The organism is Pseudomonas sp. 1121_17 (genome assembly GCF_052850745.1).
This window is the reverse complement of the sequence record NZ_VXCX01000001.1, coordinates 903,022-953,820: the sequence shown is the minus strand read 5'-3', so window position 1 is coordinate 953,820 and position 50,799 is coordinate 903,022. Positions and strand designations below refer to the sequence as shown.

Annotated in this window: 55 protein-coding genes and 1 pseudogene (1 of these 56 only partly in view); 26 read left to right on the top strand and 30 right to left on the bottom strand. The window is 61.7% G+C overall.

The window, feature by feature from the left end; all coding sequences use genetic code 11:
* Positions 1 to 215: 215 nt before the first annotated feature.
* Positions 216 to 1,172, top strand: coding sequence for a ribonuclease Z (locus tag FW789_RS04825; RefSeq protein WP_103437656.1), 957 nt, complete (start codon positions 216 to 218; stop codon positions 1,170 to 1,172).
* 30 nt (positions 1,173 to 1,202) lie between these two features.
* Here FW789_RS04825 and FW789_RS04820 read toward each other — a convergent pair whose 3' ends face one another.
* From FW789_RS04820 to FW789_RS04810, 3 genes are read right to left on the bottom strand one after another with little or no spacing between them, the layout of a single operon-like run.
* Positions 1,203 to 2,270, bottom strand: a complete 1,068-nt coding sequence (locus tag FW789_RS04820; RefSeq protein WP_103437657.1) for a lipocalin-like domain-containing protein — start codon at positions 2,268 to 2,270, stop codon at positions 1,203 to 1,205.
* The gene (locus FW789_RS04815; RefSeq protein WP_446431043.1) at positions 2,260 to 4,722 is read right to left on the bottom strand and encodes an ABC transporter permease; all 2,463 of its coding nucleotides are present in this window, start codon (positions 4,720 to 4,722) and stop codon (positions 2,260 to 2,262) included. Before FW789_RS04815 ends, FW789_RS04820 begins: the two co-directional genes overlap by 11 nt.
* Positions 4,722 to 5,387: an ABC transporter ATP-binding protein gene (locus FW789_RS04810; RefSeq protein ID WP_446431042.1), complete on the bottom strand. Its 666-nt coding sequence runs from the start codon at positions 5,385 to 5,387 to the stop codon at positions 4,722 to 4,724. Before FW789_RS04810 ends, FW789_RS04815 begins: the two co-directional genes overlap by 1 nt.
* A gap of 154 nt (positions 5,388 to 5,541) precedes the next feature.
* Here FW789_RS04810 and FW789_RS04805 point away from each other — a divergent pair, with 154 nt between their 5' ends.
* Entirely contained in the window at positions 5,542 to 5,835 is a 294-nt protein-coding gene (locus tag FW789_RS04805) for a hypothetical protein (RefSeq protein ID WP_101320085.1), read from the top strand.
* 179 nt (positions 5,836 to 6,014) lie between these two features.
* On the opposite strand, the gene FW789_RS04800 is transcribed toward FW789_RS04805, so the two are convergent.
* From FW789_RS04800 to FW789_RS04785, 4 genes are all read right to left on the bottom strand, one after another.
* The gene (locus tag FW789_RS04800; protein WP_207073420.1) at positions 6,015 to 6,911 is read right to left on the bottom strand and encodes a PA4780 family RIO1-like protein kinase; all 897 of its coding nucleotides are present in this window, start codon (positions 6,909 to 6,911) and stop codon (positions 6,015 to 6,017) included.
* Positions 6,912 to 6,996: 85 nt separating this feature from the next.
* Positions 6,997 to 8,499, bottom strand: a complete 1,503-nt coding sequence (gene proP / locus FW789_RS04795; RefSeq protein WP_446431041.1) for a glycine betaine/L-proline transporter ProP — start codon at positions 8,497 to 8,499, stop codon at positions 6,997 to 6,999.
* A 185-nt stretch (positions 8,500 to 8,684) separates the two neighbouring features.
* Entirely contained in the window at positions 8,685 to 9,977 is a 1,293-nt protein-coding gene (locus FW789_RS04790; protein ID WP_181106487.1) for a PQQ-dependent sugar dehydrogenase, read from the bottom strand.
* Positions 9,974 to 10,411, bottom strand: a complete 438-nt coding sequence (locus FW789_RS04785) for a DUF2231 domain-containing protein (protein WP_101320092.1) — start codon at positions 10,409 to 10,411, stop codon at positions 9,974 to 9,976. The genes FW789_RS04790 and FW789_RS04785 overlap by 4 nt, the downstream gene beginning before the upstream one ends.
* Positions 10,412 to 10,558: 147 nt before the next feature.
* On the opposite strand from FW789_RS04785, the gene FW789_RS04780 reads away from it, so the two are divergent.
* A complete protein-coding gene (locus FW789_RS04780) occupies positions 10,559 to 10,738 on the top strand; it encodes a DUF1289 domain-containing protein (RefSeq protein WP_103437663.1) in 180 nt (59 codons plus the stop codon).
* A 32-nt stretch (positions 10,739 to 10,770) separates the two neighbouring features.
* Here the strand turns inward: FW789_RS04780 and FW789_RS04775 are convergent, their stop codons facing one another.
* On the bottom strand, positions 10,771 to 12,966 hold the full coding sequence (locus FW789_RS04775; RefSeq protein ID WP_207073421.1) for an OsmC domain/YcaO domain-containing protein: 2,196 nt from the start codon (positions 12,964 to 12,966) through the stop codon (positions 10,771 to 10,773).
* A gap of 170 nt (positions 12,967 to 13,136) precedes the next feature.
* On the opposite strand from FW789_RS04775, the gene FW789_RS04770 reads away from it, so the two are divergent.
* The 4 genes from FW789_RS04770 to FW789_RS04755 all read left to right on the top strand — a co-directional run bounded on the left by FW789_RS04770 (position 13,137) and on the right by FW789_RS04755 (position 16,034).
* The gene (locus FW789_RS04770; protein WP_411562968.1) at positions 13,137 to 13,667 is read left to right on the top strand and encodes a sigma-70 family RNA polymerase sigma factor; all 531 of its coding nucleotides are present in this window, start codon (positions 13,137 to 13,139) and stop codon (positions 13,665 to 13,667) included.
* Positions 13,667 to 14,626, top strand: coding sequence for a FecR domain-containing protein (locus FW789_RS04765; protein ID WP_411562967.1), 960 nt, complete (start codon positions 13,667 to 13,669; stop codon positions 14,624 to 14,626). Before FW789_RS04770 ends, FW789_RS04765 begins: the two co-directional genes overlap by 1 nt.
* Before the next feature lie 113 nt (positions 14,627 to 14,739).
* Positions 14,740 to 15,189, top strand: coding sequence for a type II 3-dehydroquinate dehydratase (gene aroQ, locus FW789_RS04760; protein WP_207073423.1), 450 nt, complete (start codon positions 14,740 to 14,742; stop codon positions 15,187 to 15,189).
* Positions 15,186 to 16,034 (top strand): shikimate dehydrogenase, encoded by an 849-nt coding sequence (locus FW789_RS04755; RefSeq protein WP_207073424.1) that lies wholly within the window; start codon positions 15,186 to 15,188, stop codon positions 16,032 to 16,034. Before aroQ ends, FW789_RS04755 begins: the two co-directional genes overlap by 4 nt.
* Positions 16,035 to 16,075: 41 nt before the next feature.
* Here the strand turns inward: FW789_RS04755 and FW789_RS04750 are convergent, their stop codons facing one another.
* Positions 16,076 to 16,351, bottom strand: a complete 276-nt coding sequence (locus FW789_RS04750) for a DUF2790 domain-containing protein (protein ID WP_207073425.1) — start codon at positions 16,349 to 16,351, stop codon at positions 16,076 to 16,078.
* A 210-nt stretch (positions 16,352 to 16,561) separates the two neighbouring features.
* Between FW789_RS04750 and FW789_RS04745 the strand changes: the two genes are divergently transcribed.
* The 4 genes from FW789_RS04745 (at position 16,562) to FW789_RS04730 (ending at position 20,453) form a co-directional block, all read left to right on the top strand.
* Positions 16,562 to 17,302 (top strand): response regulator, encoded by a 741-nt coding sequence (locus tag FW789_RS04745; protein WP_101320108.1) that lies wholly within the window; start codon positions 16,562 to 16,564, stop codon positions 17,300 to 17,302.
* Positions 17,299 to 18,585, top strand: a complete 1,287-nt coding sequence (locus FW789_RS04740) for a sensor histidine kinase (RefSeq protein ID WP_411562965.1) — start codon at positions 17,299 to 17,301, stop codon at positions 18,583 to 18,585. The genes FW789_RS04745 and FW789_RS04740 overlap by 4 nt, the downstream gene beginning before the upstream one ends.
* 117 nt (positions 18,586 to 18,702) lie before the next feature.
* Positions 18,703 to 19,206: an HvfX family Cu-binding RiPP maturation protein gene (locus FW789_RS04735; protein WP_411562964.1), complete on the top strand. Its 504-nt coding sequence runs from the start codon at positions 18,703 to 18,705 to the stop codon at positions 19,204 to 19,206.
* 59 nt (positions 19,207 to 19,265) lie between these two features.
* Entirely contained in the window at positions 19,266 to 20,453 is a 1,188-nt protein-coding gene (locus tag FW789_RS04730; protein WP_103437672.1) for a cupin-like domain-containing protein, read from the top strand.
* Here FW789_RS04730 and pssA read toward each other — a convergent pair.
* The 4 genes from pssA to cobF all read right to left on the bottom strand — a co-directional run bounded on the left by pssA (position 20,437) and on the right by cobF (position 26,300).
* Entirely contained in the window at positions 20,437 to 21,750 is a 1,314-nt protein-coding gene (gene pssA / locus FW789_RS04725; RefSeq protein WP_446431040.1) for a CDP-diacylglycerol--serine O-phosphatidyltransferase, read from the bottom strand. The genes FW789_RS04730 and pssA overlap by 17 nt on opposite strands.
* A 193-nt stretch (positions 21,751 to 21,943) precedes the next feature.
* Positions 21,944 to 24,193, bottom strand: coding sequence for a catalase/peroxidase HPI (gene katG / locus FW789_RS04720; protein WP_446431039.1), 2,250 nt, complete (start codon positions 24,191 to 24,193; stop codon positions 21,944 to 21,946).
* Positions 24,194 to 24,479: 286 nt separating this feature from the next.
* Positions 24,480 to 25,358, bottom strand: a complete 879-nt coding sequence (locus tag FW789_RS04715) for a DMT family transporter (protein ID WP_181106511.1) — start codon at positions 25,356 to 25,358, stop codon at positions 24,480 to 24,482.
* A 192-nt stretch (positions 25,359 to 25,550) separates the two neighbouring features.
* The gene (cobF, locus tag FW789_RS04710; protein ID WP_103437731.1) at positions 25,551 to 26,300 is read right to left on the bottom strand and encodes a precorrin-6A synthase (deacetylating); all 750 of its coding nucleotides are present in this window, start codon (positions 26,298 to 26,300) and stop codon (positions 25,551 to 25,553) included.
* Between the two features lie 281 nt (positions 26,301 to 26,581).
* Between cobF and FW789_RS04705 the strand changes: the two genes are divergently transcribed.
* Both FW789_RS04705 and gloA read left to right on the top strand, forming a co-directional pair.
* Positions 26,582 to 26,956 carry a histone-like nucleoid-structuring protein, MvaT/MvaU family gene (locus tag FW789_RS04705; RefSeq protein WP_103438799.1) on the top strand — a complete coding sequence of 125 codons (375 nt, stop codon included), beginning with the start codon at positions 26,582 to 26,584 and terminating at the stop codon, positions 26,954 to 26,956.
* A gap of 224 nt (positions 26,957 to 27,180) precedes the next feature.
* Positions 27,181 to 27,702, top strand: a complete 522-nt coding sequence (gloA, locus tag FW789_RS04700; RefSeq protein ID WP_103437732.1) for a lactoylglutathione lyase — start codon at positions 27,181 to 27,183, stop codon at positions 27,700 to 27,702.
* Positions 27,703 to 27,712: 10 nt separating this feature from the next.
* Here the strand turns inward: gloA and FW789_RS04695 are convergent, their stop codons facing one another.
* Entirely contained in the window at positions 27,713 to 28,534 is an 822-nt protein-coding gene (locus tag FW789_RS04695; RefSeq protein WP_181106515.1) for a shikimate 5-dehydrogenase, read from the bottom strand.
* A 237-nt stretch (positions 28,535 to 28,771) separates the two neighbouring features.
* On the opposite strand from FW789_RS04695, the gene FW789_RS04690 reads away from it, so the two are divergent.
* On the top strand, positions 28,772 to 28,954 hold the full coding sequence (locus tag FW789_RS04690; protein ID WP_340609924.1) for a hypothetical protein: 183 nt from the start codon (positions 28,772 to 28,774) through the stop codon (positions 28,952 to 28,954).
* A gap of 80 nt (positions 28,955 to 29,034) precedes the next feature.
* Here FW789_RS04690 and FW789_RS04685 read toward each other — a convergent pair whose 3' ends face one another.
* Together FW789_RS04685 and FW789_RS04680 are read right to left on the bottom strand one after the other, a co-directional pair.
* The gene (locus FW789_RS04685; protein WP_446431038.1) at positions 29,035 to 29,298 is read right to left on the bottom strand and encodes a hypothetical protein; all 264 of its coding nucleotides are present in this window, start codon (positions 29,296 to 29,298) and stop codon (positions 29,035 to 29,037) included.
* A gap of 43 nt (positions 29,299 to 29,341) precedes the next feature.
* Positions 29,342 to 29,539 (bottom strand): hypothetical protein, encoded by a 198-nt coding sequence (locus FW789_RS04680; protein WP_181106519.1) that lies wholly within the window; start codon positions 29,537 to 29,539, stop codon positions 29,342 to 29,344.
* Positions 29,540 to 29,814: 275 nt separating this feature from the next.
* Here FW789_RS04680 and pbpG point away from each other — a divergent pair, with 275 nt between their 5' ends.
* Positions 29,815 to 30,735, top strand: a complete 921-nt coding sequence (pbpG, locus tag FW789_RS04675; protein WP_103437737.1) for a D-alanyl-D-alanine endopeptidase — start codon at positions 29,815 to 29,817, stop codon at positions 30,733 to 30,735.
* A 45-nt stretch (positions 30,736 to 30,780) separates the two neighbouring features.
* On the opposite strand, the gene FW789_RS04670 is transcribed toward pbpG, so the two are convergent.
* Complete coding sequence (locus FW789_RS04670) at positions 30,781 to 31,209, bottom strand: hypothetical protein (protein WP_186699275.1); 429 nt, start codon at positions 31,207 to 31,209, stop codon at positions 30,781 to 30,783.
* Positions 31,210 to 31,401: 192 nt separating this feature from the next.
* Here FW789_RS04670 and FW789_RS04665 point away from each other — a divergent pair, with 192 nt between their 5' ends.
* From FW789_RS04665 to FW789_RS04625, 9 genes are all read left to right on the top strand, one after another.
* Entirely contained in the window at positions 31,402 to 32,730 is a 1,329-nt protein-coding gene (locus FW789_RS04665; protein ID WP_340610082.1) for a lysine N(6)-hydroxylase/L-ornithine N(5)-oxygenase family protein, read from the top strand.
* A gap of 129 nt (positions 32,731 to 32,859) precedes the next feature.
* Positions 32,860 to 34,059: a PepSY-associated TM helix domain-containing protein gene (locus FW789_RS04660; RefSeq protein ID WP_103437740.1), complete on the top strand. Its 1,200-nt coding sequence runs from the start codon at positions 32,860 to 32,862 to the stop codon at positions 34,057 to 34,059.
* On the top strand, positions 34,056 to 34,595 hold the full coding sequence (locus tag FW789_RS04655; RefSeq protein WP_101320276.1) for a thiamine pyrophosphate-binding protein: 540 nt from the start codon (positions 34,056 to 34,058) through the stop codon (positions 34,593 to 34,595). The genes FW789_RS04660 and FW789_RS04655 overlap by 4 nt, the downstream gene beginning before the upstream one ends.
* Positions 34,592 to 34,912, top strand: coding sequence for a hypothetical protein (locus FW789_RS04650; RefSeq protein WP_101320278.1), 321 nt, complete (start codon positions 34,592 to 34,594; stop codon positions 34,910 to 34,912). Before FW789_RS04655 ends, FW789_RS04650 begins: the two co-directional genes overlap by 4 nt.
* The gene (locus FW789_RS04645; RefSeq protein WP_411562961.1) at positions 34,909 to 35,478 is read left to right on the top strand and encodes a DUF6162 family protein; all 570 of its coding nucleotides are present in this window, start codon (positions 34,909 to 34,911) and stop codon (positions 35,476 to 35,478) included. The genes FW789_RS04650 and FW789_RS04645 overlap by 4 nt, the downstream gene beginning before the upstream one ends.
* A 16-nt stretch (positions 35,479 to 35,494) precedes the next feature.
* Entirely contained in the window at positions 35,495 to 36,412 is a 918-nt protein-coding gene (locus tag FW789_RS04640) for a metal ABC transporter substrate-binding protein (protein WP_181106647.1), read from the top strand.
* Positions 36,409 to 37,158: a metal ABC transporter ATP-binding protein gene (locus FW789_RS04635; protein ID WP_340610088.1), complete on the top strand. Its 750-nt coding sequence runs from the start codon at positions 36,409 to 36,411 to the stop codon at positions 37,156 to 37,158. Before FW789_RS04640 ends, FW789_RS04635 begins: the two co-directional genes overlap by 4 nt.
* A complete protein-coding gene (locus tag FW789_RS04630) occupies positions 37,155 to 38,054 on the top strand; it encodes a metal ABC transporter permease (protein ID WP_101320288.1) in 900 nt (299 codons plus the stop codon). The genes FW789_RS04635 and FW789_RS04630 overlap by 4 nt, the downstream gene beginning before the upstream one ends.
* Complete coding sequence (locus FW789_RS04625; RefSeq protein WP_446431037.1) at positions 38,051 to 38,938, top strand: metal ABC transporter solute-binding protein, Zn/Mn family; 888 nt, start codon at positions 38,051 to 38,053, stop codon at positions 38,936 to 38,938. The genes FW789_RS04630 and FW789_RS04625 overlap by 4 nt, the downstream gene beginning before the upstream one ends.
* Positions 38,939 to 38,982: 44 nt before the next feature.
* Here FW789_RS04625 and FW789_RS04620 read toward each other — a convergent pair whose 3' ends face one another.
* The 4 genes from FW789_RS04620 to FW789_RS04605 are packed head-to-tail and all read right to left on the bottom strand — an operon-like array spanning position 38,983 to position 41,621.
* The gene (locus FW789_RS04620) at positions 38,983 to 40,038 is read right to left on the bottom strand and encodes a DUF1615 domain-containing protein (protein WP_446431036.1); all 1,056 of its coding nucleotides are present in this window, start codon (positions 40,036 to 40,038) and stop codon (positions 38,983 to 38,985) included.
* 23 nt (positions 40,039 to 40,061) lie between these two features.
* Positions 40,062 to 40,613 (bottom strand): isochorismatase family protein, encoded by a 552-nt coding sequence (locus FW789_RS04615; protein ID WP_181087346.1) that lies wholly within the window; start codon positions 40,611 to 40,613, stop codon positions 40,062 to 40,064.
* 56 nt (positions 40,614 to 40,669) lie between these two features.
* The gene (locus tag FW789_RS04610) at positions 40,670 to 41,389 is read right to left on the bottom strand and encodes a thioesterase II family protein (RefSeq protein WP_446431035.1); all 720 of its coding nucleotides are present in this window, start codon (positions 41,387 to 41,389) and stop codon (positions 40,670 to 40,672) included.
* A gap of 10 nt (positions 41,390 to 41,399) precedes the next feature.
* Complete coding sequence (locus FW789_RS04605) at positions 41,400 to 41,621, bottom strand: MbtH family protein (RefSeq protein WP_181106659.1); 222 nt, start codon at positions 41,619 to 41,621, stop codon at positions 41,400 to 41,402.
* Positions 41,622 to 41,812: 191 nt separating this feature from the next.
* On the opposite strand from FW789_RS04605, the gene FW789_RS04600 reads away from it, so the two are divergent.
* Positions 41,813 to 42,430, top strand: coding sequence for a LysE family transporter (locus tag FW789_RS04600; protein ID WP_103437747.1), 618 nt, complete (start codon positions 41,813 to 41,815; stop codon positions 42,428 to 42,430).
* A gap of 1 nt (position 42,431) precedes the next feature.
* On the opposite strand, the gene FW789_RS04595 is transcribed toward FW789_RS04600, so the two are convergent.
* The 6 genes from FW789_RS04595 to FW789_RS04570 all read right to left on the bottom strand — a co-directional run bounded on the left by FW789_RS04595 (position 42,432) and on the right by FW789_RS04570 (position 49,422).
* On the bottom strand, positions 42,432 to 42,833 hold the full coding sequence (locus tag FW789_RS04595; protein ID WP_207073140.1) for a hypothetical protein: 402 nt from the start codon (positions 42,831 to 42,833) through the stop codon (positions 42,432 to 42,434).
* 98 nt (positions 42,834 to 42,931) lie between these two features.
* Positions 42,932 to 43,309 carry a response regulator gene (locus tag FW789_RS04590; RefSeq protein WP_101320302.1) on the bottom strand — a complete coding sequence of 126 codons (378 nt, stop codon included), beginning with the start codon at positions 43,307 to 43,309 and terminating at the stop codon, positions 42,932 to 42,934.
* A gap of 44 nt (positions 43,310 to 43,353) precedes the next feature.
* Positions 43,354 to 44,580: a hybrid sensor histidine kinase/response regulator gene (locus tag FW789_RS04585; RefSeq protein ID WP_103437749.1), complete on the bottom strand. Its 1,227-nt coding sequence runs from the start codon at positions 44,578 to 44,580 to the stop codon at positions 43,354 to 43,356.
* Positions 44,574 to 45,149, bottom strand: coding sequence for a chemotaxis protein CheB (locus FW789_RS04580; protein ID WP_446431034.1), 576 nt, complete (start codon positions 45,147 to 45,149; stop codon positions 44,574 to 44,576). The genes FW789_RS04585 and FW789_RS04580 overlap by 7 nt, the downstream gene beginning before the upstream one ends.
* A complete protein-coding gene (locus FW789_RS04575) occupies positions 45,146 to 45,967 on the bottom strand; it encodes a CheR family methyltransferase (RefSeq protein ID WP_101320309.1) in 822 nt (273 codons plus the stop codon). The genes FW789_RS04580 and FW789_RS04575 overlap by 4 nt, the downstream gene beginning before the upstream one ends.
* Positions 45,964 to 49,422 carry a response regulator gene (locus FW789_RS04570; RefSeq protein WP_446431033.1) on the bottom strand — a complete coding sequence of 1,153 codons (3,459 nt, stop codon included), beginning with the start codon at positions 49,420 to 49,422 and terminating at the stop codon, positions 45,964 to 45,966. Before FW789_RS04570 ends, FW789_RS04575 begins: the two co-directional genes overlap by 4 nt.
* A 253-nt stretch (positions 49,423 to 49,675) precedes the next feature.
* Here FW789_RS04570 and FW789_RS04565 point away from each other — a divergent pair, with 253 nt between their 5' ends.
* Positions 49,676 to 50,044 carry a response regulator gene (locus FW789_RS04565; protein WP_103437753.1) on the top strand — a complete coding sequence of 123 codons (369 nt, stop codon included), beginning with the start codon at positions 49,676 to 49,678 and terminating at the stop codon, positions 50,042 to 50,044.
* 21 nt (positions 50,045 to 50,065) lie between these two features.
* On the opposite strand, the pseudogene FW789_RS04560 reads toward FW789_RS04565, so the two are convergent.
* The 3 genes and pseudogenes from FW789_RS04560 to FW789_RS04550 form a co-directional block, all read right to left on the bottom strand.
* A pseudogene (locus FW789_RS04560) lies at positions 50,066 to 50,260 on the bottom strand (hypothetical protein); the annotation flags it as partial.
* A 2-nt stretch (positions 50,261 to 50,262) separates the two neighbouring features.
* Positions 50,263 to 50,691: a RidA family protein gene (locus FW789_RS04555; RefSeq protein WP_186699255.1), complete on the bottom strand. Its 429-nt coding sequence runs from the start codon at positions 50,689 to 50,691 to the stop codon at positions 50,263 to 50,265.
* Between the two features lie 67 nt (positions 50,692 to 50,758).
* A protein-coding gene (locus FW789_RS04550; protein ID WP_101320321.1) for a PLDc N-terminal domain-containing protein crosses the window boundary here: on the bottom strand, positions 50,759 to 50,799 show its end. 172 nt of this gene lie beyond the right edge of the window; only the last 41 of its 213 coding nucleotides appear in the window; its start codon lies beyond the right edge, outside the window — the gene reads right to left on this strand; it ends in the stop codon at positions 50,759 to 50,761.

Here is a 50,799-nt window from a genome sequence, read left to right as displayed (position 1 = left end):
ACGCCCTGTGCTTGTTGAGCCAGGGAAACTAGCAGCTTCTGACCGGTATTTTTCCCCGCCAAAAGCGAACAGGATGCGTCCTACTACAGTGAGCGAAAAGTCTTACGGCCGGACACTTTTCCTGACAGCCACAACTCTCAAACCTGCCTTGAGAGTCTTCATCAGTCAGCCAACGCAAGGCTAAAATAGCCCTCCGAACCCAAGAGGATCCTGCAATGGACCTGCAGTTTCTGGGCACCTCGTCAGGGGTACCTACCAAGGCCCGCAACGTCAGCGCGACAGCGGTCATCGAGGCGTCCGGCAAAAGCTGGTATCTGGTCGACTGCGGCGAAGGCACCCAGCATCAGTTGCTGCACACACCGCTGTCGATGCGTGATCTGCGCGGGATATTCATCACTCATGTCCACGGTGACCACTGCTACGGGCTGCCGGGATTGCTCGCCAGCGCGGGAATGTCCGGGCGCAGCGAACCGCTCGAACTGATCATGCCGCTGGCACTGCATGAGTGGCTGCGCCTGAGCCTGGCGGTGAGCCAGACCTATCTGCCCTTCGAGCTGCATCTGCTGGCGGTAGAAACGCTGCAGGACTGGCGCAGCGCGCAGGTTGCGGTGACTACCGTAGAGCTGTCGCACCGGGTGCCGAGCTATGGCTTTGTATTCACCGAGATCAACCCGGAGCCGCGCCTGGACACCGAGCGCCTGCAAGCCGACGGCATCCCGCGCGGGCCGCTGTGGGGTGATCTGGCCCATGGCCGGCAGGTCGAACATGAAGGTCGTGTGCTCGACACGCTGACTTACCTGAAGGCATCACGAGCGGCCCGGCGAATCGTCGTCTGCGGCGACAACGACTCACCTGCGCTGCTGGCCGAGGTTGCCAAAGGTGCCGATGTGCTAGTGCATGAAGCCACCTTCACCGAACCCGTGCTGCAACGCTCGCAATCGAACTTCGGCCACAGCACTGCGGCGGCTGTCGCGCAATTTGCCGAGGCTGCAGGTGTACCGAACCTGGTGTTGACTCACTTCAGCGCCCGTTATCAGGACAACCCGCAGCGCAGCCCGTCCATCGATGATGTGCGCCAGGAGGCGCTGGCTCATTACAGCGGGCAACTGACGCTGGCTCGGGACCTGCAGCGTTATCACCTGGGCAAGGATGGCTTGCTCGCAGCGGTGTGAGTTGGCCGACAGTGCGCTTCTTCACAAAGATCAGTAACCGGTCATTTCCAGGTAACCCCTGCCCTGCCCGCTGCCGCCCTCGACCCGCACCGGCCCTTCCCAATACGGGAACCGGGTGTTCATCCAGGCCTGCTTGTACAGCGCTTCGACCTGGACATCGACGCCCTGCTCCGGCAGCCGCACGCGCCAGCGGGTCGGTACTGTTTTACCGTTTGCCTGCTTGCTCGAGGCCAGCACTTGCAGCTCGATCTGCGCCCCCTGGAGTGCCTGGGTCTTGCCGTCGGCGCTGACCCAGGTGCCGGCTTTATAGGCATCGCCGTGAGCTTCGCGCACCTGAAACAGCATTACCTTGGCGCCGCTGTCCAGGTGCAGGGAAAACCAGTCCCAGCCTGACTGCCCGGCCGCCAGCGGTTGGCTGCTCCATTCGCGATCGAGCCAGGCCTGACCGGTAACGGCCACCCGCTGGCCGTCACGCTCGACTTCGCCACTGACCTGATAGAACGGTTGGCTGTAGTAATAGGAAGCCTGGCCTTTGCCGGATTTTTCGCTGTAGCCCTTGGCCCCGTGCAGCACCAATGGCCGCTCACTGACCAAGTGCAGATCAAAGCGGAAATCCCTGCCTGTGGCTTTCATCTGCAGCTGGCCGATCCCATTGCCGCCCTGCAGCGACCAATCATCGATCCAGGCGCGAAATGGCTGCGCCTCAACCCCAGCCTGGCCGATGCCACCGCGGGCGAGCACCTCACTGGACTGATGACCGCCCGGCCCGGTCAGCGCCGCGTGGCCCATCCACAGATTGGGGCTGTTCCAGTCGGCGCTTTCTGCGCCAGGGCGCAGTGCCGAACGAAACAAGGTCCACTGCGCTCCCCACTGCCGCCCCTGGGCATCCTGCAAGTTGGCGGTGACGTACCACCACTCGATGCGGAAGCCGTCGTGGGCGCCATGATCACGCGGGAACTGCAGCTCATGGCCCGGCGTGACCTGCTGGAAGGCGCTGGCCTGCTGACCCAGACCGGCAAAACTGTTGGGCTCGGGTGCAGGCCCATCGCAGCCTGCAAGCAGCAGGCACAGCGCGGTCAGCCAGGGTTTAACGTTCATTGGCAAACTGCCTCAAGAGATCGCTGGGTTGCCTGCGCGCCAGTTGCCAGAGCGGCCAGGCGCTGGCCAGAAAGCTGGTCAGCACGCCGAGCACTGCCAGTTGCAACAGCTGACCGGGGAACACATACAGCGGCAGGCGCCAACCAAACGCCTGCACGTTGACCACGGCCACCAGGCACCAGGCCAGTAGCAAGCCAAGCGGAATCGCCAGCAGCACGGTGAAACTGCTCAGCATCAGGGTCTGGCCGAGTGTCAGCCAGATCAACCGACGGCGTTCGACCCCCAGCGCCCACAACGGCGCCAACTGGCCCAGGCGGCTCTGGCCGAGGCTCAGCAGGCTGATGAACAACGCCACACCGGCGATACCCAGGGTCAGGCTGTTGAGTGCGGCGGTAGCGGCAAAGGTGCGCTCGAACACTGCAGCAGACCATCGCTTGAGCGTGGTCTGCTCGACCATGCGGCTGTCATCGAGGTTGAACTGTTGGCCCAGCGCCCGCTTTAGCGCCGGCAAATGCTCGCTAGCCACGGTCAGGCCCAGATTGCTCAACGTCGCCTGTGGCCAGTGCTGGCGTAACCAGTCGGCGCTGATCAGCAGGTGCCCTTTGGGATTGCCATAATCGGCATAGATGCCTACTACCGGCATCGTTTGTGGTGATGGCTCGGGCAGCTGCAAGGCGTCGCCAAGCCCCAGCTGCAGGCGCCTGGCCAACTGTTCGCTGAGCATGATCCCGCGCCCCTGCGCAAGCTGCTCCCAGGCACCGGCGGATTTTTCCAGCAGCGGCCAGTGGTTGCTGTAGTACGGGTGATCGACGATGCCCTGGACCTGCGTCGGCCATTGCTGCAGCCGCCACTCGACGCGCCAGTTGGGCAGCACCGCGGTGGCTTCGGGCTGGCATGCCAGCCAGTCGCTGATCTGCACTGCCTGGGCAGTGTCGCGTGGGGTCAGGTACAGGTCTGCCGACAGGCGCTGATCGAGCCAGCCGGTGAAGGTGCGGCGAAAGCCCTCGGTCATGCTGCCCACACCGACGCTGGCGGCCAACGCCAGCAGCAAGGCCATCAGCGCCAGGCTCAGCGCCGGCAATTGCTGGCGGCTGTCGGCCACGAACCATTGCGGCAATGGCCGCCGGCACAAGCGCGCCAAACCGGCCAGGGCAAGCTCGAGCAAGGCCGGCAGCAATAGCGCCGCTGCCAGCAGCAATGCCGCGAGCAGGACAAAGGCGCTAGTCAGGTTATTGCCCCACTCCCAGCACCCCAGCGCTACCAAACCAAGCAACAAGGCGACCAACGCCTGACGACGCAGCCACGGCCCTTGGGCCAGGCGCCAGGCCTGTGGCTGGGCAAGCACCAGCAGCGGCAGGCGCGCAGCGCGCAGCACGCTGCTGACACCGGCCAACAACGCACCGAGCAGACTCACGCCGACGCCGGCCAGCCACCACTGCGGCGACAGGCTCAGTTGCCCGGCGATCTGCGCCCCATACAAGCCGCGCACACTGGCCGCGAAGTCAGGCAGCAACAGGCTGGCCAGCAGATAACCACTGACCACCCCGGCGAGGCCGCCGAGCAACGCGAACACACCCAGCTCCAGCGCCAGCCCGGTCAACAGCACCCGCAAGCTGACACCGCAGGCACGCAGGGTTCTGATCAAGCCGCGCCGTTGCTCCAGCGCCAGGCCAATGGCCGCATGGGCAATGAACAGGCCGACCACGAATGCCAGCAAGCCCAGCGCAGTCAGGTTGAGGTGAAAGCTGTCGGTCAGGCGCTGCAGGTCACCGTCGTCGCCACCGGTTTGCAGCATTAGCTGGGCAGCGATGTCGGCAGGCAGCGCGGGGGGTTCTTTTTCGAGCAGCAGACGCGACAGTTGTCCTGGCGCGCCGAGCAGGGCCTGCGCGTGGCCGATATCAACCACGATCACCCCAGGCGCCAGTTCCGCTTGCAGGACCAACGGCGGCATCAGCTGACCATCGCGGGTGCGCGCGCGCTCACCCGGCTGCAGGTTCAACTGGCGTAGCGTGTCTGGACCGATCCAGGCTTGCCCAGGGCTGTCGATGAAAGCCGAAAGCTCGAACGCTTGCGCCTGTACCCCGGCCACCGCCATCTTCGCTGGCAGGCTCAGCGGTTCAATACCGATCAAGCGCACTGCCTGAGTCGTGCTTCCTGAAAGTTGCAGGCGACCTTCCAGAACCGGCGTCACCTGCACGCCTCGTGTACGCAGTTGCACATACAGCGTTTGCGCCAGATGCTCGCCCTGACGCGGCACCAGTTGGGTCTGGCTGGCACCTGAAAGCACACCGCTGGCACGGGCATAGTCGCTGCGGGCCTGGCTGTTGAGCGCCTGCACGCCGGTCCACAATGCTGTTGCCAGCCACAGTCCGGTAAAGATACTGAAGCACTGCAAGCGGTGCCGGCGCCAATGGCTGAGCAGCGCCTGCAAGGTGATCAGCAGGCTGGCCATCAATCCGGCTCCGGCTGAACACGTCCAGCCTTGAGGAAGCACCGTTGTTCGAGCCGCGCCGCCAACTGCCGGCTGTGGGTCACCATCAACAGGCTGCTACCCGCCTGGGCAACCAGCTCGAGCATCAGTTGCAGGACTTCTTCACTGCTTGCCTCATCGAGGCTGCCGGTGGGCTCGTCGGCCAGCACCAGCGCCGGCCGTCCCGCCAACGCACGACCAATCGCCACACGTTGCTGCTGGCCACCCGACAGCTGCTCGGGGTAGCGCTGCAACAACTCGGTCAGCCCAAGCCGCTCCGCCATCTGCGCGGTCCAGGCAGGATCGTGGCGCCCGGCCAGGCGGGCTTGAAACGCCAGGTTGGCGGCAACGTCGAGGCTGCTGATCAAGTTGTATTGCTGAAACACCAGGCCAATGCTGTCGCGGCGCCAGAGTGCCAGCGCCGTTTCGTCTCGCGTATCGAGGGGTACGTCCTCGATCAGGATCCTGCCACTGTCGGCCCGATCGAGGCCGGCGAGCAGGTGCAGCAATGTGCTCTTGCCGCTACCGGATTCGCCCATCAGCGCCAGGCTGCTGCCCCGCGCCAGTTGCAGGTCGACGCCCTGCAGCACAGGCAGAACGCCCTGGGCGGTAGTGAATGACTTGCACAGCTGCTCGACGACCAACATCGGTGGGGCTTCCTCTCGTGGTACAACGGGCGTTAATCACTAAAAGTCTTAGGCACAGCGTTGCAGCCATAGGTTGCATCGTTCTGCCCTTCAAGGGTAGGCGCGATCGGGGCTAAACTGAGGCACGAACATCATCAGGCTTACAGGAATCTCCATGGCCCGCACTGCGATACCTGGCTACCACCCATCGTGGTTGCTGCTGATCCTGCTCATCGGCAGCCTTGCATCGCTGACGGGATGCTCGAACAAATCCAGCGCTACGCGCTATGCCCAAGCAGGCGCAAACTGCTTCGCCAAGGCAGTGCCGACCGCTGGCGAGGGTGGCCTGGCATGGGGCAACACGTTGAGCGCGGCGCGCAAGAAATCCATGGACAGCTGCATGCGCTATGCGAGCCGTTCAGGCGGTACGCCGAAGACCTGTCAGGTGGTGATGGCCAAGTGCAAGTGATGGGTGGCGACTACGAGCGGGCCCGCTAGGTCGGGCTATAAGGTCGGTTAACTCGGTTGGTCGTAAGACCGCCCGCCCGCAGCCACCATTGCGATTGTGCAGGCATTGCACCTGAACAATCGCGCAATCATGGTCGGCCAGTGGGCAGGCAGCAATCAGGCGAATCTGATAGCCACGGGTTACTGCAGCCACGGCGGCGGTGGCGGCTCCTCGCTCTTGACCGGCCCACGCTCGGCTTCTTCACGACCGGCACGGCGACGTTCGTCATCCATCCGCGCCGCTTCGATCTCGCGCAGCACGCCGCCGACATCGGCGTCGTGGTCGTCATCCTCGAACTCGCCGGTCAGCGGGCTATCGGGCAACAATTCCCCGGCCTCGAACAGCGACCACATCTCACGGGCGTAGCGGGTATCCTTGAGCTCGGGAGCAAAGCGCCCGAAGTAACCGCTCATGTTCGCCACGTCACGATCGAGCATGCTGAAGGCATGATTGTTGGCGGCAGCATCGACGGCCTGGGGCAAGTCGATGATCACCGGGCCATCCGGGCCGAGCAGGACGTTGAATTCGGACAAGTCACCGTGCACCAGCCCCGCACAGAGCATCAAGACGATCTGGCGGATCACGAACGCATGGTATTCACGCGCCTGATCCGGATCCAGGTGCACGTCGTTGAGGCGTGGCGCGGCGTTGCCGTCGGCATCGACCACCAGCTCCATCAACAGCACGCCGTCCTGGAAGTCGTAGGGCTTGGGCACTCGCACCCCGGCATGCGCCAGGCGGAACAAGGCGGCCACCTCGGCGTTCTGCCAGGCATCTTCGGCTTCCTTGCGACCGTACTTGGAACCCTTGGCCATGGCCCGCGCCTGGCGGCTGTTGCGCACCGTGCGCCCTTCCTGGTACTCGGCCGCCTGGCGGAAGCTGCGTTTGTTGGCCTCCTTGTAGACCTTGGCACAACGCACCTGGGTACCGCAGCGCACCACATACACCGCTGCTTCCTTGCCACTCATCAAGGGCCGCAACACCTCGTCGACCAGACCGTCTTCGATCAGCGGCTCAATACGTTTTGGAGTCTTCATCAGGTTTAATTCAGGGTCCTGTTCTGCCAGACACATGGTTTGCCGGCCATCCTCTCACAGCCTGATCCGACTTGCTCGTTTCGAGCTAATCAATACGAGGATGTTGTTGTACCAAATGCGTGCGTTTGGCCTCAAGTTCAGCAATCTGCTCGTCGATGTCCTCGATTTTTTGCTCAATGTTGTCGTGGTGTTCCTGCAGCAGCTCACGCGCTTCCTCGATGTCCGAGGCGGCGGGCGCAGCGCCGCGCAATGGCTGATTGGCAGTTTCTTTCATGGTGATACCGGTGATAAGGCCGATCAGGGCAATGACCATCAGGTAGTAAGCCGGCATGTACAGGTTGTTGGTGCTTTCTACCAGCCAGGCGGCGATGGTCGGGGTCAGGCCGGCGATCAGCACAGAAATATTGAAGGCACTGGCCAGCGCGCTGTAGCGAATGTGCGTCGGGAACATCGCCGGCAGCGTCGAAGCCATCACCCCGATGAAGAAGTTGAGCAGCACCGCCAGCATCAGCAAACCGGCGAAGATCAGCCCGAGCACACCGCTGGTGATCAGCATGAAGGCCGGGATGGCCAGTGCGAACAAGCCGATGCTGCCGCACAGGATAAACGGGCGGCGGCCGTATTTATCGCTGAGGAAGCCGATCAAAGGCTGCACGAAGAGCATTCCCACCATGATCGCGATGATGATCAGCACCCCGCGGCTCTCGCTGTAATGCAGGTTGTGCGACAGGTAGCTGGGCATGTACGTCAGCAGCATGTAATAGGTGACGTTGGTGGCGATGACTACGCCTACGCAGGTCAGCAGGCTGCGCCAGTGCTTGGTAGCCACCTCCTTGAACGACACCTTGGGACCGCCAGCCAGGCCTTCGCGATCGCCCTGCTCGAGCTTGTCGACATGCTGCTGGAAGGCGGGGGTCTCTTCCAGCGCATGGCGCAGGTACAGGCCGATCATGCCCAGCGGCAGCGCCAGCAGAAACGGCACCCGCCAGCCCCACTCCTGGAACTTCTCTTCACCGATCATGGCGGAGATGAACACCACCAGGCCGGCGCCGGCAACAAAGCCTGCGATCGAGCCGAAGTCGAGCCAACTGCCGAGGAAGCCGCGCTTGCGGTCCGGGGCGTACTCGGCGACGAAGATCGAGGCACCGGTGTATTCACCCCCCACCGAGAAGCCCTGGGCCATCTTGCACAGCAGTAGCAGGATGGGCGCCCAGATGCCAATCGCGGCATAGGACGGAATCAAGCCAATGGCGAAGGTGCTCAGGGACATGATCACAATGGTGGCGGCGAGGACCTTCTGCCTGCCGTATTTGTCACCGAGGGCGCCGAAGAACAGCCCGCCCAGGGGCCGGATCAGAAACGGCACCGAGAACGTACCCAACGCTGCGATCATTTGTACGCTGGGGTCAGCGCCGGGGAAAAAGACCTTGCCGAGCACATAGGCGACAAAGCCGTAGACGCCGAAGTCGAACCACTCCATGGCGTTGCCAAGCGCTGCGGCGGTGATCGCCTTGCGCATCTTGGCGTCGTCAACAATGGTGATGTCTTTCAAGCCGATCGGCTTGACGCTTTTTTTGCGTGATTTCATATCTGCCACTCTGTTACTGACGTGTCCATTACCGGTTGCCATTGTTTTAATGGCCAGGCTCTAAGGCATCAGATACAAAGGGTTACGAAAAAATTCACTGAGCGCCGACATTTTTCGCGCTAACAAACAGGCCATCTGCGCTGAGGCTCCACGCAGATGGCCTGGTATTGGTGATCAGCGCAGCATTACTGACTGCGCGTTACCCGCCAAATGGTGTTGGCGAGGTCGTCGGCGATGATCAGCGCCCCACGCGGATCCACCGTCACACCCACCGGGCGACCGCGGGTCTTGCCATCTTCACCACGGAAGCCGGTGGCAAAGTCGACCGGCTCGCCGGCCGGCTTGCCATTGCTGAACGGCACGAAGATCACCTTGTAGCCCACCGGATTCGGTCGGTTCCAGCTACCGTGCTCGCCGACGAACGCGCCCTCGGCAAACTGCGCGCCCATGGCCGCCACCGAAAAATCAACGCCCAGAGCAGCGACGTGGGAGCCGAGGCTGTAATCCGGCTTGATCGCCGCAGCGACTTTCTCGGGGTTCTGCGGCTGCGCACGTGGATCGACGTTCTGCCCCCAGTAGCTATAGGGCCAGCCGTAGAAGCCCCCCGCTTTGACTGAGGTCAGGTAGTCAGGCACCAGGTCAGGCCCAAGCTCATCGCGCTCGTTGACCACAGCCCACAGTTCACCGCTAGTGGGTTCGATGCTCAGCGCAGTCGGGTTACGCAGGCCAGTCGCATAGGGCTTGTGCGCGCCGGTCTGGGCGTCGATCTGCCAGACCATGGCCCGATCGATTTCGACCTCCATGCCGCGCTCGGTGATATTGCTGTTGGAGCCGATGCCGACGTACAGGTAGCGCCCGTCGGGGCTGATCGTCAGCGCCTTGGTCCAGTGGTGGTTGATCTCGGCCGGGAGGTCGCTGACCTTACTGGGCGGCCCACTGGCCTTGGTCTGGCCATCCGCGTAGTCAAAGCGCACCAGCGCATCCTGATTGGCCACGTACACGCTGCCCTCGAAGTAGGCCAGGCCATAGGGTGCGTTGAGGCCTTCGGCGAACACCGTTTTCACTTCGTACTTGCCGTCACCATCAGCGTCACGCAGCAAGGTCAGGCGGTTACCGCCCTTGACCTGGGTATTGCCCTTGGCCTTGATAGAGCTGGCGATGACGTCCTTGGGCTTGAGTTTGGCCGCACTGCCGCCGCGCCCTTCCGCTACCAGAATATCGCCGTTGGGCAGCACCAGCGTCTGCCGCGGGATCTTCAGGTCAGTGGCAATCGCAGTGACGTTGAAGCCCTGCGGTACGGTTGGCTTGAGATCGCCCCAGGCGGTCGGCTCGGCGATTTTCATGCTCGGCAACAGGCCGCGCTGCTGATCAGGCAGTTTCGGGTTGGCGCCGTAGGTTTGCGTGGCGTCGCCCTCGCCACCGCAGGCGCTGAGCAGCAGCGCCATGCTCAAGGCTGTCAATGCATGTACGCGGTTCATCGCACACCTCCGGAGCGCAGATTGGTCAGGCCGAGGCCGGTTGCGATGCACGCCAACGCACTGACGATGACCGACAACACCAGCCCCGACGGCATCACGGCCCAGGCATCCTTGGCATGCTCAAAGGCGTTCATCAGGCCCAGCAGCCAGGTAGCCAGCAGCAGCACGAAGTACACCACTGGGCGCCCGCCCTTGTGCTCGGCGCGGATCAGATTGACCAGGGCAAACAGCAATGCCAATCCGCAGAACAGCAAGCCACCGGCAATCAGCCAGGCAGCAAAGTTGGCCCATTGAATCTGGTAGCTTTGGTAATAGGCGATGTCACTGAGCAAGGCGCCGAGAAACAGCGGCACGGTACCGGCCAGCAGGGTCGCGTGCAGCGCTCCTGGCCGGCAGCGATAGAGGGTTGAGTCGTTCACGGTGGCTCCTTTCATCGATCCAGAGGTCCCTCCCTGCACAGACTGCGCCTGGAGGCCTAATGAAGATCGCTCGGCCAAAGCGATAGTTCAGCGCGATTGCAGACAGGGCTGTAATCTGGCCGCTACCCGTTTGCTGAGCGGTGCCGGTTGAGGACTAGAGTTTTGGGCAAAGACGCTGACAACCCGTGCATATCCAAATGCCAGATCCGCGACGAAGTTTGTCTGGGCTGCGGGCGCAGCAAAGACGATATTCGCAAGTGGAAGAAGATGAAGAAGAGCGAGCGCATCGAGGCTGTGCAAAAGGCCAAGGCGCGTTTGAAGGCAAAGAAAGGCAAAAAATAAGGGGGCTGTGGCAGCCCCCTTGGTGTATCTGCCTAGCCGGCGAACTTGGCTCGCGCGGCATGCAACTTCTTGTAGCTGTCGACCAGCCGCAGATGCCGATCAAGCCCCTCCAGTTTCATGCTGGTCGGCGTCAAGCCATGGAAGCGCACACTGCCCTCGACCGAGCCCACGACCGCATCCATCCGCGCATTGCCGAACATGCGGCGGAAGTTGACCTCGTAGTCGGCCAGTTCCAGTTCATCATCGAGCACTACTTCCAGCACCACGTTGAGCGCCTGATAGAACAGGCCGCGGTCAACGGTGTTGTCGTTGAACTGCAGGAACGCTTCTACCAGTTCCTTGGCTTCGTCGAAGCGCTTCAAGGCGAGCTTGATCAGCAGCTTCAATTCCAGAATGGTCAACTGGCCCCACACCGTGTTGTCGTCGAACTCGACACCGATCAAGGTGGTGATGTCGGTGTATTCATCCACTTCGCAGTTATCCAGACGCTTGACCAGTGCCTTCAGGCTGCGATCGTCCAGGCGGTGCAGGTTGAGGATGTCTTCGCGGAACAGCAGCGCCTTGTTGGTGTTATCCCAGATCAGGTCTTCAACCGGATAGATCTCGGAATAGTCCGGCACCAGGATACGGCAGGCCTTGGCGCCAAGGTGCTCGTACACGGCCATGTACACTTCCTTGCCCAGCGATTCGAGGATGCCGAACAGGGTTGCAGCCTCTTCCTCGTTGGAGCTTTCCCCTTCACCAGAGAAGTCCCACTCAACGAATTCGAAGTCGGCCTTGGCACTGAAGAAGCGCCATGAGACGACACCGCTGGAGTCGATGAAGTGCTCGACGAAGTTGTTCGGCTCGGTCACTGCGTGGCTCTCGAACGTCGGCTGCGGCAGGTCATTGAGACCTTCGAAGCTGCGTCCTTGAAGCAACTCGGTGAGGCTGCGCTCAAGCGCGACTTCCAGGCTTGGGTGCGCGCCGAACGAGGCGAACACGCCGCCGGTGCGCGGGTTCATCAAGGTCACACACATGACCGGGAATTCGCCGCCCAGCGAGGCATCCTTGACCAGCACCGGGAAGCCCTGTTCTTCAAGCCCCTTGATCCCGGCGAGGATGGCCGGGTATTTGGCCAGCACATCCTCAGGAACATCCGGCAGGGCCAGTTCACCCTCAAGAATTTCCCGTTTTACCGCACGCTCGAAAATCTCTGACAGGCACTGCACCTGCGCCTCGGCCAGAGTGTTGCCGGCGCTCATGCCGTTGCTCAGGTACAGGTTTTCGATCAGGTTGGAGGGGAAGTACACCACTTCACCGTCGGACTGGCGTACGAACGGCAGCGAACAAATGCCGCGCTTTACATTGCCCGAGTTGGTGTCGTACAGGTGCGAGCCGCGCAGTTCGCCGTCGGGGTTGTAGATCTCGAGGCAGTACTCATCAAGGATCTCGGCAGGCAAGGCGTCCTTGCTGCCGGGTTTGAACCAGCGCTCGTCCGGGTAATGCACGAACTCGGCGCTGGCGATGTCTTCGCCCCAGAACTGATCGTTATAGAAGAAGTTGCAGTTGAGGCGTTCGATGAACTCGCCCAGCGCCGAAGCCAGGGCTCCTTCCTTGGTGGCGCCCTTGCCGTTGGTAAAGCACATGGGCGAATGCGCATCGCGCACATGCAATGACCAGACGTTGGGCACGATATTGCGCCACGAGGCGATTTCGATCTTCATACCAAGGCCCGCGAGGATGCCCGACATGTTGGCAATGGTCTGCTCCAATGGCAGGTCCTTGCCAGCGATGTACGTGCTTGCCTGCGGATCGCTGTCGAGCATCAACAAGGCTTGCGCATCAGCATCCAGGTTAGCCACCTGTTCGATGACGAACTCTGGGCCGGCCTGTACCACCTTCTTCACCGTGCAACGGTCGATCGAACGCAGGATGCCCTGACGGTCCTTGTCGGAGATATCAGCCGGCAGTTCGACCTGGATCTTGAAGATCTGGTTGTAGCGGTTTTCCGGATCGACGATGTTGTTTTGCGAAAGGCGAATGTTGTCGGTGGGGATGTTGCGCGTTTCGCAGTACAACTTTACGAAGTAAGCCGCACACAACGCCGACGAAGCCAGGAAGTAGTCGAACGGGCCCGGCGCCGAGCCATCGCCCTTGTAACGAATGGGCTGATCGGCGACCACCGTGAAATCGTCGAACTTGGCTTCAAGTCGGAGGTTGTCGAGAAAGTTAACCTTGATTTCCATGCGGGATTACCATGATAAAGCGAAACGAAATGGCCGCCATTATCCGGATTTTTGCCGCGCAAGTCTTTGCCGATGAGCGCGGCGTGCACGTTGCAGCCTCTGGCGTGCTTGCTTAGCGTCAAGGCCGCTCATAAAATGATAATGACTCCCAATTGCGCTTCGAGCCTTTTATGACCTCCAGCCAACGCCCGCTGACCCGTCAGGTGCAGCGCCTTTACCAGGAACATCAGCGTTGGCTGTTGAGCTGGCTGCGCCCCCGCGTCGACTGCCGTGAGCTTGCCGCAGACCTGGTGCAGGACGTGTTCATTCGGGTGCTCAGTGCCAAGGATGCGCAAAACCAGCTTGAGGCAGTGCGCGAACCCAAGAGTTACCTGGCCACCATCGCCCGCCGCCTGATGATCGATCACTTTCGCCGGGCTCGGCTCGAACGCGCCTGGCTGCAGGCCCTGGCCGAGCAACCCGAGGCGGTCAGCATCAGCGAAGAAACCCGCGCAATTTTGCTCGAAAGCCTGTGCGAACTGGATGCGATGCTTGCCGGCCTGGGCCCAAATGTGCGCCAGGCGTTTTTGCTGTCGCAACTCGACGGCATGGGCTACAAGCTGATTGCAGAGCAATTGCAGGTTTCGGTGGTGACCGTTACCCGCTATATAGCCAAGGCCACCCAGCATTGCGTGCTGTTCAGCCTCGGCGCCGAACGCTGATGACCGTCCTCCACGCTCGACAACGCGCAGCCCTGGAACAAGCCGCAGGATGGTTTGGGCTTTTGCAGTGCGAGGAAGCCTCGGTTGCAGACCAGGCTGGCTGGCAAGCATGGCTCGACCGCGATGAATACAATCGCTGGGCCTGGGCTCAGATCGAACAACTGCAACAACGTCTGCATGGCATGCCCACGAACGTTACCGGGCGAGCGCTGCGCCTTGCCGATCAGCCCGCGCTGGATAGCAGACGCGCCGTGCTCAAGGGTTTCGCCTTAATGGTGGGTACCGGCGCGCTTGGCTACGCAGGTTATCGCCAAGGCCAACGCGCAGGCTGGATGGCTGACTACCACACACGCACCGGCGAGCGGCTCAATACGATGCTCGCCGACGGATCGCGCCTGCAACTGAACACCGCCAGTGCCGTCGACGTGCTCTACAGCGCAACTCAACGCCGAATACAACTGTACAGAGGCGAGCTGCTGCTGACCAGCGCCGCCGACCCTGCTCGTCGGCCGCTGCAGGTGCAGACCGCACAGGGCAGCATCCAGGCGCTGGGCACGCGCTTCGCCGTCAGGGCCGACGCCGAGAGCACGCTGGTCAGTGTTTTTCAACATCAAGTGCGTGTCACCCCAAACGGCGCTGCGCCAGTGGTGCTCGATGCAGGCACCCAGTGCCGCTTCAACGCCAGCCAGCTTGGCGCGGTGCAACCGATCAATGCCGGTCAGGACGCTTGGAGCGAGGGCATGCTGGTGGCCAATGATCAGCGTCTGGATGCGTTTCTGGCTGAACTAAGCCGCTATCGCCCCGGCTGGTTACGCTGCGACCCCGCGGTCGCTGGGCTGCGCATCAGCGGCGCCTTCGCCATCGACGACAGCGACCAGACCTTGCGCGCACTGAGCACGACCCTGCCCGTGCGCGTAGTACAGACCACACGCTATTGGGTCACTGTGGTAGCGCTATAAAGCATCCTCGTTCGGTAATCGCCCATTTTCAACTAGCAAACGTGTTAGCCGATTGACGAATTAACCAGATAGTACAAATATCGGGGCAATCAAAAACAACAAAGTGATCTGCCATGACGCCCCGAATTCTCGTGCTCAACGGCCCCAATCTCAATCTGCTCGGCACCCGCGAACCTGAGCAGTATGGCCGCGAGACACTCGCCGACCTCGCCAACAGCTGCGCCGACAGCGCCCGCGCTCTGGGCCTGGATATCGAATTCCGCCAGACCAACCACGAAGGCGAACTGATCGACTGGATCCACGCCGCCCGCGGTCGTTGCGCCGGCATCGTGATCAACCCTGGTGCGTGGACCCACACCTCGGTAGCCATCCGTGATGCGCTGGTCGCCAGCGAGGTGCCAGTGATCGAAGTACACCTGTCCAATGTGCACAAGCGTGAGCCGTTCCGGCATATCTCGTTTGTCTCGTCGATTGCCGTTGGGGTGATCTGCGGCCTGGGTAGCCATGGCTATCGCATGGCGCTGGCGCACTTTGGGCAGATGTTCGCGGAGCAACCAGCATGAGCCAATCGAGCATTCTGGCCGGCCTGATTGGCCGCGGCATTCAGGCATCCCGCACCCCTGCCCTGCATGAGCATGAGGGCGATGCGCAATCGTTGCGTTACCTGTATCGGCTGATCGATGCCGACCAGCTGGGATTGGAAGACAGCGCCCTGCCCGATCTGCTTGAGGCCGCGCAGCGCACCGGCTTTACCGGCCTCAACATCACCTTCCCGTTCAAGCAGGCGATCCTGCCGCTGCTCGATCAACTGTCCGATGAAGCGCGTGGCATTGGCGCGGTGAACACAGTTGTGTTCAAGGACGGCAAGCGCATTGGTCATAACACTGATTGCCTGGGCTTCGCCGAGGGTTTCCGACGCGGGCTGGGCGACGTCAGCAAGCGCTTGGTGGTGCAGATGGGCGCCGGTGGCGCCGGTGCTGCAGTGGCCCATGCCTTGCTCGCTGAAGGAGTCGCACAGCTGGTGCTGTTCGAAGTCGATGTTGCGCGCGGGCAAGCCCTGGTCGACAACCTGAACCAGCGCTTCGGCGCAGGCCGAGCGGCCCTGGGCGGTGATCTCGCTGCCACCTTGGCCGATGCTGATGGCTTGGTCAACACCACACCGGTGGGCATGGCCAAGCTGCCAGGCACACCCTTGCCAGTGGAACTGCTGCACGCGCGGCTATGGGTTGCCGAGATCATTTACTTCCCGCTTGAGACAGCACTGCTGCGCCACGCCCGTGCGCTCGGCTGCCGTACACTCGACGGCGGCAACATGGCGGTGTTTCAAGCGGTCAAGGCATTCGAGCTGATCAGCGGCAGAGTTGCAGACGCCAGCAGGATGCAGGCGCATTTCGCCAGCATGGATTGAAATGCCGGGCGACGGGCTGCCGAGGTTGCAGCCCGCTTGCCTCAGCTTTCATGGCAGCCACTGGTAGCATAGCTGCGGTATTCAACGCTCCGGCGCTGGCCGTGCGAATCGAGATACTCGATGCGCGAGTTGACGACCCCGCACGCATTGCTGCGGTCATCTTCTGCCGACAGTACTTTCTTCACGTCCAGCCGATCGCCATAGCGATAGTGCATGGCGCTGCTGCTTTCCATCGTTACGCTGCTGGCTTGCGCAGCGATGGTGGCGCTGCTGGCAACGGCGAACAAGGCTGCACTGGCAATGGTCTTGAAGTTCATGGCAACTCTCCGGGCTAGGTGGGGAAGACCACGCTTCCCGTTGAGTGCCATTTCACCCCCGACAGGTATCTGCCCTGTGTCGCCGAAGCGGCGTTATTGCGAGCCCGTGTATCTGCAGCATTGCGAGATACACTGCAATACAAAGCCGCGCAGGCAAGCGCCTTGGCGCTCGGTACACTGCGTCCATTCTCGCTGAGACGGACTTGCCTGATGGATCACATCGACCACATCTTAATCGTCGACGACGATCGCGAAATCCGCGAGCTGGTCGGCAATTACCTGAAGAAGAACGGCCTGCGCACCAGCATTGTCGCAGACGGCCGGCAGATGCGCAGCTTTCTGGAGTCGAACACGGTCGATCTGATCGTCCTCGACATCATGATGCCCGGCGACGACGGCCTGCTGCTGTGCCGTGAGTTGCGCGCCGGTCGCCAGCGTACTACGCCGGTTCTGATGCTTACCGCGCGCAATGACGAGACCGATCGCATCGTCGGTCTGGAGATGGGCGCCGATGATTACCTGACCAAACCGTTTTCCGCCCGTGAGCTACTGGCGCGGATCAACGCAGTGCTGCGACGCACCCGCATGCTGCCGCCGAATCTGACCATCAGTGAAAGCAGCCGATTATTGGCGTTCGGCCAGTGGCGGCTGGATACCAGCGCACGCCACCTGCTTGACCAGCAAGGCACGCTGGTGGCCCTGAGCGGCGCCGAGTATCGGCTGCTGCGGGTGTTCCTCGACCACCCGCAGCGGGTGCTCAGCCGTGAGCAGTTGCTCAACCTTACCCAGGGCCGTGAGGCGGATATCTTCGATCGCTCGATCGACCTGCTGGTCAGCCGCCTACGTCAGCGTCTGGGCGACGATGCTCGTGAGCCGACCTGCATCAAAACCGTACGCAGCGAAGGTTACGTGTTCTCGCTGGCGGTTCAACTGCTCGAGCCAACACTATGAAATGGCCGCATACGCTGGCTTCGCGGCTGGCCTTGATCTTCTTCAGCGGGCTGGTGCTGGCGTACGGGCTGTCGTTCAGCCTGCAGGCCTATGAGCGCTTTGTCAGCAGCCGCTCGGTGATGCTCACCAATCTCGAACAGGATGTAGCCACCTCGGTGGCAATTCTCGACCGCCTGCCCGCAGCAGAGCGTGCCGCCTGGCTGCCGCGGCTGGAGCGCAGCACCTACCGCTACCGGCTCGACAACGGCCAGAGCGGCCAGGCCATGCCCAGCGAGAACCCGCCGATGGCGGCCGAGTCGGTGGTCAAGGCAATTGGCAAGGACTATCACCTGACGTTCCTGGAGATCCCCGATCAGGACGCGCACTTCCAGGTCCATCTGCGCCTGGCCGACGGCGCCCCGCTGACCATCGATGTAACGCCAGCCCTGGCACCGGTAGCCAGCTGGCTGCCGGTTGTGCTGCTGATACAACTGGTGCTGCTGCTGATCTGTACCTGGCTCGCCGTGCACTTGGCGATCGGCCCATTGACGAGGCTATCGCAGGCGGTAGACAACCTCGACCCCAACGCCCCCGGGCCGCAACTGGATGAAAGCGGCCCACGTGAGGTCAGGTATGCGGCAGTGGCCTTCAACGCCCTGCAAGCACGTATCGCTGCCTACCTGAAAGAGCGTATGCAAATCCTCGCGGCGATTTCCCATGATTTGCAGACGCCCATTACCCGCATGAAACTGCGCGTGGAGGTGATGGATGATGGGCAGGAAAAGGACAAATTATCGAGCGACCTGAGCGCCATGGAGCATCTGGTTCGCGAGGGCGTGGCCTATGCCCGCAGCATGGACGGCGGCACCGAAGCGCCGTGCCGCGTTGATGTTGACGCCTTCATCGACAGCATCGTCTTCGATTACCAGGACAGCGGAGCCCAGGTCGAGCGCCTGGGACATACCGGCGGTACCGTGCAGACCCGGCCGCATGCCTTGCGCCGGGTGCTGGTCAACCTGCTCGATAATGCGCTGAAGTTTGCCGGGGCTGCGCAGCTGGATGTATCCCGGCATAACGACCTGACGATCATCCGCGTGCTCGATGACGGCCCGGGCATACCTCAGGAAGAGCTCGACGAGGTACTCAAGCCGTTTTACCGGGTTGAAGGCTCACGCAATCGTCAGACCGGTGGCACCGGCCTTGGACTGGCGATTGCCCAACAACTGACGCTTGCGATGGGCGCCAGGCTAACGTTGAGCAATCGCTCGGGCGGTGGACTCTGCGCCCAAATCGAGGTGCCTTGAAGGCGTAGCCGGGGCTTGCAGTACACAGCGATACACAACGCTGTTTGGTCGACACATTGCCGATACCTCAGCGTCGCAGACTCTGCTCACACCCTCTTCATGCAGCGGAGTTTGACCATGAACGCTATAAACCGCGCCTTCAGCAGTTTCGACAATTTCGCAGGCTGGACTGCCGACATACCGCTGCGCTTGTTCCTGGCCTGGGAGTTTTTTGAATCAGGCTGGGAAAAATTCAACGGCGGCAACTGGTTTGGCGACCTGCAAGCGAGTTTCCCGTTCCCTTTCAACCTTGTGCCTGCACAATTCAACTGGCAGCTGTCGATGTGGGTCGAGCTGGTCGCCCCGCTGCTGCTGCTGCTGGGTCTGGGCACCCGGCTGGCCTCGGTGACACTGATTATCCTGACCGTGGTAGCCATTGCCGCAGTTCACTGGCCTGCCGACTGGTCGAGCCTGGCCGAGCTGGCCAAAGGTTATGCGATTACCGACCAAGGCTATGGCAACTTCAAACTACCGCTGATTTACCTGGTGGTCTTGCTTGCCCTGCTGCTGAGGGGCGCCGGCCGATTGAGCCTGGATCATTGGCTCTGGCAGCGACGCCCGACTACCACTAATACCGCATGATAAATTTCCGCCCACGGCCCTCGTCATTTGTACAAATGAGCCAACCAAGCGAGTAAGCCGTGGACCTGCAGAGCATTCTGGGCAATTTGTTCGCCAACGCCGCCAGCGTTGGCCTCAAGGGCGTGTTTCAGTTCGTCTTCGATGGCCATACTGCGTACTGGTACGAGGCCGGCGGCCATGCCGAAAGCGGCAGCGGCCAGCACGGCTCAGCAGACGTCAGCATTGCCGTTGCCAGCGCAGATTTCATGGCGATCATGGCCGGGCAGGCCAATGTCGAAGAACTATTCGCCAGCGGCCGCCTGATCATCGACGGCAACCTGGGCCTGGCTACTCTGCTGCCGCAGGCGATCGACATGGCGCTGCGCGGTAACCAGGCGCCTGCGGTCGAAGCCAATCGCCGCTATCCGCCAAGCGCCCGACCCAGCGATGCGCTGTCTGCAGCGCAGCCGCCGTTAATTCGCATCGAACGGCGGCCACGCGACGGCTTGTCCGTGGACGAATTCCGCCAACACTACATGCTGCACGGCATTCCGCTGGTGATCAGCGACGCGCTGCACGACTGGCCGTTGTTCAGCAATGGTCATGAGGCCTCGCTCGAGCTGTTCGCCAACCTGCAAGGCATTACCCGCCACGGCGACTATGTCGAGAAAACCTTCTCCACCGAGCGCGACTTCCGCTCGACGTCCATGGCTGATTTTGTCTCCAGCCTGGACAACCCCATAGCGGCAAGCACTGACGGCAAGCCGCCCGCATACATGGGTAATAACATCCTGCCGGCACAACTGCTCGAACACATCCGCTACCCCGGCTATTTCGAAGCCGAGCAATTCATCCCACCGCGCATCTGGATCGGCCCCAAAGGCACGCTGACGCCCCTGCATCGCGACGACAGCGACAACCTGTTCGCTCAGGTCTGGGGAGAAAAGTCGTTCATACTCGCCGCGCCCCATCACCGCGAGGCCCTGGGCTGCTGGGCGACATCGCCAGACGGGGGCCTGGAAGGCTGTGACGTTGACCCCAAAGCGCCCGATTACGCACAATTCCCGCGTTGCCGCGAGGTGCGGTTCCTGCAAGTTGTGCTGCAGGCTGGCGACTTGCTGTTTTTGCCCGAAGGCTGGTTTCATCAAGTCGAGTCGCTGTCGACATCGTTGTCGGTGAATTTCTGGGTGAATTCAGGCCGCGGCTGGCCACGCTCGCCATTGCCTGAGCTGGTCGAAGCAGCGCCCTGCCCTACAGTACCCGCTTGATCAACGGCTCCAGCCGACTGAAACGCAAGCGTTTGAGGAATTTGCGCACCTGCTGCGGATGCTCGCCCGGCTCGCCCAGCTCACTGGCCGAGCGCAGCGCCGGCGCATGGTGCCTGAGCGCTTGCAACTCTTTCTCGCGCGGCGCCAACCACTGGCCCAGCGGGTCATCGATGAGCAACCCGTTTTCAAGGTCGAGGTTGAAGCCGCGCGGGTTGAGATTGTTGCCGGTGAGCAGGCTGTAGCGCTGATCGATCCAAACGCCCTTGGCGTGGAAGGTGTGGCCGGGGTCATTCCAGATGCGCAGGGTCAACTGACCCGCGTCGATCGCCGCCTGGCGGCGTTTGGCAAAGGCGCGCAGGGTGTCTTCGTACAGGTACGGCAATACACCACTGGCGCTGAATGGCTCACCAGGCGCGACGTAAAAATCGTTGGCAGTACGGTCGCCGACAATGATTTCCAGCGCCACACCACGCGCCAGTGCCCGATCGATCTCGGCCATGACCAGGCGCGGCGGATTGAAATAGGGCGTACTGATGACGATCTGCTCGTCCGCTGCCGCGAGTAACGCGCAGATCGCACGGTTGAGCGGGTTGCCACGGCCAATGCCGAGCAGCGGGATGACCCGCAGGCCGTGAGTGGCCGGTTCAGCCGGCAATGGATAGGTCATGCGCCGCAAGCGTACGCGCAAGCGACGGATAGCAGCGCGCATAGTGCGCGTGGCCGGCGGCGCGGGCTGGTCCAGGCGCGGCGTGGCAACGCTGGCCAGCACCTCGTGGACCAGGCTGACCATGGCATCGGCAAGGCTTGGGCACTCGAACAGGTGATAACGGTCGAGGCGATACCGATCGAAGCGATGCAGGTAAACATTGTTGAGGCTGGCACCGGTGTAGATCACGCAATCATCGATGACGCTGCCTTTGAGGTGCAGCACGCCAAACAGCTCACGGGTTTGTACCGGTACGCCGTGGATGACGACGTCCAGACCGCGCTGTTCGCGCTGGGCCTGATACCAGGCGGCGTTGCCGGGCTGGCGGCCAGCGCCAAGCAAGCCACGACGCGCGCGGAACCAGTCAACCACGATGACAATCTGCAGTTCAGGCCGCGCCGCCTTGGCCTGGTAAAGCGCGTCCAGCACCTCTTGACCGGCTTCGTCTTCCTGCAGGTACAGCGCCACGATGACGATGCGCCGCTGCGCGCTGGCAATGCGTTCGAGCAACACCGTTCGATAAGCTGCAGCATCAGGCAGAGCGCTGATGGCTTGCGGTTCGATGGCAAAACCAAGCTGGGGAACAGGCATGGACGTGCGGGTCAAGCGGATCACCTCCGGTCTCGAGTGAAATGCAAGGTTCACCCGTGCATTGCGTGGCGCCCATCATAGCAATAACGCCAGCACGCCCGACCATCGCGATCATTACAAAAAAATGAAGGGATGAGATGTCGCCGCCACCAGAGCAGCCCAGATTGCCTGGGGCTGCCCGGGGCGCCAATGGCTACTTCAGATCGAACCGGTCCAGCTCCATCACCTTCACCCAGGCCGCGATGAAGTCCTTGGCAAACTTCTCACTGGCATCACTGCTGGCGTAGACCTCGCTCAATGCGCGTAACTGCGCATGGGAGCCGAACACCAGATCTACCCGGGTACCCGTCCACTTGGGCTGGCCAGTTTTGCGGTCACGGCCTTCGAACGCATTGTTGTCCGCGCCGGTCGCCTTCCATTCAACGCTCATATCCAGCAAGTTGCGGAAGAAGTCATTGCTCAACTGCCCAGGTTTGTCGGTGAACACGCCATGCTTGCTCGCATCGTTGTTCGCGCCCAGCACACGCAGACCACCGATCAGCACGGTCAACTCTGGCGCGGTCAAGGTCAGCAGTTGCGCCTTGTCCAGCAACAGCCGCTCTGCCTTGACGTTGTAACTGCCCTTGGCGAAGTTTCGGAAACCGTCAGCCAACGGTTCCAGCGCACCGAACGATTCGACATCGGTCTGCTCCTGCGAAGCGTCGACACGACCCGGACGGAACGGCACAGTCAGGGCATGGCCGGCATCACGCGCCGCTTTTTCGACGGCAGCACTGCCAGCCAGCACAATCAAGTCGGCCATCGACATCTGCTGGCCGTCAGTGGCGAAACCGCTGCGAATGCCTTCCAGCACACCCAGCACTTTATCCAGCTGCTGCGGCTGATTGGCGGCCCAGAACTTCTGCGGCGCCAGGCGTATGCGCGCGCCGTTGGCACCGCCACGTTTGTCCGAGCCACGGAAGGTCGAGGCCGAAGCCCAGGCGGTATTGACCAGCTCGCCTACGCTCAGGCCCGAGGCGAGCACTTTGCTCTTGAGCGAGGCGATGTCTTGCTCACTCAGTGCCGAGGGGGTGGTTTTGGGCAGAGGGTCTTGCCAGAGCAGCTCTTCCTGCGGCAGCTCCGGCCCCAGATAGCGCGCCAGCGGGCCCATGTCGCGATGGATCAGCTTGTACCAGGCGCGCGCAAAGGCATCCGCCAACTGCTCGGGGTGATCCTTGAAGCGACGCGCTATCGGCTCATAGATGGGGTCAAAGCGCAACGCCAGGTCGGAGGTCAGCATTGACGGCGCATGGCGCTTGCTTGGGTCGTGCGCGTCGGGGATCTGCCCTGCCCCATCACCGTTCTTTGGCTGCCACTGATGGGCGCCAGCAGGGCTTTTGCTCAGTTCCCAGTCGAAGCGGAACAGATTTTCCAGATACTCGTTGCTCCAGCGCGTCGGCGTCGAGGTCCAGGTCACTTCGAGGCCACTGGTGATGGTATCGGGGCCTTTGCCGGTGCCAAACTTGTTGTGCCAACCCAGACCTTGCTGTTCCAGGCCGGCAGCCTCGGGCTCGGCGCCAACATTGTCGGCCGGGCCGGCACCGTGGGTCTTGCCAAAGGCGTGCCCGCCAGCGATCAGGGCCACGGTTTCTTCATCATTCATGGCCATACGGGCGAAAGTCTCGCGGATATCCTTGGCCGATGCGACTGGGTCCGGATTGCCTTCGGGGCCCTCCGGGTTGACGTATATCAGGCCCATCTGCACCGCCGCCAGCGGATTCTCCAGGTTGCGCCCGGCATCGGTGCGGCTTTGTTCCTCACCATGCTTGGCGGGCTCGGCAACCAGGTCACCCTGACCCGGCGCCTGGGCCTTGCCGTAGCGGGTGTCACCGCCCAGCCAGACCTTTTCCGAACCCCAATAGACGTCTTCGTCGGGTTCCCACACATCGGCTCGGCCGCCGGAATAGCCAAAGGTCTTGAAGCCCATCGATTCGAGGGCGACGTTGCCGGTCAGTACGATCAAGTCAGCCCAGGAGATAGCCTTGCCGTATTTCTGCTTGATCGGCCACAGCAGACGCCGCGCCTTGTCCAGGCTGACGTTGTCTGGCCAGCTGTTGAGCGGCGCAAAGCGTTGTTGCCCGGAGCCTGCACCACCGCGCCCGTCGCCAATGCGATAGGTGCCGGCGCTATGCCAGGCCATGCGGACGAACAACGGCCCGTAGTGGCCAAAGTCGGCTGGCCACCACTCCTGCGAATCGGTCATCAGCGCGGTCAGGTCCTGCTTCAGGGCTTGAAAATCAAGGCTGGCATAGGCTTTGGCGTAGTCAAAATCGGGGTCCATTGGATCGGACTTGTGTGAATGCTGGTGCAGAATGTTCAAGTTGAGTTGGTCAGGCCACCAGTCACGATTGCTGGTGCCACCACCTGCGGTTTGGTGGAACGGGCATTTCGATTCGTTCGACATCTGCGGGTACCTTCGGGTCGGGTTCTGTCAGAGTTCCGGTCTAGGCCAGCTTGATCAGCCGAGCACACAGGCTCGGCCGTCTGCTCATCAGGTGGAGCGGTCAGGCCGCCACAAGCGTGCAAAGGGATTGCCCGATACGGTGCGCAGTGCAGCAGGTACAGCGCCGCCGCAGGCTTGTCCCTTGAGCAAGACTAGCCGAGCGCTGGCAGAGGTCTAATAGAGCCCGTATTCCCTGGCGATAGCGTGAGTCTGTCAGCCCGCCAAGACCTGCGTGCGCGGCGGCAGCTTACTTGCGCCGTTGCATCCACGCAGCGCCCAGACCACTGAGGCAGATGATCGCGATGCCCACCATGCTCAGGTGGTCTGGCACCTGGCCGAAGACCACAAAGCCCAACAGCCCGGCAAACACGATCTGGCAGTAGCTGAACGGCGCCAGCATGGCCGGGGCGGCAAAGCGGAAGGCCTGGGTCAACAGCAGGTGCGCAGACATGCCGAACCCCCCCAGCGCCAACATCAGCAGCAGGTGATCCCACTCGGGCATCTTCCAGAAAAACGGCACCAATGCCGTCATCACCAGGGTGTTGCACAGCCCGGCAAAGAAGTTGCTGGTGGTCGGACTGTCGTAGGCAGCCACTCTGCGCGTGAGTATCTGATAAAAGCAGAAACCCAACGCAGAGCCGAACGGGAACAGAATAGCCGGCGTGAACATCGAGCCGCCTGGGTGTACCACTACCAACACGCCAATGAAGCCCATGACCACTGCGACCCACTGACCGGTGGTGACATGCTCTTTGAGCAGCGGCACCGACAAGGCTGTCACCAGCACCGGTGCGAGGAAGTTGACCGAGGTGGCCTCGGCCAAGGGCAAATACTGCAACCCTGCGGTGAACAGCAGACTGGTACTCAGCAGGCTCAGTGCGCGCAGCGTCTGCAACACAGGCTTGCGAGTACGCAGGACTGCCATGCCCGACTTGGGCAGGAAGATCCCGGCCATCAGCAGCGTGTGCACCAGATACCGAACCCACACCACCATGATGATCGGGTACAGACCACCGAGGAACTTGGACAGCGCATCATGACTGGCAAACAGGAAAGTGGCGACCACCACCAGGGCGATCCCTCGCAGCGGCTGGTTGACTCCGGACAGCGGTGTACTCGAACTCATGGCGTACTCAAATATGGACCTGGCAGCTACTCCGCCAAGATCCGGCCGCCATCAAGGCTGCCTGGATATGGGCGAATTCTAGAAGAGATGCGCGCAATTGCGATAGCCGGTAATGGGTTGCCGTGCCTACCGGCCATATTAGCGTTCGCTGATCGAACACTTTGTCACAGCAGGTACGACAGCACCGACGCGCTAAAGCTCCCGACGCAACAGGTAAGTGTCCATGATCCAGCCTTTGCGTAGCCGTGCCTGTTCACGCACCGCGAGGATCTGCATCTTCATTTGCAACAACGGCCCTGCCAACAGGAGCTCGTCCACCGTGCCGAGGTAGGCGCCCCAGTAAATATGCAGTTGTGGGTCGTCGATATTGGCAAACGCGCACTGGCCATCAAGCATGACCAGCACATTGTCGATCTGCTGCACTGCGCCGAGCTGCCGCCCGGGAAGCACGGTCAGCGGCTCGCCAATGCGGTTCAGCGGGATCTGATGACGAGCTGCCAGGGCCTGAATGCTGCTGATGCCGGGGATCACTTCGAGTTGCAGTCGTGTACCGCGCTGGCGTACCAGCTGGAGAATCCGCAACGTGCTGTCGTACAGGCTTGGCTCGCCCCACAGCAAAAAAGCACCCACGTCGTCCGGACCGAGCTCGTCATCGATCAATCTTGCGTAGAGCGCTGCGCGCTGCTGATGCCAATCCTGTACGGCATCAATGTAATCGCTAGCAAATGCATCACGCTGCGGATCATCGACTTGCAGCACCCGGTAGTCGCCAGTGGGCAGGTAGCGCTCGAGAATTGCCCGGCGCATGCGCACCAGCTCATCAGAGCGGGCGCCCTTGTCGAGGACGAAGAATACCGTGGCCCGTTTGAGCGCATCGACTGCCTCGAACGTCACCTGCCGCGGATCACCAGGGCCGATGCCGATCAATAACAACTGTTTCATTATTCGCTCCCGATCGGGGTTGCCGCCAGTGCCAGACCCTGAGTGTCGCCTTGAGCCGACACTAAGTCGAGCAGTTAAGGCTCTGGGGGAACAGCAAAAAAATCAACGTACATAAAACTAGTAAAGTTCCCTGACTACTTGCAAAGTTTATGGTTTACCCTGGCGCCGCCGGCAACTACACTCGGGACTAGTGAACAGCACTATCCCCTGCGTGGCCGACGTTATATCTTCTTGCAATGTTCGTCACGTTTTGACGCAGTCGTATTTAAGGAGTGATGAAAGTGTCCAGACTTGCAGAGTTTCGCGCTGCCGAAAAAGCGCTTCAGGAACAGATCGCCCAACTCGAGGCGCTCAAGCAGGATGCCGGTCTCAAACGCGAAATCGAGTTCGAGCAAAAGCTGCTGGGCCTGATGAAGACTTACGAAAAGGGCCTGCGCGATATCGTCGCCATTCTTGACCCCAAGGGCAGCAGCAAACCGGCCGCGAAGGCATCCGGGGCAGCGCCAAAACAGCAGCGCCGCGCCCGCGTGGTCAAGGTTTACGAGAATCCGCACACCGGCGAATTGATCGAAACCAAGGGCGGTAACCACCGCGGGCTTAAAGCCTGGAAAGAAGAATACGGCGCCAGCACTGTTGATGGTTGGTTGCGTCCATGAAACATAGACATACACTTCACATTTTTTTCACAGCTTGTCGGCCATGATCAATTCCAGCTAACGGATTAGCGACCCCATCTGCGCCCGCACACGCGGGCCTCTAATTTCAGCGCCCTGCCCTCGTGCAGGGCGCTTTCATTTTGCCTCCGCGCTCACCTCCCGTATCATGGACGGCCTGTCTTACCGCTGGTGCCTGCGGGCCCGGCCTCGTCTCTGGAGCTTTCATGAGCCTGAACGACCTCAACACCCTGCCTGGCGTTACTGCCCAAGCGGACCCTGCCACTGCGCAATTCGTTTTCAACCACACCATGCTGCGCGTCAAGGACATCGAGAAGTCGCTGGACTTCTATACCCGCGTGCTTGGTTTCAAACTGGTGGACAAGCGCGACTTCGTCGAAGCCAAGTTCAGCCTGTACTTCCTGGCGCTGGTTGACCCAGCGACAATTCCAGCTGATGACGATGCGCGTCACCAGTGGATGAAGTCGATACCTGGCGTACTTGAGTTGACGCATAACCACGGCACTGAACGTGATGCAGACTTCGCCTATCACGATGGCAATACCGACCCGCGCGGTTTTGGCCATATCTGCGTTTCGGTGCCTGACGTAGTTGCGGCCTGCGAACGCTTCGAGGCCTTGCAGGTGCCGTTCCAGAAGCGACTGAGCGACGGCCGCATGAACCATCTGGCCTTCATCAAAGACCCGGATGGTTACTGGGTCGAAGTGATTCAGCCAACGCCCTTATAAGTACAGCTAACTAGGCGCCCCGCGCATAGGCAACTGCAGCGTCGATCTGCGCTGCAGTGGGGCGCACGCCGGTATACAGCACAAACTGCTCCAACGCTTGCAGGGCAATCACCTCAAGCCCTGTGATGACCGGTTTGCCCAGTGCTTCGGCGCGGCAGATCAGTGGTGTGCGCGCCGGCATCGCCACGACGTCGAACACCCGCTCTGCCACTGCAATCGCGGTTTCCGGGAACGCCAGTTGCTCCGCCTCGGGGCCGCCGGCCATCCCTATCGGCGTTACATTGATCAGCATCGGCGGCGCCAGGTCGCCCAGTTCTGCCTGCCAGCGATAACCCAGCATGTCGGCCAATTGCCGCCCAGCTTGTTCATTGCGGGCAACAATCAGCCCCTCACGAAAGCCGGCGTCACTCAACGCACAGGCCACTGCCTTGGCCATGCCGCCGCTGCCGCGCAGCGCGAACGCGGTGCTTGGATCTACCTCATGTTTGGCCAACAATTGCTGCACGGCCAGATAATCGGTGTTGTAAGCCTTCAAGTAGCCGTCGCTGTTGACCAGTGTATTAACCGACTCGATGGCAGCCGCAGACGCATCAACCTCGTCGACCAACGCCAGGCAAGCTTCCTTGAACGGCATCGACACACCGCAACCGCGAATCCCCAATGCGCGGATACCAGCCACCGCAGCGGGCAGATCATCTGTGGTCATGGCCTTGTAGTAGTAATCCAGGCCCAGCTGGTCATAAAGATGATTATGAAAGCGCACGCCAAAGGTGCCGGGACGGCCTGCCAGGGAGATGCACAACTGCGTGTTTCTACTGGGAATGTGGCTCATCAACTGCTCCGTTTGCCTGAGCTGAATCGTTGCTCCAGCGTACCAGAGGGCATTGCTTACACAACCTTTACCCTTTCCCGGCGCTCAGTTGACAGTAACAGCGGCCATAGTAGGAGCCATTGCGAAGCGTGGTCTCGACACTACTGTTGATAGAGCTGATGACCACTATTGAGGAAGTTGATTTCAAACGCCGTCAGCAGCTGGGTAAGGTTGGCGCACGTCTTACAGGAGGTCAGCATGGCCACTATCCAGATCATGTCAGTTGTTGGTAGCGCAGTTCCTACTCGTTTGCGTGAGCAGGGGCTGCTGGCCTGCTGGTATCTGATGCGCAATGGCGAGCAGGTCAGCGGACCGCTGGCGTCCAAAGCGTGTGCGCTGGCAATGGCCGATCAGTTGCAGAGCGACAGCTTGATGGCTTGAACGAATTTGTTGTGTGTTGCTCCTTGTGCCCTTGTTGCCCGCCGTTATTGGCGGGCTTTTTTTGCGGGCTGGGGCAGGCCTCAGACTGGATCTGGATGCTCGCTGGACACTGTGTTGTTCGCCTCTACGTCTGGCATTTCTTCGTCCAGGCCGGCATCTTCATCTTCAGGCAGCGGGGGCATTGAGTCATGAGCCGTCTCGTTGTCGGTCTTGCCGCCTACGCCCTGCTGGGAGATGTTGCCAGGTGCTTTTTCGTCGATATCCACAGCACTACCCTCGTCGATGCACAGATGCTCTGTGTCTAGACGTGAGAGCAGCGCCGCCGGCGCAAGTGCCCACGACAAGACCAACGGCACACCTGCTCAGCTCGATGTTTCTCGGCCCTGCTCACTTCGAGCCATCGTTATTGATCCCACGCTTACGCCGAACCGCCTGCAGCAACAGAACAGCGCTGGGGATCAGCAGACCGACCGCAGTCCAGCTAAACGCAGGCTGGCCAGACGCGCCCACAGCAGCGAAGACAATGCCGATTACCAGCATCGATCCGCCTGCGGCGTAGAAAGGGATAGTGTTGTCCTTGCGCATGGGTATCCTCCTTAAAGTGCCGTATTTAATCATGAATCCGGAGATTGCTCATTAAACGCTGCAATGAGGCTGCGAAGCAGTCCTGATGAGGAGTAAATGCACCCGCCCGTTGTAACTGTTCCAGGTAACACATCGCGCCAGGATTAAAATTCGTTCACCTTGCGCCCTTTAGTCATAAGGCATTCGACACGCTTTCAGCCATACTCCACAATGCAGCGGTTTTTGGGGAAAACCCTGCAAAGCCAACGACATACCTCCTTTTAGTGAGCCTCAACGTGAAAACTTCTCTGTCCATCCTCAGCCTGCTGCTGTTGCTCACTGGAACTTCGACCCTCGCAACTACCGCTGCCGCTGCGCCGCCGCCGAGCCAGGCTCAGCGCGATCCGGCCAAACTGCACCTGGCCTCGGGCAGCGCGCTGCTGATCGACCTCAACAGCAACAAGGAGCTGTACGCAAGCCATGCCGACCGGGTGGTGCCGATTGCCTCGGTGACCAAACTGATGACGGCCATGGTAGTGCTTGATGCAAAACTGCCTATGGACGAGCAGTTGACCATGACCATCGCCAACAACCCGGAAATGAAGGGTGTGTACTCGCGGGTACGCCTGGGTAGCCAGCTCGATCGTCGCGAGACCTTGCTGATCACTTTGATGTCGTCGGAAAACCGCGCAGCCAACAGCCTCGCCAACCACTACCCAGGCGGCTATGGCGCCTTTATCAAGGCCATGAACGCCAAGGCGCGCAGCCTTGGCATGAGCCATACCCGCTATGTCGAGCCTACAGGCCTGTCGACGCTGAACGTGTCGACCGCACGCGACCTTGGCAAGCTGCTGTTGGCATCGCGCAAGTACCCGTTGTTGAGCGACTTGTCGACCACTCGCGAAAAGACCGTGGCGTTTCGCAAGCCTAACTACACACTGGGCTTTCGCAACACCGACCATCTGGTCAACAAGAGCAACTGGGACATCAAGCTGACCAAGACGGGCTTCACCAATGAAGCCGGGCACTGCCTGGTGCTGCTGACCCGGATGGACAACCGCCCCGTGGCGATGGTGATTCTGGATGCCTTCGGCAAGTACACCCACTTCGCCGACGCCAGCCGCATGCGTCAGTGGCTGGAAACCGGTGCGACCAAACCTGCACCGGCCGTGGCCATGCAATACAAAGCGGAGCGACGCAAGGTCGTTGCCGACTGAGCCTGACGCTCCAGGGCGACGCCAGGCCAACCGCCGGGCGTCGCCTCAGGCCTGAGTATTGACCGCACCGCCGGCGCTGCTGCCACCGGTCTTGGTCAGGGCTTCGAGCAACTGCGCGGTCGCCGCCATGACCTGGCCGGTCAGCGTGCTGACGCTGGCTTGCTTGGCGCTAATCAAAGCGATCATCGCACCATCATCTGTGTCTTTAGCCATCATCTCGGCCAATTGCTTCTGCTCTTCGGCGAGCTGTTTTTGCAGTTGCTTAATAAGTTCGCGCAGTTGCTTGATGTGCGGCGGCTCGCTGCTGTCCGAGCCGCTATCTGCTTGTGCCGCCTTGGCGCCGCCAGCGACTTTTGACAGGTCGACAGGCATGGCGCCGCCCTTCTCGACCTGCTCGACGTCCTCACGATTGGTTTTGCCGGCGACTTGCGCCGAAGCAGCGCTAGCGATCGAGATGCCTGTAACTGTAACCATGTTGCGTACCTGCCCTGAAGTGGTCCTTGCGTTAACCAGGTTATCGGCCGCGCGCAGCAGATCTTGAAGTGGGCAGCACCTGCGCTGCAGGCTGGCTAAATTCCCTCAAAGCTGGCTCGTTCCAAACTGTGTAGAAGGCGCAGGGGCCAAACTCCGGCGCGCCTGTTCATTCGAACTTCAGGGAACGCAGCCATGAGCCAGACCCCAGAAACAGTCAAAGATGTGATCGGCGTGGGTTTCGGCCCCTCCAACCTGGCCTTGGCCATCGCCCTGGAAGAACTCGCCCAGAGCCAGGGCCATGCCCTGGACGCCCTGTTCATCGACAAGCAGCAAGACTACCGCTGGCACGGCGATACGCTGGCCACCCAGAGCGAGTTGCAGATCTCCTTCCTCAAGGACCTGGTGTCGCTGCGCACCCCTACCAGTCCGTACAGCTTCGTCAATTACCTGCACCAGAAGCAGCGCCTGGCCGACTTCATCAACCTCGGCACCTTTTACCCGTGCCGGTTGGAGTACAACGACTACCTGCGCTGGGCCGCCGAGCATTTTGCCGAGCAGGCCGTGTACGGCGAAGAAGTACTGCGCATCGAACCGGAACTGCACGCTGGCCGGGTCGAGCATCTGCGGCTGGTCTCGCGCGACGGTCAGGGCCGTGAGTACAGCCGGCGCACGCGTTCGGTAGTAATTGGTAGCGGCGGCACGCCGAAAATCCCGGAGAAATTCGCCGGGTTCAAGGACGACAAGCGCGTCTTCCACCACTCCCGCTACATCACCGGCCTGGCCAAACTGCCCTGTGCCGAAGGCAAGCCGATGCGCATCGCGGTGATCGGTTCCGGGCAAAGCGCCGCCGAGGCCTTCATCGACCTCAACGACAGCTACCCATCGGTCAAGGTCGATATGATCCTGCGAGCCACTGCGCTCAAGCCTGCCGATGACAGTCCTTTCGTCAACGAGATCTTTGCCCCCGACTACACCGACCTCGTCTACAACGAGCCTGCCGAACTGCGCAGCAAGCTGATCGGCGAATACCACAACACCAACTATTCAGTGGTCGACCTCGACCTAATCGACCGCATCTACGGCATCCTCTACCGGCAGAAGGTCTCCCACCAGTATCGCCACAACGTACTGTGCCGGCGCAACGTGGATGCGGTCGTAGCCACTGCCGATGGCATCGAGCTGACCCTGCGCGACCTCGCCACCGGCCTGCAACAGACTCACCGCTATGACGCGGTGATCCTCGCCACCGGCTACGAACGCCGTTCGCACCGAGAACTGCTGGCGCCGCTGCAGGGCTATCTGGACGACTTCAGTGCCGATCGCAACTATCGAGTCCTGGCCAGCCCGGACATGCACGCCTCGGTGTACCTGCAAGGCTTCTGCGAAACCACTCATGGCCTGAGCGATACGTTGCTGTCGGTGCTGCCCGCCCGTGCCGCGGAAATCGGCCAGGCGCTCTATCATGACCTCGCCCAGCGCTGTGCCCGCCCGGCGGTAATGGCCGCCGCGAGCAACGCCTGAGGGTACAGAACACCTTCTGAAATATCTGGTTGCATTTAAAAAGGCAGGATTTTCATTCTCATTCGTCTTTATTAATGCAGCCTTACACGGTTGAGCATGCGTTCGACCCTTATTTTCAGAAGATGACCGATGGCCCAATCTACGAAAAAGTCCAAGTCCAAGCTGTGGTTCCTCGTCCACAGCTGGCTCGCCCTGCCGATCTGGTTCTTTGTCCTGATCGTCTGCTTCACCGGCATGCTGGCCGTGGTCAGCCAGGAGATCGTCTGGCTGGCCAACTCTGACGTGCGCGCGAGCAAACCCAGCGACGGCGCCGAGCGGCTGAGCTTTCAGCAGATCATCGACGCCCTGCACAAGGCCGAGCCGGACATGGCCGTGCGCATGCTGGTGCAGCCTGAGGGTTCGCACTTTGCCCTCGCCGCCAGCGTCACCAACCCGGATGGCACCACCCCAACCCTGTACGTCAACCCGTACACCGGGGTGATCCAGGGCAAGGCGCCGGACTTCAACTTCGAAGCCTTCACCCGCGCCCTGCACGGCTGGTGGCTGGTGCCGTTCACCAACGGCTACAGCTGGGGCTGGTACCTGGTATCGCTGCTCGGCCTGCCGATGCTGGCCTCGCTGGTGACGGGCCTTGTGGTGTACAAAAAGTTCTGGCGGGGCTTTTTCAAGCCGGTGCGCAGCGGCCACGGCTCGCGGATCTTCTGGGGTGACGTACACCGGCTGGCGGGGGTCTGGTCGATCTGGTTCATCACGGTGATTTCGATTACCGGTATATGGTTCCTGATCCAGGCCATTCTCGGTGACAACCATATAACCATCTCCAGCGAGCCGATCGTGCCGGTGATTGCCCGCGAAGACGTGCCGCTGACTGCCGACGGCAGCCCGGCACCGCGGATCGACCTGGATGCAGCGGCGCGCATCGCCACCGAGGCCATTCCCGGCCTGGAGATCACCTTCATCAGCCTGCCCAGCACAGCTTACAGCCATGTCGAAATGGGTGGCCGCGGCTGGTACCCGCTGATGTTCCAGACCGCATCGGTCAACCCCTACACCAGCAATGTCGACAGCAAGTTCCTGCTCGAAGACCGCTCCGCACTGGAGTTCGTCACCGAGTCGATGCGTCCACTGCACACCGGCGACTTCGGCGGCCTGGCGATCAAGCTGATCTGGTTCTTCTTCGGCCTGGTGTTGACCCTGATGGTACTCAGCGGGCTGTTGATCTGGACCAAGCGCACCGCCCAGGCCACCGCCGCAGCGCTCAAGCGCACCGATCGAGTCGCGCGCGCGCAACCGGCACGCAGTGAAACTTCAGTGGAGGCGCAGCCATGAGCAAGGCGCAAGCAGTACCGGTGAGCCCGCTCAAGCAGTTCTGGCTGAAGTGGCGATTCCACATCAACATCCTGCTGATCCTGATCCCGCTGGGGTTCATGCCCAAGTACTTCGCCGACGCGGCCATGTTCCGCGGCGACAGTGGTTTGGGCGCCAATCAGGTGAGCGACATTCAGGTAGGCCCGTACACGCTCGACCTGGCCGAGCTGCGCGACGAAGCGCCCAGGGCGGATGGCCCGGCGGGTCATTTCAAACTGTTCAACGCAGCCCTGTGCAAAGCCTGTACCACGGAGGTTAAAGCGGTTTACCTGCGTATCGGCAAGCCGCGCAGCCTGCGCGCTGCGGGGACGATTTTCTTCGGGGCACCGTACCGCATGATCACTTCGCTGCCGGTACCGCCGCGCACACGGTCTGACGCACAGGTCTGGATCACTATCGAAGGCTGGGACGGCAGCATGCACCAGGCATCCGTCCCCTTGGCCCAGGCCTCACCGGCAACCGTGGCCTGGCTCGAGAAACAAGGAGGCACCAAATGAAACACCTGACTCGCAGGCTGGCCCTGCCAATTCTGCTGCTCTGCGCGGGCCCTGCCCTGGCGCACAACCCGATGTGCGAGTGCGCCCCGGTCGATGCGGAGCAGATCAAATGCACCGGTGGCTTCTCCGATGGCAGCGGCGCACCCGGCGTGACCCTGGACGTGATCGGCTACGACGAGCAGGTGCTGGTCGGCAGCAAGCTGGGAGACGACTCGACGCTGACCTTCAAGCGCCCCGACGGTGAATTCTACGTGCTGTTCGACGCCGGCCCCGGGCACGTCGTTGAAATCGACCATGCCGATATAGGCGAGCCATGAGCCGCGCCCAGGTGATCCGCCCGGCCGGTGCCGGGCACGAGACGCTATATGTACTGCTGACAGCCCTGCTGATCCTGGCGCTGGCCGCCACGGTGGTAACGCTGCGCGGCGAGCGTGAGGATGAAGTCAGCATCGAGAGCCACCAGATCGACGCCCGTCGCGACCTGACGCCGGCCGAACAAGGAGTATTCACAGACCTGTTGGTGGCGTTCGACGAGATCCGCCAGTTGCGCGAAGAGACCGGTTCCATGCCTGAAGTGGCCAGCCTCGCCGAAGAAGGCCTGCCGCCGTTTGTCAGCGATGCCAGCAGCGTCAGCCGCGGTGGCCATCAATGGCAGTGGCTGGCTGCCGGCGCCTATCTGGGACGCAGCCAGGACAGCGCGGTTGCCGGTAGCTTCCTGCTGATCGTGCCCGCGCAGGCGGATGAACGGGCCGATGTCTGGCTGCGTCGCGACAGCGCAGCGGTGGTCCCGGACGACCTGCAGCCGGTGGCCCTGATCGCCGCTGGCTGGCAGCAAGTGGTCAGCCATTACGACGCCGGGGTTACCCGTCAACACCGTCACTGAATCCAAGGACTCCTCCATGCTTCGCTCCGCCCTCGCCCGCCGCGCCCTCGCCCTGCTCATGGCCTGCGCCCTCCCGGCCCTGGCCCATGCCGAGGCCGGCAAGCCACTGCGCATCGGCATCACCCTGCATCCATATTACAGCTACGTGAGCAACATCGTCGGCGACAAGGCCGAAGTGGTGCCGTTGATTCCTGCCGGTTTCAACCCGCATGCCTACGAGCCGCGGGCCGAAGACATCAAACGCATTGGCGGCCTGGATGTGATCGTGCTCAACGGCGTCGGCCATGATGACTTCGCCGACCGCATGATCGCCGCCAGCGAAACCCCTGATATCAAAACCATCGAGGCCAATGCCAACGTGCCGCTGCTGGCCGCGACCGGGATTGCCGCCCGTGGTGCAGGCAAGGTGGTCAACCCGCACACCTTCCTGTCGATCAGCACCACCATCGCCCAGGTCAACAATATTGCCCGCGAGCTGGGCAAGCTCGACCCGGCCAACGCCAAGTTCTATACCCAGAACGCCCGTGCCTATGCCAAGCGCCTGCGCAAGCTGCGCGCCGACGCCCTGGCCAAGGTCACCGAAGCGCCCCACGCGGATTTCCGCGTAGCGACCATTCATGCCGCCTACGACTATCTGGTGCGCGACTTCGGCCTGGAGGTCACCGCCGTGGTCGAGCCTGCTCACGGCATCGAGCCAAGCCCGGCGCAGCTGAAAAAGACCATCGACCAGCTAAAGGCACTCGACGTCAAAGTGATCTTCTCGGAGATGGACTTCCCTTCGGCCTACGTCGAAACAATTCAGCGTGAGTCTGGCGTGCGCATCTACCCGCTGACGCACATCTCCTACGGCGAATACACCAAGGAGAAGTACGAAGTCGAGATGCAGCGCAACCTCGATACCGTGGTCCGAGCGATTCAGGAGAACAACGCATGACTGCGGCGGCCAACCTCAGCGTGGCCATGGGCCCGCGCATCGAGTTCGCCAGCATCGACCTGACTCTCGGGCGGACTTCGATTCTGGAACAGGTCAGCTTCAGCGTGGCAGCCGGCAGCGTGCATGCCATTGTCGGCCCCAACGGCGGCGGCAAGAGCTCGCTGATCAAGACCCTGCTCGGACAAATGCCGCATCAGGGTCAGCTGACCTTGCACTGGCCGGGCGAGCAGGAAGTCATCGGCTATGTGCCACAAGCGCTGGAGTTTGATCGTGGCCTACCTATGACTGTCGACGACTTCATGGCTTCCATGTGTCAGCGCCGACCGGCCTTTCTCGGCCTGTCGCGCCGGGTCCAACCTGCCATCGATGCAGCACTGGCCCGGGTTGGCATGCTCGACAAGCGCAAGCGGCGCATGGGCGCGCTGTCTGGTGGCGAGCGCCAGCGCGTGCTGCTGGCCCAAGGGCTGATCCCCGAGCCGCAACTGCTGGTGCTTGACGAACCCATGTCGGCCCTCGATGAAGCCGGTATCCAGGTGTTCGAGCAACTGCTGCACCGCTGGCGCCAGAGCGGCATCACCGTGCTGTGGATCGAGCATGACCTGGAAGCGGTGCTGCGCTTGGCCGACCGAGTGACTGGCCTCAGCCGCAAAGTACTGTTCGATGCGCCACCGGCCCAGGCCCTGACCCCCGAGCGGCTGCTTGGCCTGTTCTCCGTCCACCCTCGCAGCGAGAGCCTCGCCCGATGAGCTTTGAAGCCTTCCGCCAACTGATCCAGGAATGGGCCAGCGCTGGCTATCTGCCGGAGGCGCTGGCCTACGGCTTCGTCATCAACGCGCTGATTGCCGGGGTGATGATCGGCCCGGTGCTCGGTGGCCTCGGCACCCTGGTCGTGGTCAAACGCTTCGCCTTCTTCTCCGAAGCGGTCGGCCATGCCGCGCTGACCGGGGTTGCCATCGGCATCCTGCTCGGCGAGCCCTACACCGGGCCGTACGGCAGCCTGTTCGGCTACTGCCTGCTGTTCGGCATCCTGCTCAATTTCCTGCGCAACCGCACCGGGCTGTCGCCGGACACCTTGATCGGGGTGTTCCTGTCGGTGTCGCTGGCACTGGGCGCAAGCCTGCTGCTGATGCTCGCAGGCAAGATCAACGTGCACATCCTCGAGAACGTCTTGTTCGGCTCGGTGCTGACGGTCAGTGCTCAGGACCTGCTGGTGCTGGGCATCGTCGCAGTGCTGGTGCTGGCCCTGGCGTTGCCGCTGTACAACCGGATCATGCTGGCCAGTTTCAACCCACAGCTGGCGGCGGTCCGCGGGGTAGCGGTGAAGACCCTGGACTATCTGTTCGTCGTGCTGGTGACGTTGGTGACCGTGGCTTCGGTCAAGGTCATCGGCGCGATTCTGGTCGGCGCCCTGCTGGTGATCCCGGCAGCGGCAGCACGCCTGGTCAGCCAGTCGCTGAAAGGCTTTTTCTTCATCTCGGTGCTGATCGCTACGGTGAGCACGCTGTGCGGCATTCTGCTGCCGATCGTCTTCGACCTGCCGGTGCCGTCTGGTGCGGCGATCATTCTGGTGGCCGGCGTCTGCTTCGCCCTCGCCGCCCTCGCCCGCGCTCTGGTGCCACGCCTGCAAGGAAACCCGGCATGACTTCTACCCTCAAGCAACTGACTCTGGCCTTGGCCCTGGCGGGCCTGCCCGCGCTGGCGCTGGCGGCCAAACCGGCAACAGTTACCGTGCTGACCAGCCTGCCGGTCACCCACAGCCTGGCCACCGCGCTGCTCGAAGGCACGTCGGTACAGCTCAACAGCGCAGCGCCGGCTAACCTGCCAGCGACCCGCCAGCCGTCGTACTTCAGTGGCCGCGGTGGCGCCAGCCTGGACAAGGCCGCGCAAACGGCCGACGCCGCCATTGGCCTGCGTTCGATCTGGCGCGATGACCCGCTCTACCCAATGGCCCGGCGCAGCAACATCCGCATCGTCGAGATCGATGCCGCACGCCCGGTAGACGGTGCGCTGCCAGGCATTGCGGTCCAGGGAGACAACGCGTTTGCCGGCTATCCATGGCTCAACCCCACCAACATGGGGCGCATGGCCGACGTCGTGGCCAACGATCTCGAGCGTTTGTCGCCGAGCGACAAGGCCAGGATCCAGGCCAATCTGGCAGGCCTGAAACGGCAGATGCTGGAACTCAACGCCAGCAGCCAGACGCGCCTGGCCGACGCCGACAACCTCAGTGTGGTGAACCTGTCCGAGCGTCTCGGTTATCTGGTCAGCGGGCTCAATCTGGATGTGGTCGATCAGCCGCTGCCGGCGGATGACAAGTGGGATGCCGCGGCGCTCAAGGCCTTGGCCGACACGCTCAAAGGTCAGGACGTGGCCTTGGTGGTTCACCATCGCCAACCCGCTGCCGAAGTCGCCGAGGTTATCAAGGCAGCCGGAGCAAAACTGGTCATAGTTGAAAGTGATCCACAAGACAGCGTTGCCGGGCTCAAAGCCAGTGTCGAACAGGTCATCGCCGCTCTGCTCGGCTAGACCTGGTTTCAGGGGCTGCCAACAGCCCCTGAAATGCTCGTCCATCAGCGTTTCATACAGCGCTGATAACGCTCATCTACTCGACCAGCGAACCACGCCGTGGTCAGCTTGCGGGTGATCTTCGGGCTCTTCAGCTCGATCCCTGGCAACACCGCGCGCGGCAGCGACTTGCCGGCTTTGGCATCTGCCAGCGCAAATACCTCGCGATACAACTCGCTCTCCTCGAACGCAAGGCTTTCGCCCTCCTCCAGCTGGCTGCGTATTTGCGTGTTGCGCAAGCCCAGCGTCACCCCCAGCTTGCGTGCTGCCTGCTCGGTAGCGCCGGGCATGATCGAGCCCGGTGCAATCAGGTCACCATCGAGCGCCAGGCTGACGCCGCTGGCGCGACTCAGCGCCGCCTGAAACGCCGCGTTGCGGCTGGCGTACCAACCGGCATTGAAGTCGCCAAAACGGTACAGCTGGCGCGGGTAATGCGCCGGATACCCCAACAGGTGGGCGATGCCGAAATACATGCCGCCGCGTCGGCTGAACACCTCCTGGCGAATGGTACCCTGATAGCTATAGGGGTAATTGCTGGCATGACGTTGGGCAAAGTCAATACTGACCTGCATCGGCCCACCGGTGTGCACCGGGTTAAGCCCGCCGAGCAGCGTCTTGCCCAACGGCAAACGTTCGATGACCTCGTCGTACAGCGCGCTGAGCTGCTTCTCGCTGCGCACCGCCGCCAGCCGCTGCTGATACGACTTGCCGTTGCCGGAGGGCGTCAGCAACGCAGCGTCCACCAGCAGTTTGGGGATATGCAGCCGGCCGGCCCGGCGGTCGATCTCGGCGCGGGCGATGCGGCCCAGGGTGGGCACCTGCGGGTCGGCGGTAAAGGTTGATTCCTGCTCGGTCACGGCCAATACCGCGCACAGATTGCTCTTGCTCGGATCAAGTTGCTGAGCTGTAAACGCCGTCTGGATGTCTTCGGCCCAGCCCTGACGGTCGTTGAGTTGGGCGGGCAGCAGCCGCAGCAGTTGTGCGCGAACCTTGGCCGGGTCTGCTTCGGGAGCACTCTCACGCTGACCGGCACACCCTTGCAGCAGGGCCAGAATCACCACGCCGGCCCCGGCCAGACGCCGGTTCAGGGTTGTTCTCCGACCATGTAGGTTTTGCTGATATGGCGGAACTGCGGATGGGCAGCGCTGCCCATTAGCTCGAACACGACCATCTCGCGGGTGACGATCTGCGCACCGGCGGCACGCATGCGCGCCAGCGCTGCAGCCTTATTCGCCACGGTACGGCTGTCGCAGGCATCCTCGACGACAAAGACCTGCTTGCCCAAACCGAGCAGGCCAAGCACGGTTTGCAGTACGCACACGTGGGTCTCCATGCCGCACACGATCACTTGCTCGCGCTCGAGCAAGCTGGCCGGCAGACACTGCGCGGCCACGCAGGAAAAGTGCTGCTTGCTGACCACCTGCGCGGCCGGAGCCGCCGCCGTGAGCTCGGTCAGGGTTGACCCGAGGCCTTGCGGGTATTGTTCGGAGATTACCGTTGGCAGCTGCAGCTCGGCAGTTGCCGCTAGCAACCAGCGCGCTCGCGCCCGGGTACCGGCCGGGTCGCTCATGGCGCCAATCAATTTTTCCTGGATATCGACGACCAACAGCGTGGCCTTGAGCGGATCAATCAACATTGCCCATCCCTTGCTTAGGAAAACTCAAGCCTCTCGCAAGCAAGGGAGGACGTCAATCAGGCAGTCAGGCGCAGCGGCTCGAGGACCTCGGTCAGCACGCTCAGCACGCGGTCTTCGTGCTGATGAATGAAGAAATGCCCACCCGGAAAGTGCTGCAGAGAAAACTCCCCAAGCGTTTCTCGGCTCCAGGCCTGCAACTGATCGGGGCTGGCGCGATCCGTCTCGCCACCGAGCACCCGCAACGGGCAGCGCAGTAATGGCCGCTGGCGATAGGTATAGCGGCCACACAGGAGAAAGTCAGCGCGCAGGATCGGCAAGGTCAGGCTCATCAGCTCCTGATTGTTCAACACCTCCTCAGGCGTACCTTGCAGACTGCGCAGCTCGGCGATCAACTCGGCGTCGCTGCGTGGCTCGCGCCAGCGGTTGCCGTCGTAATCCTCCCGCCGAGTGGGCGCGGCGGTACCGCAGGCAAACAACGCCAACGGCGGCGGGCAACCCAGCGCCTGCAGTTCGTGGGCCAACTCAAACGCCACCAGCGCGCCCAGGCTATGCCCAAGCAGCGCGTAAGGCGCGTTGGCTGCCAATCGTTGCTCAGCGGCCAATTGCCTGGCCAGGCCCAGCAGGTCGGTGTGCAACGCCTCGCCCATGCGCGCACCGCGACCTGGCAACTCCACCGGACGCACCTGCAGCCAGGCAGGCAGCTTGCGCCGCCAGCGGCCATAGACCATTGCACTGGAGCCTGAGTAGGGAAGGCACAACAGGTTGACTACGCTCACCGGCAGACGCTCACTGCGCCGCCGCTGCTGCCATCTTCTGGCGCAAGCTCAGCGGTCGCATGTCGGTCCAGACCTCATCGATGTAGGCAAGGCATTCCTGCTTCAGGCCGCTTTTGCCCGCTGCGCGCCAGCCCGCCGGGATCGCTTTGTAATCAGGCCAGATCGAGTACTGCTCCTCATGGTTGAGCACCACCTGAAAAACGATATCGTCACGGTCGAAAACGGAAGTCATTGTCTGTCTCCTTGAAAGTTGCCCGCCCCAGCACGGTCGGCGCGGGGGGATGGTTGCGGCCGTCTCAACGGCACTGACTTCAAGAGAACGTAAAAGCCCCGGGCAAAATTAGTCACCCGTGGTCTTTGCAAGCGCCGCCAATGCTGTCATACATCCAGTTACATCTGCCCAGCGCTTCGAGGAGAACAACAATGCTCGGTGTGACCGACTACGGCGCCTTCGTCATCGCTTTTCTGATCCTGCTGGCCATCCCCGGTCCTGGCAACTTCGCGCTGATCACCGCTACCGGCAAGGCGGGCATCAAAGGTGGCCTGGCTGCCACGTGCGGGGTGATTCTCGGCGATCAGGTATTGATGTGGCTGGCGGTGGCTGGGGTTGCCACGCTGCTGGCGGCCTACCCCGCGGCGTTCCATGTGGTGCAGTGGGCCGGCGCGGCCTATCTCGCCTATCTGGGACTGCGCATGCTGCTCAGCAAGGCCGGCGGCGCACCGCGCGTCAGCCGCATGGACAGCGGCCATTACCTGCGCCAGACGATGATGATCACCCTGCTCAACCCCAAGGCGATCATGTTCTACATGGCGTTCTTTCCGCTGTTCATCGACCCGGTTCGGCACCAGGGCATGGTCACTTTCGCCTTCATGGCGGTAACCATCGCCGCGCTGACATTGCTTTACGGGCTGGTGGCCGTGCTGCTGACCCATCACCTGGCCGAACGCATGCGCGCCAGCCCCAAACTGTCGAATGTGCTCGAGCGCCTGGCGGGTGCTTGCCTGATTGGCTTCGGGATAAAACTGGCGGCGATGCGCTGACTCAGGCGTCGCGCAACAGGTCGTGCGCATCGAGCAGGCGGAAAGCAACTTCCGGGTTGCGCTCCAGCCCCCGGCGGATGGCTGCGGGGATAGCCTGGCGGGTCTTGCGGCACAGACCAGGCTGCTCGGCCAGTTCGATGAGGATACCGCGCATGGTGCGCACTTCGTTGAAACTGGGAGCAATGTGCACGCGGATGCCAAGCTGATCATGCATCAGCTGCTGCAAACGGTGCAGATCTTCAAGGCCCTTGAGGTTTTCCAGGCGTTCGAGCAGGCGTTTTTCTTCGTGGCGAGTCAGGCGCAGGATACGCTGCGCTGCAGGCGATGCGGCTTGCAAGTCATCGCGCCCGCAATCGCAGACACCGGGCGGGCAAGGTTGACGTATCGGCTGGGTGGCTGTCATGTGCCTAGCATAGCCGTTGTCACCGGGCCGCAACCACCGCCGTTGCTGATCCGAGAGCGGGCAAATCGATACCCGTGCTCAGATCAGCGAGCAACCTGTCATTGCAATAGATCCTGGATCTTGTCACGCAGCGTATCCAGGTCGAACGGCTTGGCCAGGATCGGCGCCTTGCGCGCAATCGGGCTGCCGGATTCGAGAATCTCGGCTGGATAGCCGCTGATGAAAATCACCTTCAGATCAGGCCGCAGCTTGACCGCTGGCTCGGCGATCTGTACCCCGGAGATCCCACCCGGCAACCGGTAATCGGTAACGATCAGGTCCAGATGAGGCTTGCGCGCGAGAATCTCGAACGCCTGCTGGCCGTCTTCGGCAACCAGCACGTGGTAGCCCTCACCTGAAAGATAGTCGCGCAAGATCATCCGAATGGCCGGTTCATCCTCGACTACCAGTACAACATCTTGTGCATCTTCGCTCATGACAACGCCTTGGAATTCAGCAAGTTGGCCATCTGACCCCGGGCTTAAGCAGAGGTTGCCTGCGCCTGGTCGGTTTGTTGTGACAGCGCCGTCAGTGGCAGCAGCACGCTGAATGTCGCGCCTTGGCCTACCTCGCTGTCGATCTGGATCCGCCCACCATGGGCCCTGACAATCTGCTCGGAGATATACAGCCCCAAGCCCAGGCCTCCGATGGCCTGCTCTGCTGCAACACGCTCGAACTGCTGGAAGATCCGCTGCTGGTTGGCGGCGCTAACGCCGATACCGTGGTCCTGCACCTGCACCCAGGCCATCCCGGCCTGCTCGAACACCCGTACCTGCACCGGTTGCCGCTGACCGTAACGCAATGCATTGGACAACAGGTTGGCTACCACCTGTTCAATCCGAAACTCATCCCACTCACCCTCAACTGTATCGCAGCGTTGCAGCTCGATGTGGGTGTTGGAGGCCAGCGCCTGCGCTTCGAAGTTCTCCACCAGGCCGCTGACCAGCTGCGCCAGGTCGAACTGGCGCGGCCGCAGCGACAATTTACCGGTGCGGATGCGCGATACGTCGAGCATGTCCTCGATCAGCCTGATCAGGCTGTTGATCTGCCGCTCGTCGCGCTCGACCATGGCCTGCAGCTTGTCTTCGCTGAATGCAGCCAGGTTGCCTCGCGACAGGTGCATCTTGCGCAGCTGGGTTTCCAGAATCAGCCCGTTCAGCGGCGTGCGCACTTCATGGGACACGATCGACATGAAGTCGTCGCGCATGCGCACCGCGCGCTCCAGCTCGCCCCGCGCCACCTGTAACTGACCGAGCAACACTTCCTGCTCCTGACGGCTGCGCTCCAGGTCCTGCAGCTGGCGGTCGAGCACCTTGCGCTGGCGGTACAGATCGACAAACACCGACACCTTGCTCTTCACCGCCATGGTGTCGAGGGGTTTGTGCAAAAAGTCGACGGCGCCACTTTCGTAGCCCTTGAACGCGTAGTTCATCTCGCGCCCGGCGGCGCTGACGAAGACGATCGGGATGTGCTTGGTTTTTTCCGTGCCGCGCATCAACTCCGCCAGCTCGAAGCCGTTCATGCCGGGCATCTGCACGTCCAGAATGGCCAAGGCAAATTCGTGTTCAAGCAACAGCCCCAACGCGTCTTCGGCAGACTGCGCCTGGTGCACTTCACGGTCTTCGCCATGGATCAGCGCGGCGAGGGCCAGCAGGTTCTCTGGCAGATCGTCGACGATCAGCAGTTTGGCGGTAATCTGGCTTAACATGCGCTGGTTTCCAGGCTGCCGAGCAATTGCCCGATGCCGCTCAGAGTAAGTATGTAGTCAGGGCTGTGCAGGGCCAAGGCGGCCTCCGGCATCAGCGCGACTTGTGCGTCCTGCGGGTCCTGAACCACTGTCCGGCCTCCGCATTTTTTGATGTAGGCGAGCCCGCGCGCGCCGTCTTCATTGGCACCGGTCAGGAGCACACCAAGCAGCCGCTGGCGATAGGCATCGGCTGCCGAGGTAAACAGAAAATCAATCGCCGGGCGAGAGAAATGCACCGGCTCTTCCTGGCTCAGCGACAGGCTGAAATCCTGCTCGACCGACAAATGATAGGCCGGCCCGGCCACGTAGATCAGCCCAGGCTCAATCAACGCCTTGTCACGCGCCTCCAGCACGGGTCGCTGCACCTTGCGCTGCAACACTTCGGCAAGCTGGCTGTGGCGGTCATCCGGCAGATGCAGCACGCACAGCACCGGCACGGCGAAGCCCTGCGGCAGGCTGCCGAGCACGGTGAACAGGGCTGCGACGCCACCCGCCGAAGCGCCGATCACTACCGCATCGACGCCTGTCATGATTTACGGAAGATCCGTTCAGGTTTGACCAAGGGCTCGAACTGCTCGCTGTAAGCAGAAAAATCCACCGACTCCTTGCTGCCCAGCACCAGAAAGCCGCGGTGGCACAGCGACTCGTGGAACAGGCCAAAGGCGCGGTCCTGCAAACTCTTGTTGAAGTAGATCAGCACGTTGCGGCACGACACCAACTGGGTTTCAGAGAACACACTGTCGGTGGCCAGGCTGTGGTCGGCAAAGGTCACGTTGTCGCGCAGGCTGCTGTCCATGATCGCGTTGCCGTAGGCGCTGGTGTAGTACTCGCTGAAGTCCCGGCGGCCACCGGCCTTGCGATAGTTTTCTTCATAGCCCTGCATGTTCTGCATCGAATAGATGCCCTGCTTGGCTTTCTCCAGCGAATTCGGGTTGATATCGGTGGCGTAGATGATAGTGCGCTCGAGCAGGCCTTCCTCGCGCAGGAGGATGGCCATCGAGTACACCTCTTCACCGGTGCTGCAACCAGCGATCCAGATCTTCAGCGACGGCCAGGTGCGCAACAACGGCACGACTTCTTCGCGCAGTGCAAGAAAATGCCCAGGGTCGCGAAACATCTCGCTGACCGGGATCGTCAGGTACTGCAGCAACTGCATGAACATGCCCGGGTCATGCAGCACCCGCTCCTGCAGCGCCGACACCGTACGGCAGTCGAACTGACGCAGCGCGTGCAGGATGCGGCGCTTGATCGACGCCCCGGAATAATCGCGGAAGTCGTAGCTGTACTTGAGATAGATCGCCTCGATCAGCAATCGGATCTCGATGTCGGTGTTGCGCTCGCTAGTCAAATTCGCTCCAGTTGCGGCAGCCAGACGCGGATCAGTGAGAACAGCCGGTCCAGATCAATCGGCTTGGCCAGATAATCATTGGCCCCAGCCTGCAGACAGCGCTGCTGGTCGTCTTTCATCGCCTTGGCGGTCACGGCAATGATCGGCAGTTTGCGCCAGCGCGCTTGCTGGCGAATCAAGCGAGTAGCCTCGTAGCCGTCCATTTCCGGCATCATCACGTCCATCAGCACCAGGTCGATGTCGTCGTGAAGCTCCAGCTGCTCCAGCGCTTCGCGTCCATTGCGGCCGATCTCGACGATGGCGCCCTTGTGTTCCAGGGCGCTGGTCAGGGCGAAGATGTTGCGCACGTCGTCATCGACCAGAAGGATCTTGCGGCCCTCGAACACTTTGTCACGGCTGCGCGCCGTCTTCAGCATGCGCTGACGCTCGTTGGACAACTGCGCCTCGACCTTGTGCAGGAACAACGTCACTTCATCGAGCAGACGCTCCGGCGAGCGCGCGCCCTTGATGATGATCGAGCGCGAGTACTTGAGCAGTTCGGTTTCTTCTTCGCGGGTGAGGTTGCGCCCGGTATAGACGATGACCGGCGGAAACGCGCGGATATCTTCGGCCGTCATTCGTTTGAGCAGCTCGTTGCCGAGCATGTCGGGCAGTTTGAGGTCGATGATCATACAGTCATAGATGTTCTCGCGCAGCAGCTCGAGTGCATCCTGAGCCAACGCCACCGCCGTGATTTCGATATCGTCGTCCCCGATCAGGCGCGCAATGCTCTCGCGCTGCAGGTCGTCGTCTTCAACCAGCAGGATGCGTTTGAGCTTCTGGGTCAGCTTGGCTTCGAGCAGACCGAACACCTCTTTGAGCTCTTCGCGACTGGTCGGCTTGACCGCGTAACCGACCGCGCCCATGTGCATGGCCGCTTCGACACGGTCTTCGACCGAGATGATATGCACAGGAATATGGCGCGTGCTGGCCTGCTCCTTGAGCCTCTGCAGCACGGTCAGGCCGGAATGGTCAGGCAGGCGCATGTCGAGCAGGACCGCATCCGGCAGGTACTGCGCCGCCAGCTGGAAGCCCTCGTCGGCGCTCTGCGCGGCCAGGCAGTTGTAACCCAGTTCATGGGCCAGGTCGAAGAGAATACGGGCGAAGTTCGGCTCGTCCTCGATCACCAGAATGCAGCGCTTGCTGAACGGCGCCAGCTCGCGGTCATCGGCAAACGCGTGGCGCGGCAGCGGTACTGCTGCTGGTGCCTGCGGCGCAGCCGGCAACTGATCGACAGCTGGGCGCAGGGTCTGCACCTCGACCGGCTCATCCGACTCATAGCGCTCGGGCATGATCAGGCTGAACACGCTGCCTTGGCCGGGGCTGCTGTCGAGGCTGATCTGGCCACCGAGCAGATGGGCCAGGTCGCGCGAAATCGACAGGCCCAGCCCGGTTCCACCGTAGCGGCGATTGCTGGTGCCGTCGACCTGATGGAAGGCGCCGAAAATCGCCTGCTGTTGATCCGGCGCAATGCCGATACCACTGTCGCGCACGGCAAACACCAGGCCGACGCCGGCCTGCTTGCTGATGGTCAGGCTGACCTGGCCACGCTCGGTGAACTTGATCGCATTCGAAAGCAGGTTCTTGAGAATCTGTTCCAGGCGCTGGCGGTCGGTGAACAGCGTCGCCGGCAGCGGGTGCTCGAGCACGACCTGGAAGTCCAGGCCTTTGTCTTTGGCCAGCGGCACGAACATGCTGCGCAGGCCTTCGACCAGGCGCTCGACCTGGGTCGTCTCGGGGCGCACTTCAAGCTTGCCCGCCTCGACCTTGGCGATGTCGAGAATGTCATTGATCAGGTTGAGCAGATCGTTGCCAGCCGAATAGATCGAATCGGCGAACTTGACCTGTTCGACGGTGAGGTTACCCTCGCCGTTTTCGGCGAGTAGCTTGGCCAGGATCAGCGAGCTGTTCAGCGGCGTGCGCAGCTCGTGGGACATGTTGGCGAGGAATTCGGATTTGTACTTGCTCGAGCGCTGCAAGTCTTCGGCGCGGGCCTGCAGCTCCTGCTGGGCTTCATTGAGCTCGCTGTTCTTGCGATCGAGTGCCTCGGTGCGCTCGGACAAGCTCTCGTTGGTCTGTTCAAGCTCGGCCTGCTGCGTCTCAAGGTGCGCTTGCGATTCCTTCAGCACGCGGGACTGTTCTTCCAGCTCCTCGTTGGCAGTCTTGAGCTCTTCCTGTTGCACCTGCAGTTCTTCGTTGAGCTGCTGGGTTTCGGCCAGCACCTCTTGCAGGCGCTGACGGTAGCGGGCGCTTTCGATCGACATGCCAAGGTTTTCGGCAACGCGCTCGACCATCTCCTGGTCACGCTCGCTCAGCGGGCGCAGGAAGCCAAGTTCGACGACGCCATTGATCTGGCCATTGTCGCGAGTCGGCATCAACAGTGCGCTGCGCGGCAAGCCGCTGCCCAGACCCGAGCTGAGACGGAAGTAATCTTCTGGCAGCTGATCGAGGCGCACCACGCGCGACTGGCGCACTGCTTCCGACACCAAGCCCTCGTCGACGCCCAGCGCCTGCGTACGCAGTTGCTCCTCGGCGCTCAGGCCGTAACTGGCGACACGGACCAGGCTGCCGTGCTCGTTACGCACATACAACGCGCCAACCACACTGCCCAGGTACGTCGCAAAAAACTGCAGGATATTGTCGCCCAGCATCGGCAGGGTCAACTGCCCCAGCACTTGCTCGGCCAGCTGGGTCTGGCCATTACGCAGCCAGGCATTGTGTTCAAGGCGTTCATTGGCGCGCTGCTGCGCCTGCATGTTACCTACGTAGCTGTCCGACAACGCCAGCAAATCGCGGCGTCCCAGATACGCCAGCAGGCCGCTGAGCGCGACGATAAACAGTACGAAGGTGGTAATCGCCGTGACGGTAACCGTGTTGACGGTCTGGTTACGGACCTGGCGCAGTTGCTGTTCGTTGCCGATGAAGTCGTCAAACTCTTTGCGCACCTCGTCGGTGATACGCTTGCCGCGACCGTTGGTGATCGCCTGCTGGAATCCGCCTTGAGTCCGGCGCAGGGTGATCATCTCCTGGCCAAAATCGTTCCAGGCATGCTGCAGTGCGCTCAGCCGATCAATCCGGTCGACCTGCGCCGGGTTGTCTGCCACCAGCTCGCGCAAGCTGTCCAGGCTTGCGAATATACGCGGCTTGGCCACCTCGTAAGGGTCCAGGAAGCGCTCGTCACCGGTGATCAGAAACCCGCGCATGCCGGTCTCCATGTCGATCGACAGTTTCAGTGTTTCGTTGGCATTGCCAATCACGCGATCGGTGTGTTCGACCCATTGCATGGCCGAGAGCAGGTAGCTGATTACCGCGACAAACGCCACGGCGCCAAGCAGGCCCACGCCAAGTGGCAAGCCGACGTTGCGGCTTAACAGCTTGCGAAAGCTCTGCTGGTCCATAGAAGCTGCTTGAATCATCTGATAACGCCCGAGCGAATTAACTGTTGAATACCGAGGTGCCGGCACCTGCAAGATGCTGCTGCAGTGTCCCACTGGCGGGTCTGACAGCGAAGTCTAACCAGCTTTGCCATTTATGGCAGGGGCATTTAGCCAGTATTTGAGAACGGGATGCGCCAATCGTTCCATCTGATTGCAGTGAACGTTATATTGGGAACTTCTGGGCCTGATACGGGCACAGAGTAGAGACACTTATCTGGTACAGGACCCCGACATGCACCCCCTTCTAGTAGTCGAAGACGACGGCATCGTACGTATGCTGATGGTCGAAGTGCTCGAGGATCTTGGCTATAAGGTGATCGAAGCAGCAGACGCCACCAGTGCCCTGGCTATCCTCAATGACCCTGCAACGCCCTTGGACCTGCTTATGACCGACGTCGGCTTGCCCGATATGAGCGGTCAGGATCTGGCGGGTAAAGCACGGGAAATTCGCCCGCTGCTACCCGTGCTGTTTGCCAGTGGCTATGCCGACAGCTTGAGCGTGCCGGAAGGCATGCACTCGATCGGCAAGCCGTTCAGTATCGACCAGTTGCGCGACAAGGTCGTGCAGATGATCGGGCCTGCAGACTCCACGCAGGCCTGACTCACAGCTAAAAGACAGCTGTCACAACTTGGTTGCAGCGGGCCGAGCGCCGTCGATCTGGCGCAGTGTAATCAAGCGCTCGCTGGCCGGCACCGGCCGTCCATACAAGAACCTCTGGAAATGCGAGCAACCCTCGGCGCGCAGCAGTTCCATCTGCTCGGGCGTCTCGACCCCTTCTGCAGTGGTCTTGATCATCAGGCTGCAGGACAGCTCAGAGCCTAGCGGTCGCATGCGCCATGCCCTGCGATGGCAGCGACTGCGTCAACCTCTATCAGCATCCCATCAAGCGCCAGACGTGGCACCGGGATCAGCGTGCAGGTTGGCTTCATGTGCGCGCCCCAGGCCTGATCTGCCGCCTGCACCCATTGGCGCAGACGCTCTTCGCTGTGATCAACGATAAGCAAGGTGAGTTTGAATACATCGCCCAGACCGGCACCTTTGGAAGCCAGCGCCAGCTGCAGGTTGAGCAACGCCTGGGCCGCCTGTTCAGCAAACAGTGCTGAAAGGTTGCCCTGAGCGTCTTCGCCGCCCTGCCCGGCTACATACAGCAGGCAACTGTCGGAGCGGACCTGAGCAACATGCGAATAAGCATTGGCGCTGGGGTCATAAAGGCTGTCGGGATTGGTCAATTGGAAAACGTGGGACATGCGGTCGCTCCATCGAGTGAAAGAACGACCGAGTATCAAACCTCAGGTTAACCCGAGGTCAAGAGGATTATTTTTCTTCCAGCACATGACGGCCTTTGACTGCCCGCG

What these genes read in the sequence shown, in the direction of transcription:
- FW789_RS04825 (WP_103437656.1), top strand. Translation starts at nt 216, where the DNA reads ATGGACCTGCAGTTTCTGGGCACCTCGTCAGGGGTACCTACCAAGGCC.
- FW789_RS04820 (WP_103437657.1), bottom strand. Translation starts at nt 2,270, where the DNA reads ATGAACGTTAAACCCTGGCTGACCGCGCTGTGCCTGCTGCTTGCAGGC.
- FW789_RS04815 (WP_446431043.1), bottom strand. Translation starts at nt 4,722, where the DNA reads ATGGCCAGCCTGCTGATCACCTTGCAGGCGCTGCTCAGCCATTGGCGC.
- FW789_RS04810 (WP_446431042.1), bottom strand. Translation starts at nt 5,387, where the DNA reads ATGTTGGTCGTCGAGCAGCTGTGCAAGTCATTCACTACCGCCCAGGGC.
- FW789_RS04805 (WP_101320085.1), top strand. Translation starts at nt 5,542, where the DNA reads ATGGCCCGCACTGCGATACCTGGCTACCACCCATCGTGGTTGCTGCTG.
- FW789_RS04800 (WP_207073420.1), bottom strand. Translation starts at nt 6,911, where the DNA reads ATGAAGACTCCAAAACGTATTGAGCCGCTGATCGAAGACGGTCTGGTC.
- proP (WP_446431041.1), bottom strand. Translation starts at nt 8,499, where the DNA reads ATGAAATCACGCAAAAAAAGCGTCAAGCCGATCGGCTTGAAAGACATC.
- FW789_RS04790 (WP_181106487.1), bottom strand. Translation starts at nt 9,977, where the DNA reads ATGAACCGCGTACATGCATTGACAGCCTTGAGCATGGCGCTGCTGCTC.
- FW789_RS04785 (WP_101320092.1), bottom strand. Translation starts at nt 10,411, where the DNA reads ATGAAAGGAGCCACCGTGAACGACTCAACCCTCTATCGCTGCCGGCCA.
- FW789_RS04775 (WP_207073421.1), bottom strand. Translation starts at nt 12,966, where the DNA reads ATGGAAATCAAGGTTAACTTTCTCGACAACCTCCGACTTGAAGCCAAG.
- FW789_RS04770 (WP_411562968.1), top strand. Translation starts at nt 13,137, where the DNA reads ATGACCTCCAGCCAACGCCCGCTGACCCGTCAGGTGCAGCGCCTTTAC.
- FW789_RS04765 (WP_411562967.1), top strand. Translation starts at nt 13,667, where the DNA reads ATGACCGTCCTCCACGCTCGACAACGCGCAGCCCTGGAACAAGCCGCA.
- aroQ (WP_207073423.1), top strand. Translation starts at nt 14,740, where the DNA reads ATGACGCCCCGAATTCTCGTGCTCAACGGCCCCAATCTCAATCTGCTC.
- FW789_RS04755 (WP_207073424.1), top strand. Translation starts at nt 15,186, where the DNA reads ATGAGCCAATCGAGCATTCTGGCCGGCCTGATTGGCCGCGGCATTCAG.
- FW789_RS04750 (WP_207073425.1), bottom strand. Translation starts at nt 16,351, where the DNA reads ATGAACTTCAAGACCATTGCCAGTGCAGCCTTGTTCGCCGTTGCCAGC.
- FW789_RS04745 (WP_101320108.1), top strand. Translation starts at nt 16,562, where the DNA reads ATGGATCACATCGACCACATCTTAATCGTCGACGACGATCGCGAAATC.
- FW789_RS04740 (WP_411562965.1), top strand. Translation starts at nt 17,299, where the DNA reads ATGAAATGGCCGCATACGCTGGCTTCGCGGCTGGCCTTGATCTTCTTC.
- FW789_RS04735 (WP_411562964.1), top strand. Translation starts at nt 18,703, where the DNA reads ATGAACGCTATAAACCGCGCCTTCAGCAGTTTCGACAATTTCGCAGGC.
- pssA (WP_446431040.1), bottom strand. Translation starts at nt 21,750, where the DNA reads ATGCCTGTTCCCCAGCTTGGTTTTGCCATCGAACCGCAAGCCATCAGC.
- katG (WP_446431039.1), bottom strand. Translation starts at nt 24,193, where the DNA reads ATGTCGAACGAATCGAAATGCCCGTTCCACCAAACCGCAGGTGGTGGC.
- FW789_RS04715 (WP_181106511.1), bottom strand. Translation starts at nt 25,358, where the DNA reads ATGAGTTCGAGTACACCGCTGTCCGGAGTCAACCAGCCGCTGCGAGGG.
- cobF (WP_103437731.1), bottom strand. Translation starts at nt 26,300, where the DNA reads ATGAAACAGTTGTTATTGATCGGCATCGGCCCTGGTGATCCGCGGCAG.
- gloA (WP_103437732.1), top strand. Translation starts at nt 27,181, where the DNA reads ATGAGCCTGAACGACCTCAACACCCTGCCTGGCGTTACTGCCCAAGCG.
- FW789_RS04695 (WP_181106515.1), bottom strand. Translation starts at nt 28,534, where the DNA reads ATGAGCCACATTCCCAGTAGAAACACGCAGTTGTGCATCTCCCTGGCA.
- FW789_RS04690 (WP_340609924.1), top strand. Translation starts at nt 28,772, where the DNA reads ATGGCCACTATCCAGATCATGTCAGTTGTTGGTAGCGCAGTTCCTACT.
- FW789_RS04680 (WP_181106519.1), bottom strand. Translation starts at nt 29,539, where the DNA reads ATGCGCAAGGACAACACTATCCCTTTCTACGCCGCAGGCGGATCGATG.
- FW789_RS04670 (WP_186699275.1), bottom strand. Translation starts at nt 31,209, where the DNA reads ATGGTTACAGTTACAGGCATCTCGATCGCTAGCGCTGCTTCGGCGCAA.
- FW789_RS04665 (WP_340610082.1), top strand. Translation starts at nt 31,402, where the DNA reads ATGAGCCAGACCCCAGAAACAGTCAAAGATGTGATCGGCGTGGGTTTC.
- FW789_RS04660 (WP_103437740.1), top strand. Translation starts at nt 32,860, where the DNA reads ATGGCCCAATCTACGAAAAAGTCCAAGTCCAAGCTGTGGTTCCTCGTC.
- FW789_RS04655 (WP_101320276.1), top strand. Translation starts at nt 34,056, where the DNA reads ATGAGCAAGGCGCAAGCAGTACCGGTGAGCCCGCTCAAGCAGTTCTGG.
- FW789_RS04650 (WP_101320278.1), top strand. Translation starts at nt 34,592, where the DNA reads ATGAAACACCTGACTCGCAGGCTGGCCCTGCCAATTCTGCTGCTCTGC.
- FW789_RS04645 (WP_411562961.1), top strand. Translation starts at nt 34,909, where the DNA reads ATGAGCCGCGCCCAGGTGATCCGCCCGGCCGGTGCCGGGCACGAGACG.
- FW789_RS04640 (WP_181106647.1), top strand. Translation starts at nt 35,495, where the DNA reads ATGCTTCGCTCCGCCCTCGCCCGCCGCGCCCTCGCCCTGCTCATGGCC.
- FW789_RS04635 (WP_340610088.1), top strand. Translation starts at nt 36,409, where the DNA reads ATGACTGCGGCGGCCAACCTCAGCGTGGCCATGGGCCCGCGCATCGAG.
- FW789_RS04630 (WP_101320288.1), top strand. Translation starts at nt 37,155, where the DNA reads ATGAGCTTTGAAGCCTTCCGCCAACTGATCCAGGAATGGGCCAGCGCT.
- FW789_RS04625 (WP_446431037.1), top strand. Translation starts at nt 38,051, where the DNA reads ATGACTTCTACCCTCAAGCAACTGACTCTGGCCTTGGCCCTGGCGGGC.
- FW789_RS04615 (WP_181087346.1), bottom strand. Translation starts at nt 40,613, where the DNA reads ATGTTGATTGATCCGCTCAAGGCCACGCTGTTGGTCGTCGATATCCAG.
- FW789_RS04605 (WP_181106659.1), bottom strand. Translation starts at nt 41,621, where the DNA reads ATGACTTCCGTTTTCGACCGTGACGATATCGTTTTTCAGGTGGTGCTC.
- FW789_RS04600 (WP_103437747.1), top strand. Translation starts at nt 41,813, where the DNA reads ATGCTCGGTGTGACCGACTACGGCGCCTTCGTCATCGCTTTTCTGATC.
- FW789_RS04595 (WP_207073140.1), bottom strand. Translation starts at nt 42,833, where the DNA reads ATGACAGCCACCCAGCCGATACGTCAACCTTGCCCGCCCGGTGTCTGC.
- FW789_RS04590 (WP_101320302.1), bottom strand. Translation starts at nt 43,309, where the DNA reads ATGAGCGAAGATGCACAAGATGTTGTACTGGTAGTCGAGGATGAACCG.
- FW789_RS04585 (WP_103437749.1), bottom strand. Translation starts at nt 44,580, where the DNA reads ATGTTAAGCCAGATTACCGCCAAACTGCTGATCGTCGACGATCTGCCA.
- FW789_RS04580 (WP_446431034.1), bottom strand. Translation starts at nt 45,149, where the DNA reads ATGACAGGCGTCGATGCGGTAGTGATCGGCGCTTCGGCGGGTGGCGTC.
- FW789_RS04570 (WP_446431033.1), bottom strand. Translation starts at nt 49,422, where the DNA reads ATGATTCAAGCAGCTTCTATGGACCAGCAGAGCTTTCGCAAGCTGTTA.
- FW789_RS04565 (WP_103437753.1), top strand. Translation starts at nt 49,676, where the DNA reads ATGCACCCCCTTCTAGTAGTCGAAGACGACGGCATCGTACGTATGCTG.
- FW789_RS04555 (WP_186699255.1), bottom strand. Translation starts at nt 50,691, where the DNA reads ATGTCCCACGTTTTCCAATTGACCAATCCCGACAGCCTTTATGACCCC.